The 57,671-nt window shown below is 60.1% G+C and carries 42 protein-coding genes and 2 pseudogenes (1 of these 44 only partly in view); 25 read left to right on the top strand and 19 right to left on the bottom strand.

Annotation, left to right across the window (positions count from 1 at the left end):
- Window positions 1-103: 103 nt before the first annotated feature.
- Window positions 104-781: a helix-turn-helix transcriptional regulator gene (locus AC3EML_RS26690; protein ID WP_023689781.1), complete on the bottom strand. Its 678-nt coding sequence runs from the start codon at window positions 779-781 to the stop codon at window positions 104-106.
- Window positions 782-1,035: 254 nt separating this feature from the next.
- Between AC3EML_RS26690 and AC3EML_RS26685 the strand changes: the two genes are divergently transcribed.
- A complete protein-coding gene (locus AC3EML_RS26685) occupies window positions 1,036-2,754 on the top strand; it encodes a PAS domain S-box protein (protein ID WP_352521944.1) in 1,719 nt (572 codons plus the stop codon).
- Between the two features lie 101 nt (window positions 2,755-2,855).
- Here AC3EML_RS26685 and AC3EML_RS26680 read toward each other — a convergent pair whose 3' ends face one another.
- Complete coding sequence (locus AC3EML_RS26680; RefSeq protein WP_023681040.1) at window positions 2,856-3,533, bottom strand: LuxR C-terminal-related transcriptional regulator; 678 nt, start codon at window positions 3,531-3,533, stop codon at window positions 2,856-2,858.
- 633 nt (window positions 3,534-4,166) lie between these two features.
- On the opposite strand from AC3EML_RS26680, the gene AC3EML_RS26675 reads away from it, so the two are divergent.
- The 9 genes from AC3EML_RS26675 to AC3EML_RS26635 all read left to right on the top strand — a co-directional run bounded on the left by AC3EML_RS26675 (window position 4,167) and on the right by AC3EML_RS26635 (window position 14,731).
- Window positions 4,167-4,895 carry a nucleotidyltransferase family protein gene (locus AC3EML_RS26675; protein ID WP_023681041.1) on the top strand — a complete coding sequence of 243 codons (729 nt, stop codon included), beginning with the start codon at window positions 4,167-4,169 and terminating at the stop codon, window positions 4,893-4,895.
- A 49-nt stretch (window positions 4,896-4,944) separates the two neighbouring features.
- A complete protein-coding gene (locus tag AC3EML_RS26670) occupies window positions 4,945-6,096 on the top strand; it encodes a DegT/DnrJ/EryC1/StrS family aminotransferase (protein ID WP_352521945.1) in 1,152 nt (383 codons plus the stop codon).
- Entirely contained in the window at window positions 6,093-6,767 is a 675-nt protein-coding gene (locus tag AC3EML_RS26665; RefSeq protein WP_023681043.1) for a sugar transferase, read from the top strand. The genes AC3EML_RS26670 and AC3EML_RS26665 overlap by 4 nt, the downstream gene beginning before the upstream one ends.
- Before the next feature lie 44 nt (window positions 6,768-6,811).
- On the top strand, window positions 6,812-7,816 hold the full coding sequence (locus AC3EML_RS26660) for an SDR family NAD(P)-dependent oxidoreductase (RefSeq protein ID WP_023681044.1): 1,005 nt from the start codon (window positions 6,812-6,814) through the stop codon (window positions 7,814-7,816).
- Complete coding sequence (locus tag AC3EML_RS26655) at window positions 7,813-9,090, top strand: hypothetical protein (RefSeq protein ID WP_352521946.1); 1,278 nt, start codon at window positions 7,813-7,815, stop codon at window positions 9,088-9,090. Before AC3EML_RS26660 ends, AC3EML_RS26655 begins: the two co-directional genes overlap by 4 nt.
- A complete protein-coding gene (locus AC3EML_RS26650; RefSeq protein WP_352521947.1) occupies window positions 9,077-10,336 on the top strand; it encodes a polysaccharide biosynthesis/export family protein in 1,260 nt (419 codons plus the stop codon). The genes AC3EML_RS26655 and AC3EML_RS26650 overlap by 14 nt, the downstream gene beginning before the upstream one ends.
- A 71-nt stretch (window positions 10,337-10,407) precedes the next feature.
- A complete protein-coding gene (locus tag AC3EML_RS26645; protein WP_352521948.1) occupies window positions 10,408-11,322 on the top strand; it encodes a class I SAM-dependent methyltransferase in 915 nt (304 codons plus the stop codon).
- 332 nt (window positions 11,323-11,654) lie between these two features.
- The gene (locus AC3EML_RS26640) at window positions 11,655-13,367 is read left to right on the top strand and encodes a type I secretion system permease/ATPase (protein ID WP_023737037.1); all 1,713 of its coding nucleotides are present in this window, start codon (window positions 11,655-11,657) and stop codon (window positions 13,365-13,367) included.
- A gap of 26 nt (window positions 13,368-13,393) precedes the next feature.
- The gene (locus AC3EML_RS26635) at window positions 13,394-14,731 is read left to right on the top strand and encodes an HlyD family type I secretion periplasmic adaptor subunit (protein ID WP_023701101.1); all 1,338 of its coding nucleotides are present in this window, start codon (window positions 13,394-13,396) and stop codon (window positions 14,729-14,731) included.
- Window positions 14,732-15,020: 289 nt separating this feature from the next.
- Here AC3EML_RS26635 and AC3EML_RS26630 read toward each other — a convergent pair whose 3' ends face one another.
- The gene (locus AC3EML_RS26630; RefSeq protein ID WP_023821907.1) at window positions 15,021-16,451 is read right to left on the bottom strand and encodes a coiled-coil domain-containing protein; all 1,431 of its coding nucleotides are present in this window, start codon (window positions 16,449-16,451) and stop codon (window positions 15,021-15,023) included.
- A gap of 481 nt (window positions 16,452-16,932) precedes the next feature.
- Here AC3EML_RS26630 and AC3EML_RS26625 point away from each other — a divergent pair, with 481 nt between their 5' ends.
- On the top strand, window positions 16,933-17,709 hold the full coding sequence (locus AC3EML_RS26625; protein WP_352521949.1) for an aminotransferase class I/II-fold pyridoxal phosphate-dependent enzyme: 777 nt from the start codon (window positions 16,933-16,935) through the stop codon (window positions 17,707-17,709).
- A gap of 822 nt (window positions 17,710-18,531) precedes the next feature.
- On the opposite strand, the gene AC3EML_RS26620 is transcribed toward AC3EML_RS26625, so the two are convergent.
- On the bottom strand, window positions 18,532-19,044 hold the full coding sequence (locus AC3EML_RS26620; RefSeq protein ID WP_023753040.1) for a response regulator: 513 nt from the start codon (window positions 19,042-19,044) through the stop codon (window positions 18,532-18,534).
- A gap of 179 nt (window positions 19,045-19,223) precedes the next feature.
- On the opposite strand from AC3EML_RS26620, the gene AC3EML_RS26615 reads away from it, so the two are divergent.
- The 5 genes from AC3EML_RS26615 (at window position 19,224) to AC3EML_RS26595 (ending at window position 21,421) form a co-directional block, all read left to right on the top strand.
- Window positions 19,224-19,520, top strand: a complete 297-nt coding sequence (locus tag AC3EML_RS26615) for a hypothetical protein (protein ID WP_352521950.1) — start codon at window positions 19,224-19,226, stop codon at window positions 19,518-19,520.
- Window positions 19,507-19,737, top strand: coding sequence for a hypothetical protein (locus AC3EML_RS26610; RefSeq protein WP_352521951.1), 231 nt, complete (start codon window positions 19,507-19,509; stop codon window positions 19,735-19,737). Before AC3EML_RS26615 ends, AC3EML_RS26610 begins: the two co-directional genes overlap by 14 nt.
- 98 nt (window positions 19,738-19,835) lie before the next feature.
- A complete protein-coding gene (locus AC3EML_RS26605; protein WP_023670916.1) occupies window positions 19,836-20,081 on the top strand; it encodes a hypothetical protein in 246 nt (81 codons plus the stop codon).
- Between the two features lie 117 nt (window positions 20,082-20,198).
- Complete coding sequence (locus AC3EML_RS26600; RefSeq protein WP_023670917.1) at window positions 20,199-20,513, top strand: hypothetical protein; 315 nt, start codon at window positions 20,199-20,201, stop codon at window positions 20,511-20,513.
- A gap of 716 nt (window positions 20,514-21,229) precedes the next feature.
- Window positions 21,230-21,421 carry a hypothetical protein gene (locus AC3EML_RS26595; protein ID WP_023670919.1) on the top strand — a complete coding sequence of 64 codons (192 nt, stop codon included), beginning with the start codon at window positions 21,230-21,232 and terminating at the stop codon, window positions 21,419-21,421.
- Here AC3EML_RS26595 and AC3EML_RS26590 read toward each other — a convergent pair.
- Window positions 21,349-21,683: pseudogene (locus AC3EML_RS26590) on the bottom strand (sunset domain-containing protein). The gene AC3EML_RS26595 and the pseudogene AC3EML_RS26590 overlap by 73 nt on opposite strands.
- 858 nt (window positions 21,684-22,541) lie before the next feature.
- Here AC3EML_RS26590 and AC3EML_RS26585 point away from each other — a divergent pair.
- Both AC3EML_RS26585 and AC3EML_RS26580 read left to right on the top strand, forming a co-directional pair.
- Window positions 22,542-22,763 (top strand): hypothetical protein, encoded by a 222-nt coding sequence (locus AC3EML_RS26585; RefSeq protein ID WP_023687762.1) that lies wholly within the window; start codon window positions 22,542-22,544, stop codon window positions 22,761-22,763.
- Between the two features lie 932 nt (window positions 22,764-23,695).
- Window positions 23,696-24,444 (top strand): annotated as a pseudogene (locus AC3EML_RS26580) (hypothetical protein).
- Window positions 24,445-24,684: 240 nt separating this feature from the next.
- On the opposite strand, the gene AC3EML_RS26575 reads toward AC3EML_RS26580, so the two are convergent.
- From AC3EML_RS26575 to AC3EML_RS26550, 6 genes are all read right to left on the bottom strand, one after another.
- Window positions 24,685-25,437, bottom strand: a complete 753-nt coding sequence (locus tag AC3EML_RS26575; protein ID WP_023687765.1) for a GGDEF domain-containing protein — start codon at window positions 25,435-25,437, stop codon at window positions 24,685-24,687.
- Window positions 25,438-25,602: 165 nt separating this feature from the next.
- A complete protein-coding gene (locus AC3EML_RS26570) occupies window positions 25,603-26,316 on the bottom strand; it encodes a thermonuclease family protein (protein ID WP_352521952.1) in 714 nt (237 codons plus the stop codon).
- A gap of 13 nt (window positions 26,317-26,329) precedes the next feature.
- Entirely contained in the window at window positions 26,330-27,529 is a 1,200-nt protein-coding gene (locus AC3EML_RS26565) for an ABC transporter substrate-binding protein (protein ID WP_352521953.1), read from the bottom strand.
- Between the two features lie 98 nt (window positions 27,530-27,627).
- Window positions 27,628-28,377, bottom strand: coding sequence for a lytic transglycosylase domain-containing protein (locus AC3EML_RS26560; protein WP_352521954.1), 750 nt, complete (start codon window positions 28,375-28,377; stop codon window positions 27,628-27,630).
- Between the two features lie 34 nt (window positions 28,378-28,411).
- Window positions 28,412-28,735: a hypothetical protein gene (locus AC3EML_RS26555; RefSeq protein WP_198029281.1), complete on the bottom strand. Its 324-nt coding sequence runs from the start codon at window positions 28,733-28,735 to the stop codon at window positions 28,412-28,414.
- Window positions 28,736-28,865: 130 nt separating this feature from the next.
- Complete coding sequence (locus AC3EML_RS26550; protein ID WP_488505350.1) at window positions 28,866-39,851, bottom strand: beta strand repeat-containing protein; 10,986 nt, start codon at window positions 39,849-39,851, stop codon at window positions 28,866-28,868.
- A 323-nt stretch (window positions 39,852-40,174) separates the two neighbouring features.
- Between AC3EML_RS26550 and AC3EML_RS26545 the strand changes: the two genes are divergently transcribed.
- The gene (locus AC3EML_RS26545) at window positions 40,175-41,119 is read left to right on the top strand and encodes a transglutaminase-like cysteine peptidase (RefSeq protein ID WP_352521474.1); all 945 of its coding nucleotides are present in this window, start codon (window positions 40,175-40,177) and stop codon (window positions 41,117-41,119) included.
- 85 nt (window positions 41,120-41,204) lie between these two features.
- On the opposite strand, the gene AC3EML_RS26540 is transcribed toward AC3EML_RS26545, so the two are convergent.
- The 5 genes from AC3EML_RS26540 to AC3EML_RS26520 form a co-directional block, all read right to left on the bottom strand.
- The gene (locus AC3EML_RS26540) at window positions 41,205-41,846 is read right to left on the bottom strand and encodes a ribbon-helix-helix domain-containing protein (protein ID WP_023667950.1); all 642 of its coding nucleotides are present in this window, start codon (window positions 41,844-41,846) and stop codon (window positions 41,205-41,207) included.
- Entirely contained in the window at window positions 41,836-43,125 is a 1,290-nt protein-coding gene (locus tag AC3EML_RS26535; protein WP_023667951.1) for an HlyD family type I secretion periplasmic adaptor subunit, read from the bottom strand. The genes AC3EML_RS26540 and AC3EML_RS26535 overlap by 11 nt, the downstream gene beginning before the upstream one ends.
- A 43-nt stretch (window positions 43,126-43,168) precedes the next feature.
- Window positions 43,169-45,301, bottom strand: a complete 2,133-nt coding sequence (locus AC3EML_RS26530) for a type I secretion system permease/ATPase (RefSeq protein ID WP_023691465.1) — start codon at window positions 45,299-45,301, stop codon at window positions 43,169-43,171.
- 37 nt (window positions 45,302-45,338) lie between these two features.
- The gene (locus tag AC3EML_RS26525; protein ID WP_352521475.1) at window positions 45,339-46,787 is read right to left on the bottom strand and encodes a TolC family protein; all 1,449 of its coding nucleotides are present in this window, start codon (window positions 46,785-46,787) and stop codon (window positions 45,339-45,341) included.
- Between the two features lie 280 nt (window positions 46,788-47,067).
- A complete protein-coding gene (locus AC3EML_RS26520) occupies window positions 47,068-47,343 on the bottom strand; it encodes a hypothetical protein (protein WP_352521476.1) in 276 nt (91 codons plus the stop codon).
- Window positions 47,344-48,232: 889 nt separating this feature from the next.
- On the opposite strand from AC3EML_RS26520, the gene AC3EML_RS26515 reads away from it, so the two are divergent.
- The 6 genes from AC3EML_RS26515 to AC3EML_RS26490 all read left to right on the top strand — a co-directional run bounded on the left by AC3EML_RS26515 (window position 48,233) and on the right by AC3EML_RS26490 (window position 55,270).
- Window positions 48,233-48,949: a pentapeptide repeat-containing protein gene (locus tag AC3EML_RS26515; RefSeq protein ID WP_023744456.1), complete on the top strand. Its 717-nt coding sequence runs from the start codon at window positions 48,233-48,235 to the stop codon at window positions 48,947-48,949.
- 144 nt (window positions 48,950-49,093) lie between these two features.
- Window positions 49,094-49,249, top strand: coding sequence for a hypothetical protein (locus AC3EML_RS26510; RefSeq protein WP_023817778.1), 156 nt, complete (start codon window positions 49,094-49,096; stop codon window positions 49,247-49,249).
- Between the two features lie 201 nt (window positions 49,250-49,450).
- Window positions 49,451-50,638, top strand: coding sequence for a magnesium transporter (locus AC3EML_RS26505; protein WP_352521477.1), 1,188 nt, complete (start codon window positions 49,451-49,453; stop codon window positions 50,636-50,638).
- 535 nt (window positions 50,639-51,173) lie between these two features.
- The gene (locus tag AC3EML_RS26500) at window positions 51,174-52,388 is read left to right on the top strand and encodes a tetratricopeptide repeat protein (protein WP_352500307.1); all 1,215 of its coding nucleotides are present in this window, start codon (window positions 51,174-51,176) and stop codon (window positions 52,386-52,388) included.
- The gene (locus AC3EML_RS26495; RefSeq protein ID WP_023687780.1) at window positions 52,385-53,209 is read left to right on the top strand and encodes a FecR family protein; all 825 of its coding nucleotides are present in this window, start codon (window positions 52,385-52,387) and stop codon (window positions 53,207-53,209) included. Before AC3EML_RS26500 ends, AC3EML_RS26495 begins: the two co-directional genes overlap by 4 nt.
- Before the next feature lie 90 nt (window positions 53,210-53,299).
- A complete protein-coding gene (locus AC3EML_RS26490) occupies window positions 53,300-55,270 on the top strand; it encodes a CHASE2 domain-containing protein (RefSeq protein WP_196813856.1) in 1,971 nt (656 codons plus the stop codon).
- Window positions 55,271-55,359: 89 nt separating this feature from the next.
- Here AC3EML_RS26490 and AC3EML_RS26485 read toward each other — a convergent pair whose 3' ends face one another.
- The 3 genes from AC3EML_RS26485 to AC3EML_RS26475 all read right to left on the bottom strand — a co-directional run.
- Window positions 55,360-56,334: a L,D-transpeptidase family protein gene (locus tag AC3EML_RS26485; protein WP_023667960.1), complete on the bottom strand. Its 975-nt coding sequence runs from the start codon at window positions 56,332-56,334 to the stop codon at window positions 55,360-55,362.
- Between the two features lie 788 nt (window positions 56,335-57,122).
- Window positions 57,123-57,323, bottom strand: a complete 201-nt coding sequence (locus AC3EML_RS26480; protein WP_352521478.1) for a hypothetical protein — start codon at window positions 57,321-57,323, stop codon at window positions 57,123-57,125.
- Window positions 57,324-57,612: 289 nt separating this feature from the next.
- Window positions 57,613-57,671 carry the 3' portion of a LysR family transcriptional regulator gene (locus AC3EML_RS26475; protein WP_023667963.1) on the bottom strand. 835 nt of this gene lie beyond the right edge of the window, so the window shows 59 of its 894 coding nt (coding positions 836-894); its start codon lies beyond the right edge, outside the window; its stop codon occupies window positions 57,613-57,615.

Raw genomic sequence — 57,671 nt, 5'->3', positions numbered from 1 at the left:
ACGATCGGAAATGGCGCCGCCGGCCTTGTGATCTACGCGACAGCGCGCTCAATGCGGGCCGCCGCTGTCTGAATCAAAGCGGATGCAGACAGCAGTCGATTTCTCATGGCAAAACCGAAATGCGCCCCAAAAGAGCCACTAGTTCCGCCTGACGCCTCGTGTCGGTCTTGGCGAACAGCGAGGCGAGCTGAGAGCGAATAGTCGTGCGACTGAGATGCCAGCTACGGGCGATCTCCAAGGGCGCGTCGCCATGGGCCAGGCGTAGCGCCAACTGCGTTTCCGCGCTGGTCAAACCGAACATCCTTTGCAACGTGCGAGGGTTGGCCGCCGATTTGTTATCCCGGTCCAGCAATGCGACGACGGTTGTCCCGTCCGGTGTAACGACGCCCGTCTCGTTCATGGTCACCGGCCTGTCGCCTCTGCTGTGGATCACTACCCATGAGAGTGAGCCCGGCTGGAGGTGGACCGGAACATTCGCGACCAGCCGCCTCAACCCGGCAGCAAGCTCGACGGCTGTATCAGTTGCTTCGCCCTGGCGTGCGAGGGTGTCCCGAGCGGCAGCGTTCCATTCTATTACTTTCTTGTCTCGGTCCAGGACGAGATAGCCGCAACCCATACGATCAAGCATGCCGGTGATGGATTCCAGGCTGCGTCGTCGAGATCCGCCGACCCTTGCGTCCGGCCGGTCCACAAGGCTTATCGGCCTTTCGTGGCGGGTATCGTTCAATACAATGTATTGCCTGCCTGCAAGCGCATCGTTTCGCGTTTCAATCAGTGTCATCGCTTCCACCCAACCCATTGCTACTGACGCAAATCAAATCTGATGAAGTTGCTGCTTCAACTTGAATTTCCACATACTGCGAGAAATCTGCGAATGGTTTTTCCGCAGCGTCTCTTGGATATATCTTTCTGAAGAGCGCTCCTGACACCATGATTTTATTCGCCGGCAAAGTCATGGCAATCGGGCATTGGGATTAGGTGCCACCCCTTCGGCCTAGTCTCGACGGACTAGACCGAAAGTTGTAGTCTTTGCGCATGGGTTCGGACCTGCGCTGGCTCAAATCGAATGTGTCGAGCACTACGTGGGCTCATCTAGCTTCGCTTTTGGTGTTTGCAGCATCGATAGCATTCGAGGCGATAAGTACGGTATATGGCGGCCAGCCGTTGCCGCTTGTTGCGTTTATCCCCATAACCGTTGTCATCGTGTATCTTGAGGGCCGTTTTGTTGCCATCGCAGCAACGCTTCTGATGGCGGTCGCCGGCTTGTGGATGCGACACCTGTTGGACGGTCACCTCACTGGTGGAGACTGGACCGGGGCCGTCTTCCTTCTGGGTTCGGGTAGCCTGATCGCAGCTGTGTTCCACCGCCTGCGACAAGATCTGCATGGTGCGCTCAGGGTGGCAGAAGCGAGGCTCGGTGCCATCGACGCTGCCGCCTTGGGCTTTGCTAATACCAATCGCCATGGCGAACTGCTGCAGTCGAATAGACGGCTTTTGGAGATGACCGGCTACGCGCACAAGGAACTTGCCCAACTCAAGCTGGAGGAAATCATTGTCCCCGACGATCGAGGTACTGTGCGGAAACTTTTGGAAGATTTGGGCAATGGGACCGCGTCGGCTACGGATATCCGCGTTTTGCGCAAGGATGGCACGGCATTCTGGGCTCACCTGGCCCTGTCTTCGTCGCGGCCGGAAGAGGCGCCAAATGAGAGCGTATTCGCGGTGGTTGACGATATTTCCGAGCGACAAGCGGCACGCGAGGCCCTTCGGGCTCAGAAGGAATGGCTCGATCTCGCCGTATCTGCCGGGCGCCTTGGCACATGGCAAATAGACATTGAGGATGGGACAGTCGCCGGCTCCGGCAAGTTCTGGGACATTCTTGGTCTGCCTCCGGCCCCAGTCCGCCGCTTGCAAGAACTCTCGGCCGTAATCCATCCCGTCGACTGGCCGAAGCTGTCCGCCTCGGCAAAGCCTTCATCGGCATTGAACTATGACGTCGAGATTCGTGTCCGGCAAGTGGATGGTCACACACGCTGGATTGCATTGCGTGGACGGCAGGAAGAGCACGGCGACCGCAAAATGCGCATCGGGGTGGCGGCGGATCTGACCGAACGTCGACAAACAACTTTGCTTCGCGCCGCCGTAAAGAGACGCGAGCGCATAATGCGCGAAGAGCGCCATCGGTTCAGCAATGTGTTTCCAGTGATTAGAGCTCTGGTCAACATGATCGATATCCCCGACAATGATGTTGCCAAATACAAGGAGATGTTGATCGATTGGATTCGAACACTGGAGGCGACCCATCGGATCCTTTCTCGTCACGCCAACCTGTCAGGGATGCTCCATGAGCTCGTGGACCGGGAATTGCAGCCCTTCAAGGAGACACGCGACATAACGATCAGTGGACCTTCCCTCACTGTGCCAAGCGGCGCCGCCGAGGGCTTGGCGATGATCCTTCACGAGTTGACGACAAACTCGGTGAAACATGGTGCGCTGGGTGACCCGAATGGCAAGGTCGAAGTTAAGTGGCGATTTGCATCCGAGGACGAAGGTGACGACCTCGTGTTCGATTGGGTGGAATCGGGCCGACGGAAGAGTTCAAAAGTCGTACGCCGCGGGTTCGGGTCACTGATAATCGGTGTGGACAGCACGCCGCTTGTCGGTCATTCCCCGAATATGGAAATAACCGAAGATGGCCTTCGATATTCGCTGCGTGTATCGCGCAAAGAAATTGAGGAATTTGGATTGCAATAGAGCCCCTCCAAGTCGAAGCCGAATTGGCCAATTAACCGATGGTGTGGGCCCTTTGCTGCGATTTCCTGCAAGCAAACTCGGGCCGGTTCGAGGGGCATACGTCAACTCGCCTGTCTCGTCAGCCAGCTTTGGAGCAACACAGCTGCTTCGGTACGGTTTCTAACCCCAAGCTCACGCAGCACGGCTGCGGCATGGATTTTCGTTGTCGCCTCGGCAATGTCCAGATTGCGGGCAATCTCCTTATTCGAGTACCCCTCTGCCATCAGCTTGAGGACGTCCTTCTGTCTAGACGTCAGCCTAGCGACGTCGCCCGAGCCCTCGTGCCGGCGGCTGGCATTTTGAACCGGAGGTGGGGGGGCATGCGATCTCTGGTCGGCAGACGTTCGAGATAGGAGAGATGGCACATAGATCCGGCCAGCGAGGATTTCGTTTACAGCCAGCACGACTTCTTCGTCGCTCTGCGATTTGACGATATACCCGTGAAGTCCGATCGAAAGCGCGGTCAGTATCTCCGAGCGGGAATCATCCCCGGAAACGATCGCAAAGCGAGTGTCAGGATAGGCAGCCATAAAGTCGCTGAGCACTTCCTGATGGAACAGCCCAGGCATGTTCAGATCGAGGATCGCAAGATCGATGGACGCCTGCTCCTCTAAAAGATTGACCGCGGCATCGAAACACGAAGCTTCGAATATTTCGGCGCTTGGAATTCCAGCCATGAGTGCCAGCCGGAGACCACGCCGATATAAGCCGTGATCGTCGGCAATGACGATCCGAGCCATGCAACTACCCCAACGCGTTACTCGGTTCCCGACGAGAAAACCCGCTGGAACCTCCCATTCGCCTATGATCGACAATCCGTGGTGGTCCTAAAATGGCGGCCATCCACTGGTCAACGCATCACAGTGATGTCCGCAGCGTCCCATCCACGCACATCCAGAACGTCTAATATAATACTAAATTGCGAAGCTCATCCATAGATTTTTAACCCTGGCGTGCGGTGCCTGTCCGCAAAACGATGCCGGTTTCCCATCTCTGGGTCCAAGCCAGCTGTTCAGGACCATCGTAATCATGTGGCATCTGTTATGTCGCCACCCGCTGTCGCCGGACCTGTAGGCCGGTCCGGCCCTGGCGGATCGCAGCTTTCTTGAAAGCAACTGCTTTCGTTTTATCGGCGTCATGATCAGTGCCCAATCGCGCTTCTATCGGCTGTTGATCTCGTGGCCATCTAATACCTTGAACGTTTTGAATCCCTACCATTCGAATGCACGACGACAGCCGCCCCGGCTGTCACATACCTTTTCGCATATGATGTTCGGATTGCCGCCGAGGTTTGGCCGGATTTGAGGGGGTGCCCTGGCCGGACAATGGAACACCGATCCCGAACAAAGCCAACTGCAGATCAGGAGGATCGAATGAAAGCGGTGATTCAATGTGGTGGGATGGGTACGCGCCTTCGACCGTTTACATCGGTCCTGCCGAAACCATTAATGCCGATAGGGGCCCGGCCTGTTCTTGAGTTGCTTTTGAAGTGGCTGCGGCGCAACGGCATTGAAGAGGTATATATTACGACAGGGTATCTAGGACATTTGATCCGTAGCGTCTGCGGCGACGGATCGCAATGGAACTTGAAGATCAAATATACCCAGGAAATGGAGCCACTCGGCACCGTCGGACCTCTCTCTCTGATTAGGGATGAACTGAACGAAACATTTGTCGTTCTGAACGGCGATGTCCTCACAGATCTAAGCCTGAGCCGGTTTGTAGCCGCGCACCGCTTGCATAGGGATCCCGTTACGATCGCCACGGCGTGCCGTCATATCAAGATGGACTTCGGCGTCATCGACGAGATCGACAATACTGTCCAGCTCTTCCGGGAAAAGCCGACGCTTTCCCATCTCGTCAGCATGGGGATTTACTGCATGAACCCAGATGTCCTGCGGTTCATTCCGTCCGGGATCCCATTTGGGTTCGATGACCTGATGCTGCAGATGATGCAGGGTGGCACGACCGTGCATGTTTACAAGCATGACGGTCTTTGGCTCGACATCGGTCGTGTCGATGACTTCCAGAATGCACAGGCAATTGCCTGGGAAGATCAGTCGTCCTCAATCGAGGTCGCGGCTGCCGCTGCAGCCGCATGAAAGTCTGATGCAGAGGTCTAGCCACCAACAAGGCTTTCAGGAGGTCAAGATGCTCTTGGTGAGCGCCCCGATCCTAGGCGTGCCAGAGAAGGCAGCCCTGTCGCAGGTGATTGATAGCGGCTGGCTTACGATGGGGGACAGGGTACGAGAGTTCGAACTGGCCTTTGCCAGCATGCATGGCGCGCGAGATTGCGTTGCGGTTGGTTCCTGCACCGCAGCGCTCCATCTTCTCCTTCACGCTTTGGGCATCGGCCCTGGGGACGAAGTACTGGTTCCTTCGCTGACGTTCGTGGCGACGGCGAATGCGGTGCTGTATGTAGGGGCGACGCCGGTCTTCGTCGATATCGAGTCCGTCGACGTGCCGTTGATCTCGGTTGCGGAAGCCGAAGCGCGGTGCACGACGCGCACGAAAGCGGTCATTCTCGTTCACTTCGCCGGGTATCTCGCCGATCGGGAACAATGGCAGCGGTTCGCCCGGCTTCGCGGGCTGCATATCATCGAGGACGCTGCGCACGCGCCCGGGCTTAGGGAAGTCGGGACCTTCGGCGCCGCGGCCGCGTTCAGCTTCTATGGCAACAAGAACATGACAACGGCCGAAGGGGGCGCCGTGATTGCACGTGACCCCGATCTGCTCGACAGGGTTCGCCTGGCCCGCGGGCACGGAATGACCACGGGGACGCATCAGCGGCTGAACAGTCGTACGCCGCAATATGATGTCACGATGCTTGGGTTCAACTACCGAATGGACGAGATGCGAGCGGCAATAGGGCTGGTTCAGCTGCAGAACCTGCAAGAGTGGAACGAAATCAGGCGTATCATAGCTGTCTTGTACCGACGCCTGATCGCGGACCGTTGCCCAGCCATTGTCATTCCATTTAGCGAACCCCGGACGTCGGCTTACCACATCATGCCGATCGTCCTGCCGCGCTACGTGAGCCGGCAGGATGTCATCGACGAGTTGCGGACACAGGGCATACAGACCACCGTACACTACCCGCCGGTACACCAAATGACGTTCTACCGCGAGCGCCTTCCCGGCGTGAGTTTGCCCCGAACAGAGGATTTCGCTCAGCGAGAGCTCACAATTCCGCTGCACCCCCAGGTCACTTCCGCCGCCGCCGAATCAGTCGTGGCTGCCCTGGCAGCCGCGCTCAAAACAGGCGCGCTCAAAGCAGGCGCCCAAAGAGGAACTGCTGCATGAATGCGTTAGACCCTGCCTTTCACCGGATGTTCGTTCCAAATCCTGATCACGGCTTTGCGAGACGCGCAATCGATCTTGCGGTGGCGGGCATCGCTACCGTCGCATTGGCGCCATTGATGCTGCTGATCGCCGGAGCGCTTCTGCTCGAGGGCGGTGGCTCGATCTTGTTCGCTCAGACCCGCATCGGGGCCGGCGGCCGAACCTTCCGCATGTACAAATTTCGCAAATTCGGTGTGAACTGCGGCTCTCAAGGCCTTGCGCTGACGGTCGTGGGCGATACACGCATGACCACCGTTGGCCGCTTTCTCGCAGCGACGAAGCTGGACGAACTACCGCAGCTGTGGAATGTCCTCAAAGGCGAAATGGCGATCGTCGGTCCACGACCCGAGAGCCTGGCTTTCGCCGATTGTTTCCGGGGCGAGCTTAGGGCCGTGCTGCAATACAAGCCAGGCCTGCTGGGTCCAGCCCAGGTCGTTTTTCGGCACGAAGCACATTACTTCCCCCAATCCGTGGATCCGATCGTGTTCTACCGGGAGGTCATGTTCCCCGCCAAGGCAACACTGGACCTCTCGTATTATCCGCGACGCACCATCGTCTCCGACCTCGCGTGGATGGTGCGGGGAGTGCTGGCAGTGGTCGGTTGGGTTCCGGTACCGCCGATCGACGTTTGAATATCCAAGGGAAGCGTTCCAAACAGCCAAGGGAATGCGCAGTGATGAGCTACAATGGAAAGAAAGTCCTGGTGACCGGCGCGGACGGATTCATCGGTTCGCATGTTACGGAGGCGCTTGTTCGCAACGGGGCAGATGTCACAGCCCTTGCCCTTTACAATTCCTTTGACAGCCATGGATGGCTAGACGATCTGCCGGACACCATCCGCAGCCAGTTGAGGCTCGTCCGTGGTGACGTCCGCGACAGTGCGTTCCTTAACCGGATCATGCGCGGCCAAGCCGCGGTTTTTCATCTGGCGGCGCTTATTGCGATTCCATACTCCTACGCCGCTGCCCAGTCCTATGTGGAAACCAACATCCTGGGCACGGTGAATGTCCTCGAAGCGGCGCGCCTATGGGAGACGGAGCGGGTGATCCATACCTCGACGAGCGAGGTCTATGGAACTGCCCAAACCATGCCGATCGGCGAAACACACCCCCTGCAGGGACAGTCACCATATTCGGCATCCAAAATCGGCGCCGACATGATGGCGGAGTCCTACGCTAGGTCGTTCGATGTCCCTGTGGTCATCATGCGACCCTTCAACACGTATGGCCCGCGCCAGAGTGAGCGCGCCATCGTGCCGACCATTATCCGGCAAGTCCTCGACCCGAAATGTCCTGCGATCATGGTCGGGGATACCAGCCCGATCCGCGACCTGACCTATGTCGAAGACACCGCGACAGCGTTCCTGACCGCAGGTCTCGCCCAGCTCGAGTTCGGCCACGCCTACAACGCTGGCAGCCAACGCGCTGCGACCGTCTCGGACGTATTGGCCATTGTTCTTGAGTTGACCGATTGCAAAAAGCCGGTCCGTCGTGATGAAAGCCGCCTGAGGCCGCAAAATTCCGAAGTTCGCGCCTTGCTCGCCGATTCCTCGCGCTTTGAACGTGAGACTGGATGGCGGACACAGACCAGCCTGCGCGATGGGCTGGAGCGAACAATCACGTGGTGGCGCGAGCGCCTTAGTGAAGGCCGGGTACGGCGCGAAGTGGGTTACATGACATGACCCTGGGCGGCCGTCATGCGTTGGCGCTGTTGCTGGCTGCCGGTGCCATATCTCCCAACATCAACGTTGCCGGCGGCCGTCAAAGCAAGGCAGCGGAGGTGGCGGCCACAGCGGTCGTGAACAACCTGCCGGGCTATGTGCGCCAAACGAGGGATCCTTGGTCTGGCATGGTTTTCGCACGGATCACCAGACCGGGCGTTCTCGGCCGGGCGGGTGTATGCGGGAAGAAGTACTGCACCCACCGTTACTCAAGCGCACAGGCTTGGAATGCCGACCAGAGCCTGCTCCTGATCGCCAATGGCTGCGGTGGCCTGTGCTTTCTCGACGGACAAACCTACTTGCCTTTGTTCCACCGCAACCGCGCGACCGAATGCGAATGGCATCCCACCGATCCCGAGTTGATGATCTGCGTCGGGGGCCGGCAGATTGCGACATGGGCCCCACGTACCGATCATGAGGACGTCGTGTTCGCCTCCGGAGCGTACTCCAACCTCAAATTTGGACCCAACAAAGGCAATCCGAGCCGCGACGGCAGCCGGATTGCGGTGCGTGCAACGAACAATGACGGCCGAGCGGTGGTTTTTGGCTACGATCTCAAGCAACGGCGGAAATTCCCGGATATCGATCTTGCCGAATTCCCGGGAACGACCGGCTCCTGCTCGATCTCACCACTCGGAATCAACATAGTGTGTTCCCAGCAATTACCGGACGGAATCGAAGCGAGTTTCGTCTTCTCCATCGACGGCATATTGCGCCAGAAGTGGATGGAGCACCATCGACCGGGCCATGGCGACATGACGGTCGATTCCGACGGAAGCGAAATCTATGTCGGGATCAGCAAATCGGATCCTGACAAATATCAGGTGATCAAGCGCCGCTTGGCTGATGGCAAGGCTACCTCGCTGATGAAATATGGCGAGGCCATGCATGCGTCACTCAGGTCGCTCGGCAGGCCCGGCTGGGTGTTTCTGAGTTATGGCGGCACGCCAGCCGAACTATCGCAGCACCCGGATTGGGCGCCTTACGCTCAGCAAGTCATTGCTCTGCGTCTAGACGGCAGTGGAGAGGTCCGCCGTGTCGCAGACACGCACAACGCGCCCTTCGACTACTGGAGCGAGACGCATGCCTCTCCCTCTCCGGACGGCTCCCAGGTGGTCTGGTCCAGCAACTGGGGCGTGCCCGGTGGCCCGGTATACGATTTCGTTAGTCGTGTTGAATGGCCTTTGAAGCCGGTGTTCGACCGGAAGGAGATTGTCGCAAATGACCTTCAGTAGACGATACGTTCTTGGCGCAGTCGTGATGATGTCGCTAACCTCGATGGCTTGCGCAGGCGAGGTCGAGCCCTATCAACTGTCACCTGGCGATACGGTCGAGATAGGAATAGCGCCGATCCCTGATCGGACGCAGCGCGCCGTAGTCCAGATGGATGGCAATATCGCCCTTCCGGAGGCTGGAATGATCATGGTCGCAGGCCTGACGGCGTCCCAACTGCAAAGGCGCATGCAAGAGGTCTTGCCAAGCAAGATTTTTCACGTGCGTCTGACTGATGGGCGGGAGCAGACAGTTACTGTCGAGCCCGACGATGTCACAGCGATCATAGCGGACTATCGCCCGATCTATGTAACGGGCGATGTGCTCACCCCGGGACAACAGGCCTACCGTCCGCTCATGACTGTACGGCAGGCGCTGGCCGTTTCCGGCGGCTTCAGTTTTTTGCGATCACGGGCGGGCCAGGCCGGGCCTGATCCGGTCGATCTCAAGCGCGATTACGAAATGCTCTGGGGAGATTACACGAAAGAATACCTTCACGCTGCCCGCATTCGCGCCGAGCTTCAGGGCCAGGCGGATTTCGACAAGAAGACACCACAGGGATCACCTCTTTCGCCGAGCGTTGTAGCCGCGATGGCACAGGCTGAAGCAGAGGCGCTGAAGGTTGCGCTGAGTGATTTCCGGCAAGAGCAGGATTTTCTGGAGAAGGGCCGGACGGACGCTGCCGAGCAAATTGGCGTTTTGCAGAAACGCGAACGAGTCGAGGGCGAGAGCGTGAAGGCGGATGAGCAAGATTTGGCGCGAGTGACGAAGGCATTCGATGCAGGCAATCTGACCAACACCCGGCTCGCGGATGTCAGGCGCGCGTTGCTTCTGTCTTCAAGCGGCGCGCTTCAAACCTCGGTCGAGCTGATGAGGGCGCGACGCCAGCAGGAGGACTTTGTCAGACAGCACGAACGCAACGACAATCAAAGAAGGATTGGCTTGCTGACGGATCTGAAGGACACCAACGCTCGGCTAGCGGATGTCACCGCCAGGCTCCATGCCGCCAGCGAGAAGCTGCAGCCGACCGGAGCATCCACACAGCCATTGCCGATTGCCGGCGAAACGGTACGGGCCCAGGTGACCATCGTGCGCAAGATCGGCAATGAATGGCGCAAGCTGTTGGTTGACGAAGATGCGATTGTGCTGCCGGGGGATACTCTCGAAGCCAGATTCAGCAGTGAACTGCAAAGTGTGGCAGTCCAATAGGGCGTCAGCGCAGTCCGTGCGGAGCTTACTATTCTATCGGGGGGGCGAACCCAACTGAACGGAGATCCAAGGTGAGGCGCATTTTCAACCAGGGAGCGACCCTGACACCCTCAACGAACGCGGATCAGATGACGCAGTCTGCAAGTTATGCTTCCCATATGCCGTCAGCGCGAATTGTGCGGTCCAGGTCGCGCGCCGGTGAGTCCGGAAATTGGCAGGAATTTACGTCCAGCAAGGAGAGCAATGCGCAGGGCGGCTGGGTGTCGGACGGCTACAGGACCAGCCATTGCGCGCCCGGCTACGGCCTACATTACAACAAAACGCACAGTTCCGGCTATTATGGCGCGCTTTGGGAGAACATCGAAAAGCCCCTGATCCTCAACGTTCTTCGCCCCTTGAGCGGAGCGAGCCGAAACTGCCTCGATTTCGCATGCGGAACAGGTCGCATCGCCGAGGTAGCCGCCGGCCTCTTCAGCGAGGTGGTTGGCGCCGACGTTTCCAGAACTATGCTCGACAGCGCTCAAGTACCGCCCAATGTGAGTTTGCGTCACGTCGACGTGACAAGGGAGAATTTGGGTATGACGTTCGATGTGGTAACCGCATTTCGTTTTTTCCTGAACGCAGAGGATGAACTGAAATGGCATGCACTGGAAGCGATCAATGAGCACCTGAAAGATGGCGGGCGGCTTGTGTGCAACGTTCACATGAATGCGACGTCGCCGGTCGGCCTGGCGTGCCGGCTGCTCAATCGAGTGTCTGGACGCACAATTCGCCACACGCTGAGCGCGGCGAGGTTCAAGGCACTCCTGACTGCCTCGGGATTCACCGTCGAGCAGACGATACCGTACGGTTACCTGCCTCGGCCGGGAAACCTGTTGCCAGGGTTCTGTGAAATGATGATGCAGCCTGTCGAGAAGGCCTGCAGAAGGCTTTGCGTTCCTGGCCAGCTGGCGCAACACTTCCTGGTTGTTGCGAGGAAGCGCTAAAGCGCGAAAATGCCCCGAAAAAGGGCAGGGGGTGGTTTTCTTGGGCCGCTCCGCCCGGCATGAAGCCCCGCCCAAATACCATAGAACGGCAGTTTTCCCCCGATTTGACATGTGGGTTCCGGGTTTCTGAGGGCAGCGCCACGATTTTGCTACATTTTGACTAAAGTCCAAGCATGTTAGTGGGGCGTAATATTAGAAGGCTAAGGGGATACGCTCCTGAACAGCAAGAGATTGTCGGTGCCCAGTGGGGTCAGTGAGCTTGCGCAACGATCTCTCACGGGAGGTCGAAGCCTATGAACCCTGGTGGAAGGAGTTCGGATCTGCGAGGCGCAATGCTTGGGACCGTGCCTGGCCTGGTAGGCGTCGGCATCTTCTCGGCAGTCATAAACCTTCTCGCCCTGACCGGCTCGGTCTATATGCTGCAAATTTACGATCGCGTTTTACCTTCGCAGAGCGTTCCGACGCTTGTCGGGTTCACCATCGGAATGCTGGGTCTTTACGCTGTCTACGGGCTGCTGGATTTCGTGCGGCTGCGCCTGCTGGTTCGAGTGGGCAATCGTGTCCATAGGAATTTGAAGCAGAGGGTGTTCGGCCTCTCGCTGTCCTTGCCGCTCATTGGCGGGCAGGATGCGAACCGGATACAGCCCCTCCGTGATCTCGATCAGTTACGCGGCTTCCTTTCCGGAATGGGGCCGACTGTTATATTCGACGCTCCGTGGATTCCATTTTACCTGCTGATCATCTATTTCCTGCATCCTGCGCTCGGTCTGTTGTCCACAAGCGGTGCGATCATTGTCGTGCTGCTCACGGTCATGGCGGAAGTTCTTGGCCGCACATCGGTGACACGCGCGTCCGAGACGCTGGTGTCGCAACGCAATCTCGCCGAATCCGGACGCCGCAACGCGGAAGTCGTACGCGCGATGGGCCTTTCCGCACGGCTTGCCCACCGCTGGGGCGAGATCAATAACGCATATCTGCGGCACCAAGAGAGGCTTTCCGACGTCGTCGGCGCCACCGGGGCACTCTCTAGGGCACTGCGTTTGGCCTTGCAGTCCTGCGTTCTTGGACTGGGTGCCTACCTGGTGATAGGAGGCGAAGCCTCGCCAGGTGTGATCATCGCATCCTCCATCTTGCTGGGTCGCTCATTGGCTCCTGTTGACGCCGCTATCGCGAACTGGCGAGGCTTCGCCGCGTTCCGGCAAAGCTATTCGCAACTGGCAACGGCGCTGGCCGCTTTTCCTGACCGGGACGAACATATGGAACTTCCGCGCCCCCAAGCGGAGCTTGCGGTCGAGGACCTGACCATAGCGCCACCGGGCCAGCAAAAACCGACGGTAGCCAATGTCAACTTCCGCCTGGCTGCAGGGACGGGAATGGCCGTTGTCGGCCCGAGCGGCTCTGGCAAAAGCACGCTTGTGCGCGCGCTGGTGGGCGTCTGGCAGCCACTTCGCGGCACGGTGAGGCTGGACGACGCCTCGCTTGACCAATGGGACCAAGAACACCTTGGCGCACATATTGGCTACCTGCCCCAGGACGTCGAACTGTTTGATGGAACGGTTGCCGATAACATTTCGCGATTTGGCGGGAAGGGCGACGCCAAGGGCGTGCTGGCAGCTGCCAAGGCAGCGGGCGTCGACAAAATGATAATGCGATTGCCGAACGGTTTTCAAACACGCATGGGCGAGGGAGGAACAGCCTTGTCGGCTGGACAGCGGCAACTCGTAGGGCTTGCAAGGGCACTTTACGGCGATCCGTTTCTTGTCGTTCTGGACGAGCCGAATTCAAATCTGGACGTCGATGGCGATACCGCCTTGGCCGGCGCGATCCTGGCAGTGCGCAGACGTGGAGGCATCGTCATCGTAGTTGCGCACCGTCCTTCTGCCCTTACCAACATCGACAGGGTACTCGTAATGTCCAATGGGATGCTTCACGCCTTCGGCTCACGCGAGGAGGTCCTGGCCAACGTCATCCGCCCCTTTGCTGCGCCGGTTGAACGCCCGGCAGCGGCCGTCGCGATGCACAAAGGGGTGAGCGGTCACGCATGAGGAATATTTTTTTGTCTGAGGCGACGATGGCTCCATCGGCCCCGATCGGCAATGGGAGCCGGCGCAACGCGATTTCGGGCACGCGCGATGGAATCGGGGCCAACCTGATCCTGGGTGCGGCGGTCACGGTTATGTTGCTTGCCGGCGGCGGGCTCTGGCTCGGTCTGACCAAGATTGCTGGCGCGGTAATTGCGCCGGCGACCGTGGTGGTCGAGAGCAACATAAAGAAGGTGCAGCATCTGACGGGCGGCACGATAGGTGGCATCTTCGCGCAAGACGGGGATCATGTACGGGCCGGCGATGTGATGGCACGGTTGGACGACACACTGACACGAGCCAATCTGCAGATAATTAGCAAGGATCTTGATCGGGCAACGGTTCGGCTTGTGCGGCTGGAGGCAGAGCGGCAAGGCCTGTCGGAGATGCAGCTTCCGTTCAGCCTTCAAGCGCGAATGGGCGAGCCGGAGCTGGCTGCGCTGGTGAACGGCGAGCGCACGCTGTTCGACAGCCGCGCTACGGCCCTCAACGGGCAGAAGGCACAATTGCAAAGCCGCTCAAAGCAACTCGAACGCCAAGTTGAGGGCCTCAAGGCGCAACAGACCGCGGAAGAACAATCCGTGGTCCTGCTGGATGGCGATCTTGTCGATGTACAGGCGCTTTTTACAAAGAAACTGGTGTCCAAAGAGCGACTTAGCAACATCAGACTGGATGCCACCCGGGCGCACGGAGAATCAGGGCGCCTCGCGGCGGCAGTTGCCGAGGCGCAGGCCCGGATCAGCGAGACCGAATTGCAGATTCTTCAGCTCGATGAACAAAGGCGTAGTGACGTAACGAGCGAACTTCGTGAAACGGAAGCCAAGCAAACCGAACTCAGCGAGCGCAAGGTTGTGGCACAGGACGAACTGGCCAAAACCACCATCCGCGCGCCGCAATCGGGAACCGTACAGGAATCTTCCATTCACACGATCGGCGGCGTGATTGCCGCGGGCGAGGTTCTCATGATGATTGTCCCTGACACCGGCAACCTTGTCGTCGACGCGCTGATTGCGCCGTCGCGCATAGATGACGTTCGTCCAGGTCAGCGGGTCTCGATCCGGTTTCCGGCTTTCGACGCCGGCACTACGCCTGCCTGCCAAGGGTCTGTCAAGCGCATCTCGGCGGACCTGATAAAAGATCAACAGCGCCAGCTTTCTTATTTCTCGGCGCGCATCAATGTCGAAGACAAGTCCACCTGTCTGACCGATGCCAAAGTGCTCAAACCCGGTATGCCAGCGGAGGTTCACATAAGTACGGACGAACACAGCGTCTGGTCTTATCTGCTGAAGCCGCTTACCGACCAGATGTCGAGGGCTTTCCGGGAATGACATGGCGGCTGTGAGCGGTCGACCGCGGGAACACGGCAGGCGTGCTTGCTGACATATTAGGGTAGGCGACGTGATGCCACAGGGGTGACGCCTGCGGCCGACGCGCGAGGCTCGTCTGGGACATTGTCCCGGCTACAAGGATGCCCCAACAGGATTTTCCTGGCCGCCTCACCAAGTCCTGCCCCGACAACAGCGTTAGTGTCCTGTCATCTTTTGCGCAACAAACAGCGCATACCGTTCCACGATCATCGACATGGGCAATTGCCTCACGAGGAGAGGTTCTTTGCTCCTACGACGCGGCGAGGGCCCTGCGGCGGACACGGCGTGCGGCATGCACCGTTCGGTCTGCAGTCACCGCTACATTTGCCACGTCAGATGTATGCGGCAAGGCGTTCGCGCTTCCATGCGACCTCTTGTAGGGCAGCAATTCCCTGACCCGAGCATTGACCGAGGCAATCTCGACCCGCAAGTCCTCGCATTCCTGCCGTCTCACATCGAGTTCAATCTGATCGGACGCCTGCTGCATGGACAGCTGTGCAAAATCTGCGGCGATCTTGGAAAGGTTCACCTTGTTGGTTTCGGCCTCCTCGGTGAGTGCGGCCAACCTTTCGTCGGTCACCTGTTTTTCGGCCAGGGCGTCGCTCCATTGTAGCTGGAGCCTGGCGATCTCGGCCGCGGCCTCGTTGTTTGCGTTTGAGGCGAGTTCGAAGCGCGATTGGAGACTTTGAATTTCTGAGCGCAATCCTCGGTTCTCAGCCTGGCAGCGTTTAAGCTCGCCATCCATGTCCGCCTGCATAATCCTGGCTGCTTCGGTCACCTCCCATAGCTTCGCCTGCGCAACCTCGAGTGAGGTGTGCAATTTGATTGCCTCTTTTTCGCTCTTGCCGAGCGCACTCAGCATTTCGGAATTTCGCGCAGCTTCGTTGGCATGGATCGTGGAGAAGGCATCCAGCCTATGCCGTGCCTCTTCCTCCCGCTTCATGGCCTTTTCCAGGTCAATAGACAGGCTCACATTCTTTTCACGCAGCTGTTTGTTCTCTCGGGAGCGCCTGTCGGCCTCGACATTTGCGGCGGCAAGCATGTTCGTGAGGTCGCCAAATTCCGCTTCGTTCTTTGTGGTGGTGTTCGCCGCTTCGACCAGCTCCAGCCTTGCCGCGGCCAACGCGCCACGGAGCACTTCACACTCCTGAACAAGGCTTGCCTGGCGCTGCTGCAATGTCTCGACGGTGCCTTGACGCTCACAGTACCGTCTGTTCAGGTCATTGAGTGTTTCCGACAAGTTCCTTTGATCTGCGATCAGATTTTGATTCGCCAACTCCAGTTCGTTGGCACGGAGAATGTCCGCGTGAAGGATGTGAAAAAACTCGGACGTCAGTTGACATGTGCTTGTAATTTCGGAGATTTTTGCGTTGATCTCCTCGAAATGGAGCTTGGCATCGTGGAACAAGCCGTTAAACGAGCTCACGGCAGCAATTCGGCTCTGCGTATGTGAGGTCATCCGATGCGCTGGTATCGGCGAGCTATCATCGTCGTCGCCGGCACCGTCCTCGCTTGGTACGCTGTCATCCTGTTCGTTGTTTTCGCCTGCCATGTTTGGCACGTCGGCGACATCCTCCAAATCGAGGCACTGGTCGACAGCGTTAGCCAAGTCAGCTTCGAGATCGTCGAACGACCTCTCCACATTGTCCTCGGCGCGTCTGATCAAATCCCTGAACTTCATGACTTCATCCCCTGCAGCCGCATGCCCGGACCATTGAGGCACGAGGACTGAGATGCTTTTGTATCGAGAGCTCAACTCAGCGTCTTCGTTCAATCAAACGATGCCAGGGCGCCGGCGCCGCGAGGAGCCGAGAGCTGCGATCGGAAGGCCCTACATCGGTCTAGGTGCCTGCTGACTTATTCTTGAGGACTGCGCGGCTCCCCTTCTTGCCATCGTCTTGGCGTCAATGGTGTGTTGCCTGGGCACATTAACAACTCAGGTGCAGAAGCCCCGACGAACGGCCCGGCACAGCCTCTTGTGGGGCGCATCAGGCGGCCGGGCCTAACCGGCGGTTGAGTGTTTTGGTTTGCCGGCTGACTCACCATGCGACATTGGCGAGGCAAGCGCATCATTCGAACGAATTGGGGACCGGCCGCCTGGCCGCTCAATCGCACTAAGCTTCCGTTGCCGGAGCTGGCGACGAGGTGCTTTGCCTTGAGCCTTGGTATCTACATACGAAGCGGCAATACGCGCCGATGGAGCAGTGGTCCGACCCGTCAAACTATCGCTGCAAAATGCGCGGCGGAAGGCATCCGAGGATATTCTCCGTTCAGCGGTAGGAGATCGAACGCGGGCGATCTTGCTGAACTCCCCAAACAATCCCGGCGGATATGTGTTCGGCAAGGAGGATCTGGAAACCATTGCCACATTTGCCGAGCGGCACAATCTATGGATCATCAGCGATGAGGTTTACCGCAGCACAGTGTTCGACGGCGAGTTCCTCTCAATAGCATTCAGTCCCGGAATGAGAGAGCGGACGATAATTGTGAACAGCCTGTCGAAGTCTCACAATGACCGGCTGGAGGCTAGGGTGGACGCTTGGGCCGGTCTCGGCATCAGTTCATCTGGAAAATCTTGCGCAATGCATGCTCTTCGGATCGCCGACCGTATTCAGGATGCCGCAGCGGTGACTCTCGATGAGGCGGGTGACGAAGAGATGCGTTTCTTTTCGGACGCCCTTCTGCCGTTGATGTTGACCAATGCTGTGCGGATGTTCGCCGGGGATATGCGTGAACCTTATCGTCCGCTGCGGCGCTCAATTTGCTTGGGGTTCTTGGAACCGTTCCGAACTTTCTCCTTGCGCCTCCGATCGAGTTGCGCGTGCTCATGCGGGGCGCTGAGGTGTCTCGATCCGCAGTGGCGCGGCCATTATGCGACGATCAGCTTAGTTGAAATTTGTCCCCAGCGGACGGGAACGACGCTTGGCCATGTTAGTTGATGTGAATGGAGCAGCTAAGAAAAGATCTGGCATTGCTTACGCGACCCGGCTTCTGGATAGCTTTCGGCATTTTGTTGCTGCTTTACGGGATTCAGGTCTTTTTTCTAATTCGGGCATGCCAATGCCTTTAGCCTGGAACATCGATACCCCTAGCTGGAACGCGGTCTGTCCATCTCCCGGCGGCTGCGCCGATAGCGTTGATCAACGATATATTCATTTATAAGCCTGCTATTCCCGGGGATGCCGAGGTTGGCAGCGCCTGCATCGTTGACTACGCACGTGGCGCTCCCCTCAAGGTAGGTGGTTACCATTCTCGCGCAGCCGGTGAGCATTGGAGCCCGCACTGTGTTGGACGTGCGCTCATGCGTCGGGAAATTTCTTATAGACAGGGGAGGGTCTGTCAGGCTGGAAAATCACAAGCTGCCCCGCGAATGAGGAAGCAAAAAAGGTGCAAGACCAGATCGATTTCTTCCAGGCAACTCGGTCCTCGCATCATCGCCGATCAGCGGCCGTACCGTCGAGAACCAAAATGCGCACGATCTCAGCCGGTCGGCTTCGACCAAAACATGCGGACTACCGGACGGGGACAGTCGGTGCCGCGTCCCATCCTGTGGCCGGCGCTATGCTGACGCTCCTACGGTATCCCGTTCACCGCCCGCGCAGGAGGGCGAATTTCCTCCGTCCTGCGCGCGACAACCGTCCACTGTTGCGGCCGCACGCAGGACTGCGGCTTATACGCCGTTCTTCCTTTGAGCGGCGTCCAGTTCGCAGGGCTAAATCACCATTGGTATGCAGACGAGCCTCTCGGCGTCTGGACAGAGATCAATTGCGCTTTGCACCAGGGTTCCTGGATCGTAAGCTCCAAACACGCTGCAGTCGCCTGATATGGTCCACTACGTTGGCCGGCTCATACGGCTTCGCAAGGTGCGGGCCTTCCTGACAAAGGTCGCCCGCCGCGATCGCAGTTCGTTCTACTGCGGCGGAAAGCACTATTTTGACCTCGGGCTTGTTCTCGCGAACCCACTTCGACAGTTGGAACCCGTTCATGTTGCCCGGCAGGTCAACGTCACACAAGACGGTGTCGACACCGAACTCCGCATAGTTCAACGCTTGTTGCGCCTCACGTGCGAAATGGGCCTCAATCACCCTGTAGCCACAGTGGCGGAGATAGTCCGCGATGACGCATCGGGCGATGACGTCGCCGTCAACCACGAGGATCGTTTGGCTCTGTTGGTTCGGGGCTTCCATTGACGGAGAACGGTCAGCAACCGGCAGGGTTCCACGCATCATGACCTGCGCGGGATGCCGACCGAAGATCGCGGCGAGATCCTGCACGAAATGATCCCTGCCGGCGGGCGCATTCAATTCAGCGGAGCGATGCCGCACTGGTGACGCCGTTTGCCACCTGGTCGACGAGACGAGCTAGAAGGCATGGTCTCGAAGCTCAAGGGCAGTCCATATCGCAGCGGCAAACGAGCGCTTGGCGCAAGATCAAGTGCTTTGAGGAAAAGGAAATGCAAATCATCGGTGCACAGCGCGAGCGCGGCAAAGCTACCCAGGTGATCATGGCTGAAAAGGGCCTCTACAAAGGCGGCGCACTCGTCAACTTCAATGCCGATGAGCGGCAAGCGCTTTGGGATCGTGTCCAGGGCAAGGTTGGCGGCCCGGTCCCGAAGGGACATAAAAAGGAAAAGGCCGAGTGGCTGAAGCCCCGACTGGTTGGCTGGGTCGAGACCCTCAAAGGCGAAGAGAATCTGCGGCACGCAAGGCTGCTGGATTTCCGGGAGGATGATGCAAATGGCCATTTTTAAGAAAGATCAGGAACTCGCCACCTACGCCATGTACGGCGCCCAAGCGCGCAAGGATGGCAAGGAGCGTGAGGTGCCAGCTTACTGGCAGGAACATGCCGACGCGTGGCTGCAGGGCTTTGACGGTGTGGCGATGGACGGTTTTGGCAAGACCAAAACCGTCAACAACGAGATGGAGGCCGAGGTCGACGAAGCTGCCGTCGAGCGCCCCGACGAATAGCCATTTTGCCGTATGCCGTATGGTCGTTTTTAATTGGAGAAGGGTTTCGTTGGGCCTATAAAGATTGCGTTTACCATTGCCTTTTTAGGGAGAATGCGATGGTTGCAACGCCCATAGAAATCGCTCAAGCCGCTACTGCGACTACGGCCACCTTGCTGAAGTGGCAGAAGTCCATGGAGGAACGCGCCACGTTTCGCCAGAACATGGATCAATCGCGCAGGGCGATTCAAGCCTCACGCGATCTGCTGAAGCGCCTTCGCCAACGTCATCGCGACGACATGGCGGAAAGTTCGGAAAATGCCAACCCGTCTACTGTGCCGATATCGCAACGCGCCGGCAGCTAGCGGGAGGCGACCAGAGCCGATGTGAAGGAGAAAGTTTCAGTGGGCTGTTCCTGGGGTCGGCAACGAAGTTTAAGCCTTGTCAACCAGCGACTTTTTTCGCCCGCGTGGAAGCGCCACATGTCTTTCGACAAGGCGCACGTGCTCGGCCTCGACAGTCACCAATGGCCGGAGGCTGACGGTTACCTTGTCCCCGTCGATGCGTGTGACAGGGCCGATCAATTCCATATGCTGGCCAATCACAGTCTTCCAAGTCGAATCGACAACAGAATGCGGGAAGTCGTAGGAGGGGATCGTCACGCTTATGCGATCGGGCGTCACCCGGCCGCGCACAATCGCCGTGACTGCGACCTCGTCGCCAACTTTGATACTTCCCCGAGCGACGCCCAAGACTTTGGAGTAGCCGGCGCCGGCGTCAAGATGAGGGGGAGCTAATAAAACCCCTCCGCGCCGCGATTGTGACGCGGGGCGATCCGATCGCCGCCAGCGACTTAGCAGACCAATTGACGACAGCGGCCGAGAAGCCTGGCATCCCTGCCGACCAAATCAACGGCGAAATCGAAAGCGTCTTCGAACTGCTCTTAGAGGTGATGCGGCGCGAGAGTTGCGCGAGGAGAACCAGCCCGGAGGCTTCTCCGGGGCTGTGCCGGTCCTGTCCCGTTCCAGCGGATGAACTGCGCCTTCTGGCCGGTGACCGTCTCAATCGACTTCAACAGGGGTCCATGGGCCTCAGGTAGAGCTTGGCAGTGCTCCCTGTGGTACGCCAGGAGCGGCCCGGCGATGCTCTTGTGCAGCGCTTCGGCTGCCGCCAGGAAGCGCTCGATTTCAGCCCGGGAAAGCTGTTCGGAAGGTTTGTTCTGGCCATTGGCGCTCTCCATTGAGGGCATCGCCGCAACGAGGACCATAATTCTACATGCCAGGCCGTCTGACAAGCGCCTCGCCGGCCTTACCCGAAGGAAGACGCAGGGCCACGGCGCCAAGCGGAGCCATCAGGAGCAACCCGCAAAGATGAGCAACGGCAGGCCCGGCGACCTCCTTTGGCACACGGGACAAACAAGAAGGGCGCCGAGCCTTACCGGCGCTGCTTTGTGAGGGAGACGACGCCGGATGATGAGAGTATGCGATCATGCTAATGTCTGCGAACCATGCGAATGAAGGAAAGCCGCGTGGCAGTGCCAATCAACGACGTTGAGACCAAGGTCGGCGGGTGCGATCAGGTTCGGACCATGATGACGGGCTGGCGGGCCTGCACATGGTGGTGGCTACCGCGCTACCGCCTTGCTTTGCGCCAGCCGGCGGCCCATGCCTCTGCCTCGCTGCACAGCCAGCGCTCGCTGTACTGAAACTGATCGTCGTCTTCCAGTAATGCTCCTGCCCTGGAACGTGATAAATCGCTCATCGGTACTGGTGGAAATGTTGCCCTTGATATCGCAGCTCCCCGCGCCGGCCGTGCGGGTGCCACTCAGCCAGCCAGCTGGGATGAGCCGGTCAGGGAACCATCACCAGCGCCGGCAGATATTGCCGTCGCCACATCCACCGCCCCTTTGCGGTCTTGCGCCAGCGGTCGGCCTGATCCGCACCTTGATGACGCTGGACTTTGCCCACGCCCTCTCCCCCGAGTGCAGAATGCTTCCAAAGCGGTAGCGAGTCCAGACCGGAACATTAGCGCCGACTAACGGTTAGTTCGGCAGTGTTCCGAACCGTGATTGGTAGAGCGTTGGTGGCGTTTCATCTTGTCTATTTTTCCGGCCTGACGGCAGACCAGCTGCTAGGCAGCGCCGTTTCTATGATAGTGTGTTTGCTGCTTTATCACGCTCTAGCTACGGACCCCTAACTGATGGTCCACTTCCCGGCTACCCGGCAATCGAAGATCGCGCGACGTTCCCGACTTTTTCAGCATGATGAGAAGCGCCTCTAGGATTTGTTGTGCGCCCGTAGCCAGTGCCCATGCATTCGCGACGATCTCTTGCTCACGCTCTGTCATCCCGCCCTCCTGAAAATATGTGGTCGGAGCGTGCTTTAGAAAGCTTCGCCCCAGCAGGGGCGTGCTTGACGATTTCGGCGAACAGAGAAAGTCGCCGGCTCCGCCCGACCAGGCCGGGATGGTCGTTGGGAAATTTGTTGACGGCGCTCGTGTTCACCTCACGTCCAACGCGGTTGAACTGCAGCTGACCGTCGATGTCGTGGCTGAGAATGTGCTTGAGGCTGGTCCTTTGGTCCCCGGGTCCAGCCAGGCGTCATAGTATGCCTGGTAGAGAATGAGAGGCTGTTGATCATGTGATGATGGTGCAGCTGGTTATGTCGAGATTGGAATTGTAAGCCCAAAGCCCGGCGAACGAGAAAGGCGCGTGGGCTGGCTGGGGCAAAGCGCGCAGCGAAGGGAGAGGCAATGAGCGCGTTCGCTATTGTTCTCCCTGAGCAGCACTTTCACGCGGCGGGTGCTCGGCCGGCAATCTAGGGAGCATGGCAGTTGCCGGCGCGGTTGATGTCGTCGACAATATCGTGCCATTCTACACCGATGCCTCGATGAAGACACTGAAGTCCATGCCCGAGTTCAAGGCGGTCTTCATGGCCAAGCCAAAGCCCATGCGCGAAATGATCATGCGCGAATGCAATGACGCGGCAATGAGCAAGCCCTACGCCGAGTTCTGCGCCGACGTGAATTCCCTCCGCGGAATGCAGTAGGTCATTCACGGCCGCGCAGTTTGACGACGAGGTGGGCGAATTGCCCTTATCACAATGACTCTCAGCTTCCGCCGGCAACAGCGTAATGCCAGCGGTGACCGATGCCGGCCCAGAGACTCCCCGGGCCGCTCCTCCCCAGCCTCCAGGCGAGCAGGCCGGCATCGGTCAGTAAGGTCCCGTCGGTGTGCAATATATCGTTGACGCCACGAATTGCGGACGTTCGAAACCGGTCATTGGCCATTTCGTGTGACCAAATTCCGCGACTGTTTACTTGCGATCACAAGGCCCCGCAACCTGGAGGTTCCGAAGCGCCATACTGGAGTAGCATTGGCGTGGTCACGCGATTTGAACCCGACAACGGTGCTTGAACCAGACCAGGTTAAACGTCCGTTATCGTTTTGCGCCAGAAGCGGCCAGTCAGCTTCCGGCCAAATGCGGCAGCGCTCATACTACCATGGTCAAATACAGCTCTCATGGAACTAGTTGTCTTCTTGGCCTTTGGTTCGCCAGACCATACGAGAGAATACGAGAGAAACGGCTTGGCGAACCAACCACTGACGTACTGATTTCCTGTAGAAAACGCTGACCCTCCGGGCCCACAAACTTACTACATCAATGGATTACGCTTAATTCTCAAAGTTTGAATTGAGCGTTATTGGCTAAGTCTTTCCGCTAGAGTGAAATGGCTTTGGGCCTGTTCGTCAATTTGTCGGTCTTTCGTTGGCGCCTGTCACAGTAGCTAAGCCTCCCGGTCTCGAAAGAACCTGCAACGATGCGTGCGGTAATCGGCGGCAACCACGTGCAATTAGGCGGGTTCTGAACTCCGTATGGCGAGGACACGTATGAAGACGACTACCTGGGCGCATCCAGATCGTCATCCATAAGAATACGCTCGGCCTCGGATCGCCAAGATCTATGGCCTTCCGCATGCGATGACCGATGCCGGCATTTCCTATGGGTTTCACGGGCTTACCTATAGCCATATCGCTTCGCAGCTTCGGACCCGCTACGGACCCGCAGCTGGCGGCAAGGTGATCGTCGCCCATCTCGGCAGCGGTGCCAGTCTGTGCGCCATGAATGCTGGAATAAGTGTTGGGTTTTCGACATTGGACGGCCTCGTCATGAGCACGCGTTGCGGCGCGCTCAATCCTGGCGTCACCCTCCATTTGCTGAATGACCGGAAGCTGCAGACGGACGATTGGTCACCCTTCTCTACGAGCAATCCGGCCTGCTCGGAGTGTCGGGGATATCCGGTGATATGCGGACGCTAATCGACTCCGATGATCCTCTTGCCGCCGAAGCAGTCGATCTCTTCGTCTATCGTATCGCACGCGAGATCGGGTCGCTGGCCGCTGCGATAGGCGGACTGGACACGCTGGTGTTCAAGGCAGGCATACGCCAAAACGCGCCATATATTCGAGAGAGGGCCGGGGCTGTGGCCGGCTGGCTTGCGGTTAATATCGACCACAAGCTGAATGGGCGAGGCGACGAGGTCATCAGCCTTGCTGGTTCCGACGTCGACGCGCTTGTGATCCCCACCGATGAAGAGAGAGCCGTGGGGGTCCAGCATCTGTGTGCCTCAAGCTTTGTCGCTCGTACCCTGAGCGCCGAACCTGATGCTACTCGCGCGGCGGGTGTCTCGACCTGTCAGGAGTTCGGCGGCAGCAGCATGGTCCGATAGCCGGCCATCAAGGCGATCAAGGTTGCTGCAACCAGCGGCAACCAGAACTTGGTCGGTCCGGCAAATACTGCCAGCGATGCGCGGCGATGCCGTCAGCACCGTCAGGAACCAGACCTCCCACGGGTTGAAACCGCCCATGGGTCAATCGTCCGGTTTGGCAACAAGGGCCAAGATGATCGCTGCCGCAGCCGTGCGGCAAGACATTTGCGGCGGTGTTCCTCCGGCAACGACTTGTTTCAGCTAGTTGTGGAGGTGCGACAATTGAAATCCGGGCTGGCGTTCGACGCCGGATAACAGCGATTCCGCCGATCGGAACATGTCCTCGAATTCCAACTCGTTTTCAAACACCACGCCGCCGACGCTGATGGTCAGCGTGTCCGCGGTTCCTTTTGGCGCGAAATAGGCTTGGGCCACGCGCGCCCGGATACGGTCGCCGATCTCCCTGGCGTCGTCTTCTGTCGCACCGGGCAGAAAGACCCCGAACATGGAGGTTCCGATCCGGCCCACCAGATCTTCCTTGCGTACCGATGACTGGATGGTCGAGGCTATGAGCCGCAAGGCTTCGTCACCCCAGCCAAGGCCGAAGCGCAGATTGATGGACCTGATGTGTTCGGGATGAATGACCAGGAAGGCGCCAGATCTTGGACCAGACGATTCCGGCCTGGTTGCTCTCCTTTCAACCATCGACGTGAAGACTGTCCGGTTGAGGCAGCCTGTCAGGCTGTCAAAGGTCGCCGACTTGTTGAGTTCTCTTCGATAACGGACGAGCTCGGTCCGCTGCAGTCCAATGAACAGGAAAAGTGGGCCACCGACGATGACCGGCAACAGGATCGCAGTGACCATGCTGCGGCCGAAGGGCGTCAAGGCTTCCGAGAACAGAAGCAGATAATTTAGGCCAACCGAGAGGAGCAGAATTCCCGCCGATCCCAGGGCAGTCAGCCATGCGATATCTTTCCATTGCCGGGGCGAGCTATTCGCCATTGGTGTCATCATTAGCCAATCTCCCGCCTGATCGGCTGTCATAAGGCCAAGGTGCTGCACTTTCAGTTTCGAGGAAACATACAATTTTAGTAATGGCGCAATCACCTACCATCGGCCCGAAATCAGCCCTTCAAAAGCAAGGCTACGGCGGCAAAAGCAACGACACCGAATTATCGGCTATTGCGGCGGACCGAATATCCCCATCTGCGCGTCTCTGGCCACTGCCTCCGCCTTGCCGTAGATGCCACTCGCCAGGGCCGTCGCCCAGCCATTGGATACAAGCCAGGCGCCGACATCCTGCTTGCCCAAGCTGCACGGTGCCGCAATGGCAAAACGATCGATTTCCGGCGGCACGACGCATTTCAGCGCCCGGCCGCGCAGCCAGGAATTGAACGTCGCGCGCGCACGCTGGCCGCAAGGCCAGGCGATGCCACGAAAGGAACAGGTCTCATCCAGGTCAATGCCTTGGATCCCGCTGATGGCTACCTTGCGCCCCATCGATTCGAAGGTTGCCGACGAGGTGGCAACCGGTTGGTACAGCAGGACCTCTTTCCAATCCTTTGGCATTCGCATCCCTGCAGGCGAAGCCAGACCAAGGTCGCTGAGCGGCGGGCGCGGCTCGACCCGTTCGATTTGCGCCGGATCAAGCTGTGGCGGCGCGATAAGGTCCTGAGCAATCTTGCGTGCCCGTCCTCGCCATGGCGTATTGGCGACGGTCGCAATTGGTCGCAGTGGCTGGCTATCGTCGATGGATTGACGCGACGCTGGTATCGGCCGATCGATGGGAAGCAGATCGGCGGCCCGCATGATCAACAAGACCCCGGCCAGGAGGAGCAGGCTTCCGAGCAATATCAAGCGATTGTGCCTCAGCCAGCCCATCAACTCAAGCAAGGTTCCTTGCCCCTCAATACCCCGATGTCGATTTGGCGACCAGCTTGAGTGCACCCTTTTGAACCTGATAGAAGGGCATGGATCGCTCACTGGAGCCATCCGCCCGAAACCGGAACAGGCCGGTCGATCCGCGAAATCCGCTCCGATTCTCGAGCACCTGCTTGCTGAAGCCGTCAGGCCCGGCCGAACTTGCAATTCCTGCTGTCAGGGCGACCATATCATAGGCGTAGGCGACATTGGCGTCGGCTGGATAATTGTAGGTCGTCTTGAAGCGGTCGGCGATCGGGCCGGTTTCGGTTGGGTCGAGCGTGGCGATGTAGGAGCCTTCAAACAGCGGCTCCATCGGATGTTCCAGCCAGCGGTTGGTTCCAACGACGGCAATTGCTTTTCCAGGAATGCCTTTCGTTTTGAGCGCCGCAAGGATCTGCGCCGGATTGTCGTCGCCGCTGGCGATGATGATGGCATCGGGAGCCTCGACCAGCGAGCCCATATCATTGACCACTTTGGTGCCGCCATCGCCGGCCGGATACGGAATGGTGACGGCGAGCGTCGCGCCATAGATGCTGAGGCTGTTGGCGACCCGCTTTTCAACCGCGCCGGCATTCGCTCCTGCCGCAACGAGCAACACGAACTTCTTGCTGCCTTTGGCCGCCAGGCCGGCTGCGCCCGCGGCCGCGCTGTCGGCCTCGTTGAGGCGCACCGCATAGACGCCCGGGCCGCCGGCGAAATTGTCGGCCAGCGCCAGCACCGGCGGTCGCTTCGATCCCGAGAGCTTGGCTATGTGCTGCGCGGCCGCGAGTTCGACCGGGCCGATGACGATCTTGGTTCCAGTGGTGATCGCCTTCACAGCCAATTCGCTGGCGTGCGCGCTGTCGCCCTTGGTGTCCTCGACCGTGACCGTGAGCAGGACATTTCCAAGGTCGGCCATCGCCAGCTTGGTCGCATCGAGCATCTTCCGGCCGTTTTCGCCGGCGACTCCCGGGGCCGACAAAGGCAGCAGCATCGTGACCTTCGTCGACCCGGTGCCGAGCGATCGCGTGGCTTGGGCCGGGCTGGCAGCGGTGCCGGCGGCCGGCGCTCCGGGTGCGGCGATCGCCGCCTGGTCGAGCGCGTCCGAGACGCTGCCTTTCGACTGGCAGCCCGACACTATGCCCGCTAACGCAAAGACGATCGCCCACGTCCACGAACCGTGTCGCTGCCGGCCAGAATCCATGATGCCTCCCTCATATCCCGCCGGGTATTTGTCCCGGTCTCATCCGTTCATCTTACGGCAGACTTGCCTCGCCGTCTTTGCAATTGCTGGATTATGGCTCAGCCGTCGAAAAGTTTTGCCCGGAGCGCCTTGATCATTCTGGCTTGCCCGGCGCTTCGATAGTCCGTGCATTTCATGTATCGCGGGCCCGGCACGAACAGTCGGCGCACACAAATCCGCCTCGCCGGGGCAGGGGCACCATCGTCTCCTGCTGTCGGGAATGCGGAGAATCCGAACGTCGCCACCGGTAGCGGGCCGGCCACCGCAAAACCTTCTCTCGCCAGGATTGCGCGCGCATGCCGGCAGTAGCGGACCGAAAGTTCGGAGAACCGGGTTTCACCGTGCCCGGCGCGATATTTCATGACGGTCGTGCAAAGATCGCCTTCGGCAAGGCTGTTTGCCTGCGCCAGATATCTGACGCCGAGCGCGATGTTGGTCGCAGGGACCGCGAGTTCGTCGAGCGAACCGCGAAAGCCAAGCATTCGCGCCGTCGCCGGCATCACTTGCATCAACCCGACTTCACCATCGGCGCCGTGCACATCGGGATCGAATCCGCTTTCGATCTCCATCACCGCGTGCGCCAGCACCGGCTCCAGGCCGTAGAGCGATGCCTGGCACGTCGCGAACGCATTGAATGTCTCGCGCGTCCATTCCGGAGCGAAATCGCAGCGAACCGGCCGCGTCAAGCCGGACGGAGCTTGCTGCTCGAGGGCAGGTCGTTCCAGCCAGTTGGCACGGGCTTCAGGGGCAAAAACGGCCAGTGCGATCGCTCCGGCAATCGCTCTCGACAATCTTCCACGGGCGATCATCGTCAGCCTGTCGGCGCGACTTGATCCCTTTCGGTCAGTTCATGTACTCGACCATGCGGTCGTGGAAGCACTCGCACTTGTTGAGCGTGTCCTCGTCCTTGTAGTTCGTCTTGAGGTAGCCATAGGCCATGCCGCAGGCGACCTTGGCTTCCGACGCCCAGACGAAGGCGGGGCGGGACGAATTGATCCATTCCGAGCTGTTGGCGACGGCCACCGACTCGTCCATCAGCTTGACCACCTGGACCTTGAGATCGACGATGTTGTCGTTCAACACCAGGTTCGATGTGCCGACGGTCCGGCAATGGTCGGCCACCGGCCCGTCGATGATGTCGGCGGCCTGAAGTCCTGTCGCGCACATCGACAGCAGCCCGGCCCCGAAAGCCACTCGCAAAATTCTGTTCATGCTCCTCACCCCGTCCCTTTCGCCCTTGTCATTTGTTCTGCCGCATTTATGCGAACGCCAAATGTTCCCATTTGGCTGCAAAATGCTAGGCCACGTCCGTCTTGGTGCCGTGGCTGTCATCGTAGAGTATTTTAACCGCATCGGCAGCGCTGTGGAATGTGTAGTTCTCCAGCACGGCGACCGTATGATAGTTGTCGCCGCCGCCGTCGGTATCGACCTTGACCTCGGCATTGGCCGCATTGGCCGAGGACTGCGCGATCTCCACGAAACCGCCGCCTACGAGATCGGTGACGCCGGCAAGGCCCTTGAGCAAGGAGGAAAGATCGATCTTGTCGCCATCGTGGAAGTCGGCGATCAGGTCGGCGACCTCGAGCGAGCCGATGGCAAAGGTCTTGCTGCCGTCGGAGGCGATGGGCGGCTGCGCCGGGGCGGCGAGCGAAGTGTCGAGCTCGACCTCGACGTAGTTGCCGGTCGTCCCGTCGGCCATCTGGAAGGTTCCGTTGCCGGTCACGGTCTGCCCATCGATTTCGCCGACAGCGGAGGTCGTTGTCGTGCTGATCGAAGTAATATCGTTATGGGCGAGGTTCGACAACTCCCCGGCGTCGCTTATGCCGTTGGCGTTGGCGTCTTTCCAGATCAGCAGGCTGTCGAATGCCGCGTCGCCGTGGTCGATGACGCCGTCATGGTTGCTGTCGAGCGAGGCAAGTGCCGCCGCGCCGCTGGCGAAGTGGCCGCCGCCGAAGCTCGGCGTGAACAGTTCAGTGCCGTCGTCGACTCTGCCGTCATGGTTGAGGTCGATGGCCAGCACGCCGTCGTTCGACGTGTTCCAGGCAACCTGGTCCTTCACTCCGTCGCCGTTGATGTCGAACTGGACACCGTGGCTGAGGTCGGAGAAGGCGAAGCCGTCATGGTTGAGGTCGAGGATGATGGGGTCGGTTGCGCTGTTGTAGACGACGAAATCCGTGCTGGTAAGCGTAGTCAGCTGCGTGATCGTGGTGATGTTGTCGAAGGTTGCGACCTGTGTGCGGCCAGTAGCGTCGCTCCAATTCGTATCGAACCAGAGTTCGCCGTGCCCGGTGGTCGAGTTGAAGACAAGCACGTAGGTGTTGGCTGCCACGGCGGCTGTTGCTGCCGCTATTTGCGCCGACGTCTGTGCCGCGTCGATTCTAACGATATGCGCCGAGTCGCCAGCCGTGAGACTGGAGATCGAGGCCCGGATTGCGAAGTCGCTGACATTGAGCGCGTTGCCCGCAGAGGTTCCGGTCGTATTGACGAAATTGACGCTTCCGGTTCCGGTCGAGCCGGTATCCAGCAAGCCGATCTTGTCGGTGCCGACAACGAAGTCCTTGATGGTGTCCATTCCGGTGTTCGTCGCCATCCGGAACTGATCAACACCGGTGCCGCCAGTCAGAGTGTCGTTGCCGACGCCGCCGATGAGGATGTCATTTCCATCGCCCCCGAAAAGAAGATCATTGCCTGCACCACCATTCAATTTGTCATTACCGGCTCCCCCCGAAACTTGATCGTCTGTGCTGCCGGTGGCGATTGTGTCGTTGCCATCGGTGCCAGCCATAACATTGACAGTGAAGCCATCGGTGGCCGTATCGCCGTCGCCGTCTTTGCCGGTCAGTTGGAACTGCAGCACATTGTCGGCTGGGTCCACAGTCGTGGTATATTCTAGGGAAATGCCAGTAATTTTGAAGTTGACGTTGTTCGTTGTGGCTTTGAATTCCACGTAGTCGACAGTCAGGCTGCTGTCGATATCAAAACTGACCGTACCGCTTCCGTCGTAATTTACCGGCGTAGTGACCGACGTCCCATTCGTGTAAAAGACTTGAATTTGAAAGTCGTCGCCAGCAGCCAAGCTTCCGGTTGAGGCAACGCCAATCGAAAGAGAGCTCAATGTCGAGTTTTGGAAACCAGCTTGCTGCTGGACGTCCAGTCGCAGAGTTTCGTCGAAACCCTCCTGGATACTATTGCCGTTAATACCGAGTTCGGTCGATGAAATCGTCAACGTGGCAGGGTCTGGGTCCGATCCTGCATCGTTGCCGTCCTCTTTCGTAGCAGTCAGTACCAGGGAAAATGCACCGCCGAAGTTAGATGCCGCGAATGTGTAGCTCGACAGATTGGACCCGCCAGAGATGCCACTGAACAGCGATCCGCTCGAAACTGTGAGCGAAGGTGCAGCAGTAATCAGGTGGAAGTCATAGGTGCCATCGTCCTTTATCGTGATTTCGAAAAAGGTCTTCGTGGTTCCACCGTCATCATAGGTCGCTTCGTAGGTGGCGGTGGTACCGGATTTCAGTTGGAAAGTGAAATCGTCTCCCTTATTGGTCCAAGCAAGAGCGCCAGATCCAAACGAGCCAGCAAAAGTAGAATCGTCAGCACCGACTGCAAAGTCGTAATGTCCGGAGGTGATTGCACCAGCAATCCTATTGACGGCTATATCATCGACGCTCAAAGACGGGCCGTCATCGGCGAAGCGGACATTGCCGCCAAGGTCGATGGTCGAGCTGTTGGTTGCCGTGTCGCCGTCGCCATCGGTGGTCAGGGCGGTCGCCGTCAGGTTGACCAGGCCATTGCCCAGGGTCGCAAGCTGGGTGTCATAGTTCGAGCCCGCACCCGGAAGCGCATGGTCGATCTCGCCATACTGGGTCAGCGTCACCGTGCCGGTGCCGTCGACCGCCAGCGAGAACACCGTGTTACCGGCGGTCACCCCGCCCTGCGTCGCCGAGGTCGAACCGGTGACCACGCCGCCGATGTTGTACAGGAAGATGCTCGCGCCGTTGCTGTCGAGGCCCGAATCCGTTCCCGCCGCGCCGACAAGGTTCAGCCCATAGCTCACGGTGGTCGTGCCCGGACCGTCGGCCCCATAGGCCGGGGTCGTTGTGAACAGCGAGGCAAAGCTCGTGCTTGCCGTGTCGAAGGCGGCTCCGATCGTGTCGGCGTCCTGCGTCGTCAGCAGGGCTCCGGCATCACTCGCCGCGACAATCGTCACCGAGGGGCCGTCATCGGCGAAGCGGACATTGCCGCCAAGGTCGATGGTCGAGCTGTTGGTTGCCGTGTCGCCGTCGCCATCGGTGGTCAGGGCGGTCGCCGTCAGGTTGACCAGGCCATTGCCCAGGGTCGCAAGCTGGGTGTCATAGTTCGAGCCCGCACCCGGAAGCGCATGGTCGATCTCGCCATACTGGGTCAGCGTCACCGTGCCGGTGCCGTCGACCGCCAGCGAGAACACCGTGTTACCGGCGGTCACCCCGCCCTGCGTCGCCGAGGTCGAACCGGTGACCACGCCGCCGATGTTGTACAGGAAGATGCTCGCGCCGTTGCTGTCGAGGCCCGAATCCGTTCCCGCCGCGCCGACAAGGTTCAGCCCATAGCTCACGGTGGTCGTGCCCGGACCGTCGGCCCCATAGGCCGGGGTCGTTGTGAACAGCGAGGCAAAGCTCGTGCTTGCCGTGTCGAAGGCGGCTCCGATCGTGTCGGCGTCCTGCGTCGTCAGCAGGGCTCCGGCATCACTCGCCGCGACAATCGTCACCGAGGGGCCGTCATCGGCGAAGCGGACATTGCCGCCAAGGTCGATGGTCGAGCTGTTGGTTGCCGTGTCGCCGTCGCCATCGGTGGTCAGGGCGGTCGCCGTCAGGTTGACCAGGCCATTGCCCAGGGTCGCAAGCTGGGTGTCATAGTTCGAGCCCGCACCCGGAAGCGCATGGTCGATCTCGCCATACTGGGTCAGCGTCACCGTGCCGGTGCCGTCGACCGCCAGCGAGAACACCGTGTTACCGGCGGTCACCCCGCCCTGCGTCGCCGAGGTCGAACCGGTGACCACGCCGCCGATGTTGTACAGGAAGATGCTCGCGCCGTTGCTGTCGAGGCCCGAATCCGTTCCCGCCGCGCCGACAAGGTTCAGCCCATAGCTCACGGTGGTCGTGCCCGGACCGTCGGCCCCATAGGCCGGGGTCGTTGTGAACAGCGAGGCAAAGCTCGTGCTTGCCGTGTCGAAGGCGGCTCCGATCGTGTCGGCGTCCTGCGTCGTCAGCAGGGCTCCGGCATCACTCGCCGCGACAATCGTCACCGAGGGGCCGTCATCGGCGAAGCGGACATTGCCGCCAAGGTCGATGGTCGAGCTGTTGGTTGCCGTGTCGCCGTCGCCATCGGTGGTCAGGGCGGTCGCCGTCAGGTTGACCAGGCCATTGCCCAGGGTCGCAAGCTGGGTGTCATAGTTCGAGCCCGCACCCGGAAGCGCATGGTCGATCTCGCCATACTGGGTCAGCGTCACCGTGCCGGTGCCGTCGACCGCCAGCGAGAACACCGTGTTACCGGCGGTCACCCCGCCCTGCGTCGCCGAGGTCGAACCGGTGACCACGCCGCCGATGTTGTACAGGAAGATGCTCGCGCCGTTGCTGTCGAGGCCCGAATCCGTTCCCGCCGCGCCGACAAGGTTCAGCCCATAGCTCACGGTGGTCGTGCCCGGACCGTCGGCCCCATAGGCCGGGGTCGTTGTGAACAGCGAGGCAAAGCTCGTGCTTGCCGTGTCGAAGGCGGCTCCGATCGTGTCGGCGTCCTGCGTCGTCAGCAGGGCTCCGGCATCACTCGCCGCGACAATCGTCACCGAGGGGCCGTCATCGGCGAAGCGGACATTGCCGCCAAGGTCGATGGTCGAGCTGTTGGTTGCCGTGTCGCCGTCGCCATCGGTGGTCAGGGCGGTCGCCGTCAGGTTGACCAGGCCATTGCCCAGGGTCGCAAGCTGGGTGTCATAGTTCGAGCCCGCACCCGGAAGCGCATGGTCGATCTCGCCATACTGGGTCAGCGTCACCGTGCCGGTGCCGTCGACCGCCAGCGAGAACACCGTGTTACCGGCGGTCACCCCGCCCTGCGTCGCCGAGGTCGAACCGGTGACCACGCCGCCGATGTTGTACAGGAAGATGCTCGCGCCGTTGCTGTCGAGGCCCGAATCCGTTCCCGCCGCGCCGACAAGGTTCAGCCCATAGCTCACGGTGGTCGTGCCCGGACCGTCGGCCCCATAGGCCGGGGTCGTTGTGAACAGCGAGGCAAAGCTCGTGCTTGCCGTGTCGAAGGCGGCTCCGATCGTGTCGGCGTCCTGCGTCGTCAGCAGGGCTCCGGCATCACTCGCCGCGACAATCGTCACCGAGGGGCCGTCATCGGCGAAGCGGACATTGCCGCCAAGGTCGATGGTCGAGCTGTTGGTTGCCGTGTCGCCGTCGCCATCGGTGGTCAGGGCGGTCGCCGTCAGGTTGACCAGGCCATTGCCCAGGGTCGCAAGCTGGGTGTCATAGTTCGAGCCCGCACCCGGAAGCGCATGGTCGATCTCGCCATACTGGGTCAGCGTCACCGTGCCGGTGCCGTCGACCGCCAGCGAGAACACCGTGTTACCGGCGGTCACCCCGCCCTGCGTCGCCGAGGTCGAACCGGTGACCACGCCGCCGATGTTGTACAGGAAGATGCTCGCGCCGTTGCTGTCGAGGCCCGAATCCGTTCCCGCCGCGCCGACAAGGTTCAGCCCATAGCTCACGGTGGTCGTGCCCGGACCGTCGGCCCCATAGGCCGGGGTCGTTGTGAACAGCGAGGCAAAGCTCGTGCTTGCCGTGTCGAAGGCGGCTCCGATCGTGTCGGCGTCCTGCGTCGTCAGCAGGGCTCCGGCATCACTCGCCGCGACAATCGTCACCGAGGGGCCGTCATCGGCGAAGCGGACATTGCCGCCAAGGTCGATGGTCGAGCTGTTGGTTGCCGTGTCGCCGTCGCCATCGGTGGTCAGGGCGGTCGCCGTCAGGTTGACCAGGCCATTGCCCAGGGTCGCAAGCTGGGTGTCATAGTTCGAGCCCGCACCCGGAAGCGCATGGTCGATCTCGCCATACTGGGTCAGCGTCACCGTGCCGGTGCCGTCGACCGCCAGCGAGAACACCGTGTTACCGGCGGTCACCCCGCCCTGCGTCGCCGAGGTCGAACCGGTGACCACGCCGCCGATGTTGTACAGGAAGATGCTCGCGCCGTTGCTGTCGAGGCCCGAATCCGTTCCCGCCGCGCCGACAAGGTTCAGCCCATAGCTCACGGTGGTCGTGCCCGGACCGTCGGCCCCATAGGCCGGGGTCGTTGTGAACAGCGAGGCAAAGCTCGTGCTTGCCGTGTCGAAGGCGGCTCCGATCGTGTCGGCGTCCTGCGTCGTCAGCAGGGCTCCGGCATCACTCGCCGCGACAATCGTCACCGAGGGGCCGTCATCGGCGAAGCGGACATTGCCGCCAAGGTCGATGGTCGAGCTGTTGGTTGCCGTGTCGCCGTCGCCATCGGTGGTCAGGGCGGTCGCCGTCAGGTTGACCAGGCCATTGCCCAGGGTCGCAAGCTGGGTGTCATAGTTCGAGCCCGCACCCGGAAGCGCATGGTCGATCTCGCCATACTGGGTCAGCGTCACCGTGCCGGTGCCGTCGACCGCCAGCGAGAACACCGTGTTACCGGCGGTCACCCCGCCCTGCGTCGCCGAGGTCGAACCGGTGACCACGCCGCCGATGTTGTACAGGAAGATGCTCGCGCCGTTGCTGTCGAGGCCCGAATCCGTTCCCGCCGCGCCGACAAGGTTCAGCCCATAGCTCACGGTGGTCGTGCCCGGACCGTCGGCCCCATAGGCCGGGGTCGTTGTGAACAGCGAGGCAAAGCTCGTGCTTGCCGTGTCGAAGGCGGCTCCGATCGTGTCGGCGTCCTGCGTCGTCAGCAGGGCTCCGGCATCACTCGCCGCGACAATCGTCACCGAGGGGCCGTCATCGGCGAAGCGGACATTGCCGCCAAGGTCGATGGTCGAGCTGTTGGTTGCCGTGTCGCCGTCGCCATCGGTGGTCAGGGCGGTCGCCGTCAGGTTGACCAGGCCATTGCCCAGGGTCGCAAGCTGGGTGTCATAGTTCGAGCCCGCACCCGGAAGCGCATGGTCGATCTCGCCATACTGGGTCAGCGTCACCGTGCCGGTGCCGTCGACCGCCAGCGAGAACACCGTGTTACCGGCGGTCACCCCGCCCTGCGTCGCCGAGGTCGAACCGGTGACCACGCCGCCGATGTTGTACAGGAAGATGCTCGCGCCGTTGCTGTCGAGGCCCGAATCCGTTCCCGCCGCGCCGACAAGGTTCAGCCCATAGCTCACGGTGGTCGTGCCCGGACCGTCGGCCCCATAGGCCGGGGTCGTTGTGAACAGCGAGGCAAAGCTCGTGCTTGCCGTGTCGAAGGCGGCTCCGATCGTGTCGGCGTCCTGCGTCGTCAGCAGGGCTCCGGCATCACTCGCCGCGACAATCGTCACCGAGGGGCCGTCATCGGCGAAGCGGACATTGCCGCCAAGGTCGATGGTCGAGCTGTTGGTTGCCGTGTCGCCGTCGCCATCGGTGGTCAGGGCGGTCGCCGTCAGGTTGACCAGGCCATTGCCCAGGGTCGCAAGCTGGGTGTCATAGTTCGAGCCCGCACCCGGAAGCGCATGGTCGATCTCGCCATACTGGGTCAGCGTCACCGTGCCGGTGCCGTCGACCGCCAGCGAGAACACCGTGTTACCGGCGGTCACCCCGCCCTGCGTCGCCGAGGTCGAACCGGTGACCACGCCGCCGATGTTGTACAGGAAGATGCTCGCGCCGTTGCTGTCGAGGCCCGAATCCGTTCCCGCCGCGCCGACAAGGTTCAGCCCATAGCTCACGGTGGTCGTGCCCGGACCGTCGGCCCCATAGGCCGGGGTCGTTGTGAACAGCGAGGCAAAGCTCGTGCTTGCCGTATCGAAGGCGGCTCCGATCGTGTCGGCGTCCTGCGTCGTCAGCAGGGCTCCGGCATCACTCGCCGCGACAATCGTCACCGAGGGGCCGTCATCGGCGAAGCGGACATTGCCGCCAAGGTCGATGGTCGAGCTGTTGGTTGCCGTGTCGCCGTCGCCATCGGTGGTCAGGGCGGTCGCCGTCAGGTTGACCAGGCCATTGCCCAGGGTCGCAAGCTGGGTGTCATAGTTCGAGCCCGCACCCGGAAGCGCATGGTCGATCTCGCCATACTGGGTCAGCGTCACCGTGCCGGTGCCGTCGACCGCCAGCGAGAACACCGTGTTACCGGCGGTCACCCCGCCCTGCGTCGCCGAGGTCGAACCGGTGACCACGCCGCCGATGTTGTACAGGAAGATGCTCGCGCCGTTGCTGTCGAGGCCCGAATCCGTTCCCGCCGCGCCGACAAGGTTCAGCCCATAGCTCACGGTGGTCGTGCCCGGACCGTCGGCCCCATAGGCCGGGGTCGTTGTGAACAGCGAGGCAAAGCTCGTGCTTGCCGTGTCGAAGGCGGCTCCGATCGTGTCGGCGTCCTGCGTCGTCAGCAGGGCTCCGGCATCACTCGCCGCGACAATCGTCACCGAGGGAACATCATCAATGATCTTGATCGACAGCGTGCCGGACGCGGAATCATTGTCCGTGTCGGTCACCGTCACGATCATGTTGTCAAAGATCGAATCGGTACCTGCGGCGAGATGGTGCTCGTTGTCGAGCAGCGTATAGGTGTAGCCCACCTCTCCGGTTGCGGCATTGTAGCTGGTGATGGTGAGCGTGTTACCTTCAGGTGTCGTTATATTTATCGGAGTCGTCGCGCTGTCTGCGAGCGCCGCCCCCGAGATCACCATGCCATTCACTTCCAGCCATAGAATTCCGTCGGGCGAAGAGATCGTGAACGTGCCGGAATTGATCTCTGACTGGTCAGTTTGAGCGATCGGATCCTGTGCCTCGCCGGAGCCCTCGGATCCCGAACTTGCCGGCAGGCCCTTCTCGTCCACGACAGTGTCGCCACCATTTGCCTCAGGTGTCAGATCGCTGATGATCGGCTTCGAATCACCGATCGATATTGTCAGCGTCGTTTGCGATGCGTCGCCGTCGCCATCCGTCAGCGTGTAGGTGAATACGTCATCGTGGCCCCCAGGCGAGCCTGCATCGCGAGCATAGCTGTAGGAGCCATCGGCCGCGATCGTCAGCACGCCGTATTGGCCATTGATCACAGTGCCAGCGCCAACAGCCGTTGCTGCCCCGCCCAGATTGTCGCTGGCGATCAAAGTGACCGTTGCGCCGTCGGCGCCCTTGGTGTCCGCGCCCGCTGCGTTGCCGTCGGACCCGCTGCCATCAATCACATTGCCGTCGATCGTTGCAAACGAACCTGCCGGGACTGCATCGGTATCGGCAATAGCCGTCGGCACGTCGTCGGTAACATTGACCTGAACCGTTGCGGTCGCCTGATCGCCGTCCGTATCGGTGGCGACCACGTTGATGCCGGTCAGGTTGATGAGATTCTGCCCACCCGCGTCCGGATGCGGGAAGTTGTCGAGCAGCGTCACATTGACTGTCGCGGATCCGTCCGTGCCCGCCAGAATCGGCAGCGAGGGCGCGACAAGGTCGATCCGGATGGCATCGATGCCGTTGATAGAACCAATGATCTGGGTCGGGCCGACCAGCGTCCAGACGATGTCGGCGCCGGCAACCCCGTTGACGTCCGCCGTGATCCCGGCAACCGAAGTGAACGCCACCCCGGTGATGTTGTCCGAACCGGCATGGAACGATACCGTTCCGCTGCCATCCTCGACGTTGGTCGCGGCGGCGCTGCCGGTCGCATTGACAGTGCCGAGCCCTTCTTCGTCCACCGCGATGACCGCATTCGTCACCACCGACGGATCGGTCCCATCGTTGATGGTGATGGTCAGCGTCGTCTGCGAGGTGTCGCCGTCGCCGTCCTTCAGCGTGTAGGTGAAGGTATCCGTCACCGGCGATGCGTTGCTGATGCTGGAATTGGCGACGTAGCTGTAAGTCCCGCCCGGGCTCAGCGTCAGCGTGCCGTACTGGCCAACAACATGGAAGTCGCCACCCACTACCGTGGTTGCCCCGGCACCCGTCGCGCCGCTCACCGAAGCGTCGTCGGCACCCTTGGTGTCGGCGCCGGCCGGATTGCCGTCGCCGCCGAGCCCGGCGATCACATTGCCGCTCACCGTGCCGCCTTCGGTCACAGTGTCGGTATCGGCAACCGCCGTCGGCACGTCGTCAACGATGGCGACGGCAAAGGTTGTGCTGGCCGTATCGCCGTCGACATCCGTGACGGTGATGCTGAAATTGTCCGGAACCGTGTCGTTGGGATCAAACCCGTTTGTTGGATTCTGATGGGTAACCGACTCGGTGACAGTGTAATTATATTGGATAGCACCGGTGTTCGGATCGAAGGAAACGATCGTGATGTAGCCGAACTGCCCCGGAATTTGCTGGTTGACGCCGGTAACGGTGACGCCGTTGATGACGATCGACCCAATTCCATCCGGTGCGTCGATGGTGATTGATCCGATACCGGAGGTTTCCTCGCTGCTCGGCGCGTTGCTGCCCGGCGATTGGCCCTGGCTGGCGTCAAGACCGGTTTCGCTGGCCGCCTCGTCCGGGGCCAGCAATGATGTGGCCACCACTGAAACCCCTCTGTCGACGATAGACGGGAAGAGTTCACGCCGATCCAGAAGCCCAAATTGCAGAGCCGTGGGCGGCAACAGTGCCGACAGGTCAAACCCGTCGCCGATGCCACCGGGGGGGACGGAGAAGTCTGCGCCCGCGCTTGGGTTCGCACCTCCGGGGCCAGCCGATATCGAACCATCGGCACCGAAGGCGACATCGACATGGCTCGCCTCAAGAGCGGCCAGCAAGGCCACGCGCGGAACTTCGACATCACCGATGATGAAGGTCGGCACGTTGAGCGCGCCATCCTTGATGAGGATGACTGAACCGTCGGCCTGTTCCAGCAACAGATTGTGGCCGTCGACCTTGATGTTGTTGATGGAGACGTCCGCCGGAAGTTTCACGATGTTGCTGGCGTCGGCCACGTATTCATGCGGCGCGGCTGCCGCCGGCGCTTTCGCCTCCGCGGGTGCTGCCGGCTGAACGGGTGCGCCACTGCCGACATCGACCGGTACCGGCTCGGCAGGCGCCGCCTGAGCGGCCTGCGCTACCTGGATGCCTGCCTGCGATGGCGGGCCGCCATGTTCATGTGAAGAGTGCTCGTCCCAAGAATTCGAGACGGTATCCAAATCGTTACTCGTCGTCATCGCCAAACCCCTCCGGCATTTCCCGGATAGAGACAGTGAAGACTTCTGCTTTGCAACTGTCCCGCAATCAATTTCATATATCCCGGTATGCAAGTCTCGGCATTTTTTACGTGTGGTAAACCCGGAAGATATAATCAGATATACATTGGCCGCGCCGCGCTTCGTTTGATATCCGCCGGCTGAGCTAGATTGGTAAACAGAAGTATAAATTTTAATAAAGTTTTACACAAAATAGGTATTCCCGATTGAAGGAAACTTATCCACCTTCCTTTCCAGTAATTTGAGACAAGATTGGTACCGTCCACAGTCAAGAGGTGGGCGTTATGAAAAAAGAAAAATCTGCCCTGGGAATAACCGGGCTCAGGCTCCTCCTGCTGGCAATGGCGATCACAAGCCTGCCGCAGCCATCATCCGCGAAAGCAATTGCCGTGGATGCCGGCGCTGCCGCTGGAGTTCTGGCAGCGGTCGAAAACCCGTCCAGTCTCGGCGGCGTTTCGCTGGCTCGGCCGCAGCCATGGCAGCCGGTTTCAGCCTACCGGATCGGCATGATTTTCAGCAGCTATGGTCCTGTTGCCGTTGATGAAAAGCGTGGTTCTTCGATCGCGCCGCCCGCCGCCGGGATCGACCTGATCCAGACGGCGGCGATCATTCCCGGCGTGTTCGGTTCTGTTGCCCTGTCGATGCGCAATTTCCCGGTTTCGGCGCGCTGGGCGCCGGTCTACAAGGCAATTGTCGACTGTACCGCGAGCAGCGCGTGCGAACGCAAGAACAGCGCCTTTGCCGAGATCGTCAAGGCAGCCGGGAACAAGCGCTTCATCGATAAGTTGTCCTTCGTCAACTCAAGTATAAATCGCGCCATCGCCTACAAGAAGGACAGCGTGGTTTACGGCAAGCTCGACTACTGGGCCAAGCCCCGGGAAATCCTTGAGCGGCGGGCAGGGGACTGTGAGGATTTCGCCATCCTCAAGATGGCCGCGCTGCTGCATGCAGGCATCCCGGCGCAGAGCATGTCGCTGGTCGTCTTGCAGGATCGCAAGCGCGGTTTCTTTCATGCCGTGCTGTCGGTCAGCACCGGCAGCGGCGTCTTCATTCTCGACAGTTTGAGCAATGTAGTTTCCCGCGACACAGACCTGCCGACCTACGTGCCGCTGTATTCGTTCAGCACCGATCGCGCGTGGATCCATGGCGCGAAGACCGGTTCTGCTCAAATAGCCGATATCAAGGGCGGCCTTTCGACGGTCGCGCCTGGTGAAGGTGTGCAGCCGTAAGCTCCCATCAGAGAGTCTTGAGCGCTCTATCTCTTGTTTGACGCAATTTTCCACGGAAACCGCTCACACTTTTCCCGGAATTGCTCTAGCCGCCGAAGACGAACGCCATCAGCAGTTCCGGCTCGACCACCGGCGCCCGCACCGCGCTCAGTTGACCGCGGTAGCGGCGGTCGCCGGCGCCTATGACGAAACCGGTCGCGACCGGCGTCTCGCCATTGGCGTCGAGCCTGGCGAATATGTCGGCGACATTGAGGTCCAGCGCCAGCTTGAGATCCTGGCGCGCGTCCTCGTTCGGCGCCACCGGCAATTGCCGCCGCACCAGTTGCTGGAACGGCGCATTGAAGGTCAGGATCTTCTTCGACGATGCCAGGGCAAAGGCCGGCGAGGGACAGGCGACGAGAATGGCGCTGATGGTCTTGATCGACGCGAGCCTCTGCAAGGTGAGGTTTTGGTCGGCCAATCCACGCATGCAGGCTACGCGAATTGCCGATGTCAGGTTTCCGGCGTTGGCGTGGCTCTCTGCAATTTCCTCGATCAGTGTGCCGATCGTGCATTTGCGGCTTTCCGCCATCTGCTTCAGCGATGTCCAGAACGCCCGTTCCAGACGAATGCCGCGGCGCGTGCCGCCACGCGCCACAACCCGGAACTCGAGACCGAAATCCTCACTCGCCAGCGGTGGCAGCAGCCGGTCGCGATCGACCGGGCGGGAGATCGCACTATCGCTCACTCATTGCCTCCTCCCGCGCCTTGTTGATTGGTTTCAGAAGGTAGGTGAGAATCGTTTTGCGTCCGGTCTTGATGTCGACCGAACAGATCATGCCGGGGATGATGGAATAGGTCTTGCCGTCCCGTGTCAGGGTCGATTTGTCGGTGGCGACACGCACCTGATAGTACGGTTCGCCGGTCTTCTGGTCGACAAGGCTGTCGGCAGTGATGTTCGACACCTTGCCTTCGATGCCGCCGAAGATCGAGAAGTCATAGGCGGTCACCTTGATCAGGGCATCCTGGCCCGGCCGGATGAAGGCGACGTCCCGCGGTGAGACCCGGGCTTCGACCAGCAGGGTCTCGGACGTCGGCACGATACCCGCGACGACCGCGCCGGGCTGGACGAAGGCGCCGACCGTGTTGATGTCAAGCGTGTTGACGATACCATCGACAGGCGAACGGATATCGGTACGCGCCACCTTGTCGGTGGCACCGCGTATCGTCTCGTCCACCACCGAGAGATCGGCCAGCGCCTGCGTCAGATCGCTGAGCGCTTCCTGTTGCAGCTGGAGGCCAAGTTCGTCGACCTGAAGCTTGGCTTCCGTGATGGCAGACCTGGCTTTCTTGATGGTCTCTCCGGCAAGCGTCAGCTGACCATTGAGCTCGGTCTGCTCGCGCTCTACGCGGAGCTGCTCGGTTCGCGCCATCAGGCCTTTCTTGACCATCGCTTCGACCAGCTTCGCCTCCTGGTCGCTGACGGCCAGGTTCTTGGTGAGGCGATCGGCATTGGCGTTGGCTTCGTCGAGTTCCTTCTCACGCTGATCGAGCCGCGACTTTAGAACCGACAGTTTGACTTCGAAGTTATCGCGCCGCGCGATTAGCAGCTTCTGCTCGTTGTCGCAGATTTCCGGCGCCACCTTCTGGATCTCGGACGGACAGGGAAACGCGCCCTCGAGGCTGCCGGTCTGTTCGAATTGGAGCCGTGCAATGCGCGTCTGCAGCGCCCGCGCCTTGGCCTGCTGCTCGCCAAGGCTGGAAGTGTTGAAGGTGTTGTCGAGACGAATGATGAGGTCATTCTTCTTGACGACCTGACCGATCGTCACGGCGATTTCCTGAACCACGCCCGGCTCGCTGGCCTGGATGATCTGGGTCTTCGACGCCGGTATGATCTTGCCGTCGCCGCGTGCGATTTCATCGACCTCGGCGAAGGATGCCCAGGCTACCGAACTCGCAAAAAGCGCTCCGATAATGAATATCGAAGCCGACGCAAAAAGCGGCGGACGGTCTTCCCTGGCTAGCATTTACCACGTCCCAACGTGCTGTGTTCACGCATAATTCTGTTCGTCAGGCGCTTGTTTTCTGCAGCGCCTGTATCACCTGGTCTTTCGGTCCATCGGCAACGATCTTGCCCTGCTCGATGACGATCAGGCGGTCGGCCAGCTCGAGCATGCTGAAGCGGTGCGTCGATACGATCAGGGTCGTGTTGCGATCGAAAGCCACTTTGAGCTGCTTGATCAGCTGGCGCTCGGAAGCCAGATCCATCGAGCCGGACGGCTCGTCCAGGAACACGATTTTCGGTTTGGTCAGCAACAGGCGGGCAATTGCCATTGTCTGCCTCTGACCGCCCGAGAGATTGGTGCCGCGCTCGCCGACATTCATGTCGTAGCCTCGCGGATGGCGGGAGACGAAGTCGTCGACGCCGGCAGCCTTGGCCGCCTCGACGATCTGCTCATCGGTCGCCTCCGGGCACGCCATCAGGAGATTTTCCTTGATGGTGCCGGAAAACAGATCGTTGGCTTGCGCGACGATCCCGACCGCGGCGCGAACCTCAGATGGGTGGTATTGGCGGATGTCGATCCCGTCCAGCAGCAGCTCGCCGGAGGTCGGCAGGAAAAGCCTGCCGATCAGCCTCCCCATGGTCGTCTTTCCCGAGCCTATGCGGCCGATGATGCCAATCCGCTCACCGGGCTTCACCGAGAAATTCAGGCCGGTCAGCACTTCGTTTTCGGAACCCGGGTAGACAAAGCCGACATTCCTGAATGCCATTGCACCGTTGCGAATGGGGCGGTTGACGAAACCAACCGTGTCCGGCCGATCCTCAGGCTGCGCCATGATCGAATTCACCATTCGCAGGGACAGCATCGCCTGGCGAAGTCTGGACAAGGTGATCGCAATCTGCCCAAGCGGGGCCACCGCCCGGCCCGCCAGCATGACGGTGCCGATGATGGCGCCGGTCGAGACATGCCCTTCCGAAAAGGCATAGGCGCCGGCCACGATCAAAGCGACGGTGACCATCTGCTGGATGGCTTGCGTTATGTTGCCGGCGGCAGCCGAAAGCTGTTTGATCTTCTCGGACGTGTTGGATGCGTTCTTGGAATGCTCCGCCCATTTTCGCAGAAGGTACGCCTCTGCCCGCAGCGATTTGATCGTTTCCAGCGTGGAGATGGATTCCACCAGCAGGGCCTGGCGCTGCGAAGCCTCGTTCATGGAAGCGGCAACGCGTTTGCCGATGCGCCGTTGCGTGATCAGCCCGACGATCACCGAGGCGACAAAGGCAATGGCCGGTATGACGACCAGCCAACCGCCTATCGCATAGATGACAAGAAGAAAGACGAAGACGAAGGCTGTGTCGATGAAGACGCTGATGGTGTTCGACGTGAAAAACTCGCGCACGAACTCGTACTGGGTCACCCGATTTGCATATTCGCCGGTTGAGCCGGGCCTTGCCGACAAGGACGAGTTCAGCACCTTCTCGAAAAGCATATAGGAGATGCGAAGATCGGCCTTGCGCCCGGCATAGTCGATCAGTGACGCTCTGGCGGTCTTCAAGAGCAGGTCGAACAGAATGACCGCGCCGATCCCGATCGACAGCACCCAGAGCGTCGATATCGCCTTGTTCGGCAAGATCCTGTCGTAGACGTTCATGGTGAAGATCGGTGAGGCAAGAGCCAGCAGATTGATGAATACCGCCGACAGGATGACCTTCGAATAGGTGCGCCAGAACGGCCCCATCGTGCCGGTCAGCCAATGTCGCCGCTCGATCTTGGCCGCCGAACCGACGCTCATTGCCTCTACTGCGTTGGCGTAGGTTATCGAGAAGGAAACGCCGCCACTAATATAACTTCCGGAAAACTCGGATTTGCTGATTGTCGTGCGCCCGTCTTCCTGGGGAGCGGTCGTAAATCCACCGTCCTCGGTCTGGGCAAGCAGCGCAACCGGCAACTGGCTGACGCGAAACAGAATGGCGGGAAGGTCGATGCGTCCGCGAAGAAAGTCGCGATGGCTGAATTCCGTGATTTCAAGACCGATGCGTTCGGCAAGATGCCGGATGGCGTCGATATCGATGCGGGTGTCTGACAGCGGCACGCCGGCAAACAGCACGGTCTCGGAACTCGGCCTGCCGAGGTACCCGGCAACAGCGGAGAAGCAGGCCTTGAACGCCTCTTTTGGGGAGAGGATTTTGGGTTGTGGGTTCACGATCGGCCCGCAGGACTATCGTTCGTCCTTGACCTTCCTACTTCTTTCTTACCGGTGCGAGGATGTCGAAAGGCAGATCGTTCATCTGCTCCGACGGCGTGCGCGCATAGGTTTCGGTGTCGGCCGTTTCAGGCGCATTGAACTCGGCCTTGGCATAGGCGGTGGCCTGTTTTGCCGGCTGAAGATTCATGGTCTTCAGCAACTGCCCGGTTGCCGCCAGCAGCCGGTACTGCGCGAAAAGCGACGCGTAGGATGCGGTGTCGGCAAGCGTAGCTGTGTTGAACCGCGTGTTCTGCGCGTCGAGCACGTCGAGCAGCGAGCGCTGTCCGACCTTGAACTGCTCGCGATAGGACGCCACCAGCCTTTCGTTGGCGGCAGCCTGAAGCTTCAATGTCTTTGCCAGATCGGCCTGCCGGAAGCGGCGATCCCATGACGTACGGACGGCTTCCTCGATCTCGCGCAGAACCTGGTGCAGCACAAGGCGCTGCTCGCTGGTGCGGCGGACCTGCTCTTGCTCGTTGGCTTTGTCGATGCCGCCGCGATAGAGGTTCCAGCGCAGCACCAGCCGCGCCTGCAGGTCGCTAGCGTCGCCATCGTCGCCGTCGATGTCATAGCCGCCGCGGGCGCGGCCTTCGGCGATGACGGAGGGCCCGAATTTCGCCCGCGCCGCATCCACCAGGGAGGCGGCGGCGTCGATATCGCTGTTGGCCATGTGGACGCGCGGATTGTTCTGTCGCGCCAGCCCTAGCGCGTCGTCGAGCGACCTTGGCAGCGCGCTCGAGACATCGCTCGGCCTTGACGCGTTGGTCAGCGGCTTACCGACCGTCTTGAAGAACCGTATCTTGGAAGCCTCCAGTTCTTCGGTCGCCTCCTGCATACGTGCCTTGGCAGCGAACAGCCGCTCCTCGGCCTGCTGGCGATCAGCCTCGTTCAACGCGCCGCCTGCAATACCTTGCCGGATGTCGCCGAGGATTGCCTGGTGAAAGCCCAGATTCTTCTTCGCTTCTGAAACGATCGACGCCTGCAGCATGTATTCGAGATAGTCCTGGACGACAGACAGTCCAATGAATTCAGACCGTTCCAGCACCCGGAACGATGCGCCGTCGACCCGCGACGCCTGACGGTTCAGTTCCGCCCGCCTTGCGCCGCTGTCATAAAGCGTCTGCGTGACAACGACATCGGCTTCCGCCGGATAGAGCGCGTCATCCTCTATGGACAGCGAACGCCGGGAGGAATTGTCGAGACGACGAACCCCCGCCGACGCCTCGACATCGACGCTGGGAAGATAAAGTCCCTTCGCTTGGCGTAGCTCGAATTCGATTGCTTCGCGGTTTTCGATCGCTTGGCCAATTTCGGGGTTGGACTCCACCGCAACCGCCATCGCCTCCTGGAGAGTGAGCGCGTGAGCATTCCCACAACTCAATATGGCGACCGTCGTCAGCAGGCCGAGGCGCTTGCCTATCGCCGACATAGATGTCGTATTCATTTCACCCCACCCCAACGTTCCCCTGCGCCATTATTGCCAGGCGTTACAACTCAACCGTGATTGTTCACAAATTTGCAAAATATGGGAGCACTTATTGATTTAGTGACCGCTAAAACGCTAAATTCAAGCAAAATTCTATAGAATGTCGCAAAAATGGCACATAAAATACCCACTGCGGTTTTTGAGTAACAGCCGTCCGAGTTTGAACAGGCAAGCGAAACCGCTCCGGGAAGGAGGACCGCAAGGCCACCTTATGACCTATTTGCTCCTGATGGCTTGACTATTTCTGGGTGTACTTTTTCAGCGAGGTGACCGACAACATCTTGGTGGCAGCTACAATCGGCAGGATAATCTTAGCCCGCTTGCCAAGAGCCTGGAACGGACACCCCTGCCTTTCTTCGACCTGAAGCGTGGGCATAAATCCCTGAGCCGGCGAATAAACGCCGGCGACTGCTTCACTGGCCAGCGTGCCAGCATAGGGCTCGTATGACGGCCGATCAACGACTGGGTCAACCGAAGAGGTGACGGTACTTTTTGAGGCGGTTCTGTAGGCCATCGAATGCCGCAAGGTCCAAAAATCGCTCGATTGAGCCCATAGCTGGTGAAACCTCAAAATATTTCTTGCGGCGATTTTCCGTTAAAATCAAAAGCGTAATTTTTTTGACGGTTCTAGTGTCGGCCTTTCGCAGCTCAGAAAAAAATTTGACTGTAACGAGTCATACGCTGTTTAAACAATGCGGAACGAAGTGGTCGGTAGCGCCACCACTTTGCGGGACGACATACGAGAGTTGCAGGACGAGCGGTCAAACATCGAGGGGCCGCCGGCTCGTTAGATACCGCTACTCGTTCTTCCGCGCCATTCCAACAGGCTGAACTTCGAGGCAAGTGAGCCCGTCCTGGTCCGGCGCCTCAACTCGTAAATCCATTCCACCGATTACAACTGCCTGCAAGCTGCCGCTTGTTTGTTACTTCCCGAGTCTCATCGGCCATATCGAGGCGCTAGACCGTCAGCTGGTCGCGCGCTGTTGCCACAGCTGCCGATCTGCAACCGCCCCCATTTCCGCGGTTCTGGACCCTATCTCCCAACGTTTGCAAAACGAGGTCAGCTATGGTCGGCAGTTTGGGGTCGCGGGAGCATACGGAATGACACGGGAACCTTTCAGATTTTGGCCCACCAAAATTCAGCAAAATCAACAATTTCCGTTCGCCCTCCGGGCCCACCAATAACTCACGGCTTACGCCGAACTCTTTGTTTTGTGATCGCATCCGCGAAAAAGCGCTCTGCCGTCAAAGCCTTTCCCCACCTCTCGATGAGTTCCGCAAGCTGCTGCTGGCTATCGGCGGATCGTTGATGCGCAACTGTGACGGCGGTCGTTACCGTGGCTCGAGTGTCAGCAGATGTGGTAAGGCTGATTGTCGACGAGTAGCAGAGGGGTCCAGCGACAATGACTTTGAGACGAACCAGAGCTTACGGCGGATCCGGCTTGGTTCTGGCGGTTTGCACTGTATTGGCTTGGCAAAACGCCACCGCCGCTCAAGATTGCTACGCAGCCGCGACGCCTGGCGTCAATTGGCAGGAGTGTGACAAAAAGCTTCTCATCCTAGAAGGACAGGACCTGAGCGGGGCAAACCTGTTCGGTGTTGATTTCACTTCGACCGACCTCAGGAACAGCAATCTCCTTGCGGCAAATTTTGAGAAGGCAACGCTTGTGCGCGCTTCCCTGGCCGGCTCGACCGCCAAAGGCGCCCGGTTCGACAAAATCGAGGCGTACAGGACCGACTTCAGCCATATGGACGCGCAGGGCGCCGTATTTACGGGCGCGGAAGTGCAGCGCTCGAATTTCCAGGACGCCAATCTGGTCAATGTTGATTTCACAAAGGCGGAATTGGGGCGTGCACAGTTCCATGACGCCGATGTCAGCGGCAGCCACTTTTCGTTTGCCAATCTCGCGCGGGCGGACTTCCGAGGAGCGAAGTTCACCGCACCGATAGACTTTGACGGCGCTTTTTTCTTTCTGACCCGTATCGAGGGCCTCGATCTATCCAATTCGGCGGGTCTGTCCCAGTGGCAGCTCAACATGGCTTGCGGGGACGCCCGGACCGAGTTGCCTTCTGGCATGACGAGGCCAGAAGATTGGCCCTGTCAATTCCAGCAGGAATAGCCCGCCCGTCCGTTTCCCGCCCAAAGGCTGCCGGGCGGCAAAGCGCCTCAATTCAGTCCTCGGCCGCGGGTCAAAGCACGACACTGCGGGACATTTCCGGCAATCTCATTTACCGGCGAACGACAACGACCAAATGGAGGACGGATGCCCAAGGTCAAAGGTGATACCGCTCTGGACAAGGAGCGCGCCAAAACAGAGAAGCTCCTCAAAAAGGTGGGATACACCGCCTTGAAGGAGGCCGGTGTGGTATCCAAGCGACCCGACCTCCCAGATCTAAAGGTTGAAAAGCGAGGGAAATAGCGCGGACACTCGCATGCTGACCTGACGAGGGCACGCCCAAAATGTAGACGTCTGCTTTGCCTCTCAAGCTAGGAGCGTGCAGGCGGCGCTTGCGAGAACCACAAGGCGGACTGCTGGGGCCGGAAGAAGCTGTCGTATTTCCGCCCCGGTGCGATCCGATACTTCACAACTTTTTCACTTTCAATTGGGGGGCCATATCATATGAACGAAGAGACCGGCGTTCAGAAGTTGGTGCGCACGCTGCGTGCTCGAGCACCTGATGACGCAGCTGAATTGCTCGCTAGAGAGTCTCCCGAGTTCATCCGCGACACACTAAAGCTGTTGCCTGACGGGCACGCCCGTAAGGTGGCCGAGCATTTGCCAGTGCATATGCGGCCCATCAGCTCTCATGATGGTGACATGGGTTTCGCGATCCCCGAGTCGCTCGTCGAGGTGATGGACCCGATCCCCGCCAGCGTTCCTGTCGGGACGACGGTTGCTGCCGCGGTGGAAGCCGTCAGGGGCGCCCAAGTGCCGACCGAGCTCACTTATCTCTACGTCACGGACGAGGGTAATAAACTGGTTGGCCTGGCGGTCCTGCGCGATCTGATGCTGAGCGAACCGGACGCGGTTGTCGATCACATCATGCTGCCCAGGCCGTTCGCTCTTGATGTCGGTCTCTCTTTGAGTAACGCATGCAAGGCGGCGGTACGGCGTCACTATCCTGTCTATCCGGTGGTGGATGCGGAGAACCGGCTGCTCGGGCAGGTTCGCGGCTGGCGATTGTTCGAGCAGCAAATCATCGAGATTTCCGCCCAGTCTGGCCAGATGGTAGGCCTCCAGAAGGAGGAGCGCTCTTTTACGCCGCTGTTTTCAGCCTTCCTGAAGCGTCATCCGTGGCTGCAGTTGAATCTCCTGACGGCCTTCATGGCCGCATTCGTGGTCAGTTCGTTCACAGGCACGATCGAGAAGATCGTCGCTCTGGCGGCGTTTCTCCCGGTCTTGGCCGGGCAGAGCGGAAACACCGGCTGCCAGGCACTGGCTATGACGCTGCGTGGCCTTGCCCTGGGGGATGTGGACAAACGACCGAAGCTGCACTTGGTGATGAGAGAGGGCGCGCTCGCGGCCGCCAACGGCGTGCTCGTCGGCGTTGTTGCGGCTGCGGCGATGTGGTTCTATGCCTCGAGGCAACCGGCGTCGGCGGCGCAGGCGCCGATGCTGGCACTTGTGATCCTGCTTGCCATGTCCGGATCGTGCCTCATGTCCGGCATCTCCGGCGTGCTGATCCCGTTGGGCCTGCGCCGGGTAGGCGCCGATCCGGCGGTCGCCTCGGCGATCTTCCTCACCACCGTGACCGATATTGTAGGCATGGGCCTGATGCTGGGGCTGGCCACCATGCTCGTGCTGTAGCAAGCTGCGTGCGGTGACGCGTCCCTGGGCGTTGAGGCAATGAGCTGACCTCGCGTTCAAAGAAATTGCAAGACCCGGGCCGAATCGCACACGCCTCGTGAGAAGCACCTCCGGCAGCTCTCCGTCCCTTGCGAAACGCGACGGAAGGCCTTTGGAGAAGCCGTGGGTGACCTTGAAGCCTGGTGACCAGATACGCAGGATCGCCCACCCAATATTAATCTTGTCGGCTGTGCGATCCACTACTGATGAGATTTGATTTTGTTAAGCCTTGGGCCAAATACTTCAATCACGTGCAGCAATGTTGAGAAGAGTTTTTGACAATCAGCGCAGCCGAAATAGGAATAAACCCGATATCTTGTTGCGCAGCTGCAACAGCTGCTGAGGACTCGCATAAGTCCGGCGACCGTTCAGTCGCCTTTTTCTTGCAGTCGTGCTAAATCCCTCGCACTAGTCGGGTTTGGGGTGGGTTCTCGGCATGCAATCTTCGTTTCGAACGATCTTCGGCTTCGCCGCAGCGCTGCTTTGTGCCGGCGTGTTGCCGGCCGGCGCACAAGGTCTTTTTGGGGCCTATGACGATGCGTTTGCGGCCCGCATCGCCAGTCCGGCCGACAATGGAACGCTCGCCCAATTCGTCACGGTTGCGGTCAACGCTGGGCAATACGATCAGGCGATCTCCTCGATCGAGCAGTATCTGATCCAGTACCCCCGCGATGCGCGCGCCCGGCTTGCGGCCAGCCGGTTGTATTACCATGTCGGGTCCTATGAATTGGCTCGGCGGCAGGTGCAGTACGGCATCGAAGTCGGGGGTCTGACCGCAAGTGAGCAACAGGAAGCTGTTCGCCTGCTCGCCCGCATCGAGCGCGCGTTGCGTGGCGTCACCTGGGAACTCGCCCTGACCGGCGGCGTATTCAGCGCATTCACCGATTTTGAGCCAGGCGGGGCGCAGGACGACGACAGCTTCGTCTCGCCTTACGGGCAGGCGGAAGGTTTTGTGCGGTGGGACCTCGGCACGCCAAGTGCCGACGCGCTCGTTCTTTCGGGGTCGTTGACCGCGACTGAGCGTCTTTTCACGGAAGACCTGTCGGTTCCGGGTGGCGAGAAGACTTTTATCCACGGCAACGCAGCGATAACCTGGGACAAGGGACTGCCCAACAGCGGGATCGATTCGCTGCGCCTGCTGCTTTCCGCGTTCACCGTTACGGATCGTTTCGACAGCGACATTTACGAAACCGGTATCGGCCTCAGTGGACGTTTCGTCGTTCGCCCGACGGTCGAGACGACGCTCTTCGCCGGTGGCGGCTACATCGATCTAAGCGCCTCGCAAGGCATTTTCGCGGATAGCAGGGTCTTCTATGAGGCAGGCGGCAGCTACCGCTTCCGCAATGGCCAGGCGCTCGGCTTGCGCTTTGTCGGCTCGAATGACTTCGCTTCCGGATCGGGCGAAATCAGCCGCAGCTATACGGGCGAGGTCCGCTATGGCGGCCTGTTGATGAACGTACCGGATTTTTTCGCATGGTCGCACCAGATCGCCTTATCGGCCGGCCACAGCGACACTCCCGATCTGTCCGTCGGCATCGGCACAAATATCAAGAGCGACTTCTGGCGCATTGCCTCGGAAAGCGATTTTCAGCTGACGGAAGCGCAGAAGATCAGCGTCGATCTCGCCTACCGCAAAACCAACTTCGCCCTCGCCAACCGCGACCGAAAATCGTTCGAAATGCTCATGAGCTATACGTTGACGCTCAATTGAAAGAGGCCGCGATGAGGTATCATCAGATCGTCATTTTTATCGCCTGCCTCGCCTTCGCGGCACCATCCGCTGCTGAGACGGTCGGGTCGATGACGGCCTACCAGACCATCATCGTCCGCAATAACGGCGGGACGATGAACGTTGGCGCCGGCGTCGAACTCGGCGACCAGTTGCGCAGCAATCCCACCGGTCTCGGAATGCTGGTGTTCCGGGATGAATCGAGCGCCAAAATTGGTCCAAACACCAGCCTGACGATCGATGAGTTCGTCTACAATCCGGGCTCCGGGTCGGGAAAGATCGACATCGGGATGAACAGCGGCCTGGCCCGTTTTTATGGCGGCCAGGTTTCGAAAGGGGGCGTCATGCAGGTTGCGACGCCGCACATGGTGCTCGGAGCGAGAGGCGGCATCATCGAAGTGCTGGTGGCAGCCGGCCAGACCGTCGGCATATTGCGCGCCGGCCGCATGACCTGCACGATCAATGGCAAACGGCTGGTCATCACGAACCCGGGCTACGCCTGCACGTCGGACGATGGCAAGCTTCTGGCCGGCTACGGCGGCATCGACGCCTTCCCGATCTTGGACAGTATCGACCGGATAGCGGGAACCGGCCTGCCGGGCGCACCGGGTCCTGGGTTGGACGTAAGCGCAATTTGTGCGTCGGCTCTAGGCTCCTCGCTCAAAGTCTGCGGGTCCAGGGACGGCGCACTGCCAGGAGTGGTCATGGAATTCCCTGACAGCCCAACGCCACCTGCGGGCAGCGGGGGGCGGCGGGGCGAGTGTGAGGGTGAGGGTTGCTGCTACTACTACAACTGCGATTAGGCCTGGCTGCACGAGATGAGCCACTCGGTCGGTAGGCGCTGGGCTGATTGGCGGCAAGCCGGCAGACGCAAAATATCCGGCCTTGTGGTCGTGCTCCTGCTGCTCGCTTGCCATTTGGCTTTTGACGGGCCGTTGTCGCGCCTGCGTGAGCGGACGTACGACTTCTATCAGTTTCTCGCCCCACGTCAGGCGACGAGCAATCCTGTCGTGATCGTCTCGATAGACGACGCCAGCCTCAAGGCACATGGGCGATGGCCCTGGAACCGTGGCCTCTTGGCCGATCTGGTCAATGGCATCACGCAGTCCGGTGCGGCGGTGGTCGGGCTTGCGCTGGTACTCCCCGAGGCTGACACCTCGCCTGAGGGCATGGCCGGAGACAAGCGCCTGGCAGCGGCGCTGTCCAAAAATCGAACGGCGCTTGCCGTCAGCCTGGGCAATGAAGCGACGGTTTCAGAAGCAGAACCCAAAGCCGGCTGGTCGATCGTCGGGCAAGTACCCGATACACTTCCCGGCTTCACCGGTCTTACCGGGTCGCTTGCCGAATTCTCGAACGCCGCCGCAGGCCTCGGCGTGATTCGCACCTTGCCCGATCCCGACGGCGTACTGCGCCATGTGCCGCTGCTCTGGCTTCGCAACACCCCTCAACGCGCGCAGCTGTGGCCGTCTTTCGCACTCGAGCTCCTGCGCCTTTACGCTGGACAGGACGGTTACACAGCCCGGATGAATGCAGCCGGGTTCGACGCACTCAGGATGGCAGGCGCCATTGTGCCGCTCGAGCCGGAGGGGAGCATCCGCCTCTGGGAAACCGCCACCGACACGCCTCGCCTGTCTGCCAGCACTATCCTTTCGGGCCATGGCGATCCGCGGCTGCGGGACGCCATCGCCATTGTCGACCTGTCGGCTGTGGGCCTGACGCAGTACCTGCCCACGCCGACGAGTCCAGCGCGACCAGGAGCGGAGATCCACGCCGATGCGATCGGCCAGATGCTTGCCGGGCGCTTCCTGGCAGAGCCAGCGCACGCGCGTATGCTCGAGCGGCTCTGGTTTCTCCTCAGTGCCGTCGTTTTCATCGGGGTTTCCGGAGTGCTCGCCGGGCGTGTCGTGCTTGGCGCCCTCTCCCTGGCGCTGCTGGCCGTCACGCCGTTCGTGTTCGGCGCTCTCGAGTACAGCCTGCAGGGTGCACTCTATGACCCGCTGCAGCCGGCGCTTGCAACCATCATGGTTGCGGGCTTCGAAGGCTATGTCCTCTACAGGCGCAGCGAGCAGCGCCGGTCCACCCTCACGCGACAGTTCTCCCAATATCTGTCGCCCTCCGTGGTGCAGCGCCTCGCAAGCTCGGACACCGAGGCAATCCTGTCCGGCGAGAAGCGCGAGATCACCATTTTGATCAGCGACATACGTGGCTTCACGACCATGAGCGAACAGCTCGACACCCAAGAGATCGCCAAGGTGGTCAACCATTTCCTCGGCATTGCGACCGATGAGATCCTCAAGCGCGACGGCACCATCGACAAGTTCATGGGCGATGCGGTACTGGCCTTCTGGAACGCACCGCTAGATCAACCCGATCATCGTGAGCGTGCGCTGGACGCGGGCCTTGCCCTTATCGAGCGGGTGAGGCGCGAAGACGCCGCCTTCACCGCGGATGGCCATCGATCCATCGAAATCGGCGTCGCCATCGAGACCGGCATCTGCTCGGTAGGCAATTTCGGCTCCGAACGGCGCTTCGATTACACCGCGATCGGCTCCCCCGTGAACCGCGCGGCACGGCTCGAATCGACGACCAAGAAGCTGGGCATCCCCCTGGTGCTTGGACCCGGCTTTGCGGCAGGAGCATCGATGCCGGTCGTTCAGGCGGGCGCCTTTGAGCTCCAGGGTTTCAAGGGCGAGGTCCCGGTTTTCACCGTTCCGGAGATGCAAGCTGCTCAACAAGGTATGAGCCGCGAAGTAGAGAGCCAACGTGGTGAGCAATCTGGCGCCCCCGCCATGGTGGTTGGTTCGCCGCCATCCGTGCAAATGGCGCCGCTTGACCTGACACCCCGAACCCGGAGCATCCGCTGATCGGATCCAGCGGATCGCAAGATGCAATTGTCACGGGCACAGACGGACATCTTGTTTCGGCGACCATCGAGGGATGCGACGGCTTGCGTTCACTCGTCCTTGAAAGTCACCTTCATATGTTTGTGCACCATTGAGGCGAGGTCCTCGGCATCCCAGTTCGTGAGCCTGATGCAGCCGTGAGAGAAGGTCTTCCCGATCTTGCCGGGTTCGGGCGTGCCGTGAATGCCGTAGCTTTCGATGGAGAGGTCGATCCAGATTGATCCCACGGGATTGTTAGGGCCGGCAGCAATGGTGAAGGGCCGCTTGGTTTTGACTCCCTTGAATGCAAAATCGGGATCGTAGTGATAGGTCGGGTTGTGCACCACCCTTTGGATCTCTGCCTGCCCACTTGGTGCCGGCTTCTCGTCGCTCCCGATCGAGGCAGGGTAGACGGCAAGCGCTTTATTGGAGGGGTCGAGCACGCGCACCTGATGAGCGCCTTTGTCGACTTCGACGCCGGCAATGGTGGCGGGAGGTTCACCCCGGCCAACATCTGGTACCAGCAGCGTGGTTCCAGCTTTCCTGAATCCGGTGCCTGGGTTTAGCCTCCTGAGCAATGGTTCGCTCACATGGAAGCGCTCCGCCAGCTTCTCGATCGAGTCGTGATAGCCAAGCCTTCTCAGGCGAGCCATCCTCTCCATGCGCCGCGGAATGCGTTTGGTGAAGGGGCCGCGTACATCTTTGCGGGTCAGTTCAAAGGTGACCAGAGCTGGGCTGGTGGAGGTTGCCATCAGCTTGTCCCAAGTCGCCTGGGTGAGCTTGCCATCTGGCGCCAGTCCGTTCGACGCCTGGAAGGCCTTGACCGCCTTGGCGAAGTTCTCTCCAAGGCGGCCGTCGATGAGCCCCGGTGAGAAGCGCGCACGATCCAAAAAAATTTGCGCCTTCAGCACGGCAGGATCGAGCCCTTTCGGATCGCCGGCGGAGAATTGCGCCTGATTTACCGCGGCTAGGTCCAGCTTGGCCGCCTCCGTCCCGCCGCATGCGAAGGCGAGTGCAATGGCGAGGAGGAGAAGGAGCCTGATCATCGATTTCACTCCTTACGTTAAATCGCACCTGATCTGCTTCTATGACGCGCTGTGGCAGATCTGGTTCCATTCGCCGGGAGGAGGATCATAGGCAACCAGCCTTATGCCGCCGACCGGTCCGAGACGTTCGATGCCCATGCCTTGCCCCTCACGAGAGGCGTTGCTGGCCGCGCAGATCGGCAGTGTAAAAATGGCCTGGCCATGTTGACGTGAGCTTCTACCTTCAAACTGCCCACTACCTGGACCGGCAGTCAAATGGTCTCAGGGCAGCAAGTGAGGAGATGCGCTGGGAACCGGCTTGTCGGGCGGGTATTCTATTGATCTTCGGGATCGATAGATCCATGTTCCGTCGTCACTGTGATCGCGTTGTCGCCCGCGATTGCCCTAGCGTATTCGAAGCGCTCCAACTTCTGCCGATAGGCCTTTGAACATCGCGGTGGCCGAGTTCGTGATTTTGAAGTCGCCGCAACTCGGACAGCGAAACTCCCGGATGTCACCAACTGTCTCCGAATTAACGAGCGCCTGCTCATCTGTAATCGGGCAAATTGCGGCCATCCAAGCCATCGTGGTCCTCCGTCCTAAGGCCGTCCTCGATTACCCAAAAGGCATCGTCGAGTGCAAAATCCATTTCTGCCGACGCTCACCCCACCTGGAGTACTCCACCGAGTAGATTGCGCTCTCCACTCTCCAACCCGGAATGTGGATTAAAGCCAGTTCCTCGGCGAGCGATTTGCTGGTGGGCGGTAGGCGCTCTCGCTCTGGAGCCTCTCCCAAACGATCGGAGATGTTCATGCGTCGGGCAGGACCGAAGGGCCGGAACGTGGCGTTTTCATCTCTTCGGCAATCACCAGCAGCGCCTCCAGAGCGACGGCGATCCCCGACATCACCGTACTTATGTCTGCGCTGCCGCCGAGCGTCGAAAGTTCGGCCGCTCGCGTTTGCATGCTTTGGCTCAGCTCTTGTAACTTCAGGCGCAGCTCGTCATCCATGTATGTTCTCCAAGCTTGACGCTGGAGGAACGCGCCTGCTTACAACCCGTTCCGCCGGTGGCCGCAGAGAACCAGAGACACCGCAGATGCTACAACTCGCGCTGTGGCGGCGCTTAGGATGGGCGGTGGATTGAGCCTCAGCGACTGACCGTCGGCAAATAGCGGATGCTTCAGTCTCGAAAAGGTGCTGGACGGCTCGATATGCACCGGCCCTTGGCCCTGGGTGCTGGTCCCATGCACAGTAAGGCCGTGCAAGTGCGCGCGGCCTCTGGGCTCAACATTCCAGTCGTCATGTTCCAAAGTTGTCCCAAGGTGGGTTCTCACCAAAGTGGGCGGCGAGAAGCGTCA

The sequence above is a fragment of the Mesorhizobium sp. P170090 genome (genome assembly GCF_057786115.1).
This window is presented reverse-complemented; position numbering and strand designations above follow the sequence as displayed.

Bases quoted from the DNA above. Each gene is read 5' to 3' on its own strand.
- AC3EML_RS26690 (WP_023689781.1), bottom strand. From the start codon at position 781: ATGACACTGATTGAAACGCGAAACGATGCGCTTGCAGGCAGGCAATAC.
- AC3EML_RS26685 (WP_352521944.1), top strand. From the start codon at position 1,036: ATGGGTTCGGACCTGCGCTGGCTCAAATCGAATGTGTCGAGCACTACG.
- AC3EML_RS26680 (WP_023681040.1), bottom strand. From the start codon at position 3,533: ATGGCTCGGATCGTCATTGCCGACGATCACGGCTTATATCGGCGTGGT.
- AC3EML_RS26675 (WP_023681041.1), top strand. From the start codon at position 4,167: ATGAAAGCGGTGATTCAATGTGGTGGGATGGGTACGCGCCTTCGACCG.
- AC3EML_RS26670 (WP_352521945.1), top strand. From the start codon at position 4,945: ATGCTCTTGGTGAGCGCCCCGATCCTAGGCGTGCCAGAGAAGGCAGCC.
- AC3EML_RS26665 (WP_023681043.1), top strand. From the start codon at position 6,093: ATGAATGCGTTAGACCCTGCCTTTCACCGGATGTTCGTTCCAAATCCT.
- AC3EML_RS26660 (WP_023681044.1), top strand. From the start codon at position 6,812: ATGAGCTACAATGGAAAGAAAGTCCTGGTGACCGGCGCGGACGGATTC.
- AC3EML_RS26655 (WP_352521946.1), top strand. From the start codon at position 7,813: ATGACCCTGGGCGGCCGTCATGCGTTGGCGCTGTTGCTGGCTGCCGGT.
- AC3EML_RS26650 (WP_352521947.1), top strand. From the start codon at position 9,077: ATGACCTTCAGTAGACGATACGTTCTTGGCGCAGTCGTGATGATGTCG.
- AC3EML_RS26640 (WP_023737037.1), top strand. From the start codon at position 11,655: ATGCTTGGGACCGTGCCTGGCCTGGTAGGCGTCGGCATCTTCTCGGCA.
- AC3EML_RS26635 (WP_023701101.1), top strand. From the start codon at position 13,394: ATGGCTCCATCGGCCCCGATCGGCAATGGGAGCCGGCGCAACGCGATT.
- AC3EML_RS26630 (WP_023821907.1), bottom strand. From the start codon at position 16,451: ATGAAGTTCAGGGATTTGATCAGACGCGCCGAGGACAATGTGGAGAGG.
- AC3EML_RS26615 (WP_352521950.1), top strand. From the start codon at position 19,224: ATGCAAATCATCGGTGCACAGCGCGAGCGCGGCAAAGCTACCCAGGTG.
- AC3EML_RS26610 (WP_352521951.1), top strand. From the start codon at position 19,507: ATGGCCATTTTTAAGAAAGATCAGGAACTCGCCACCTACGCCATGTAC.
- AC3EML_RS26605 (WP_023670916.1), top strand. From the start codon at position 19,836: ATGGTTGCAACGCCCATAGAAATCGCTCAAGCCGCTACTGCGACTACG.
- AC3EML_RS26600 (WP_023670917.1), top strand. From the start codon at position 20,199: ATGTCTTTCGACAAGGCGCACGTGCTCGGCCTCGACAGTCACCAATGG.
- AC3EML_RS26595 (WP_023670919.1), top strand. From the start codon at position 21,230: ATGAAGGAAAGCCGCGTGGCAGTGCCAATCAACGACGTTGAGACCAAG.
- AC3EML_RS26585 (WP_023687762.1), top strand. From the start codon at position 22,542: ATGGCAGTTGCCGGCGCGGTTGATGTCGTCGACAATATCGTGCCATTC.
- AC3EML_RS26575 (WP_023687765.1), bottom strand. From the start codon at position 25,437: ATGATGACACCAATGGCGAATAGCTCGCCCCGGCAATGGAAAGATATC.
- AC3EML_RS26565 (WP_352521953.1), bottom strand. From the start codon at position 27,529: ATGGATTCTGGCCGGCAGCGACACGGTTCGTGGACGTGGGCGATCGTC.
- AC3EML_RS26560 (WP_352521954.1), bottom strand. From the start codon at position 28,377: ATGATCGCCCGTGGAAGATTGTCGAGAGCGATTGCCGGAGCGATCGCA.
- AC3EML_RS26555 (WP_198029281.1), bottom strand. From the start codon at position 28,735: ATGTGCGCGACAGGACTTCAGGCCGCCGACATCATCGACGGGCCGGTG.
- AC3EML_RS26550 (WP_488505350.1), bottom strand. From the start codon at position 39,851: ATGACGACGAGTAACGATTTGGATACCGTCTCGAATTCTTGGGACGAG.
- AC3EML_RS26545 (WP_352521474.1), top strand. From the start codon at position 40,175: ATGAAAAAAGAAAAATCTGCCCTGGGAATAACCGGGCTCAGGCTCCTC.
- AC3EML_RS26535 (WP_023667951.1), bottom strand. From the start codon at position 43,125: ATGCTAGCCAGGGAAGACCGTCCGCCGCTTTTTGCGTCGGCTTCGATA.
- AC3EML_RS26525 (WP_352521475.1), bottom strand. From the start codon at position 46,787: ATGAATACGACATCTATGTCGGCGATAGGCAAGCGCCTCGGCCTGCTG.
- AC3EML_RS26520 (WP_352521476.1), bottom strand. From the start codon at position 47,343: ATGGCCTACAGAACCGCCTCAAAAAGTACCGTCACCTCTTCGGTTGAC.
- AC3EML_RS26515 (WP_023744456.1), top strand. From the start codon at position 48,233: ATGACTTTGAGACGAACCAGAGCTTACGGCGGATCCGGCTTGGTTCTG.
- AC3EML_RS26510 (WP_023817778.1), top strand. From the start codon at position 49,094: ATGCCCAAGGTCAAAGGTGATACCGCTCTGGACAAGGAGCGCGCCAAA.
- AC3EML_RS26505 (WP_352521477.1), top strand. From the start codon at position 49,451: ATGAACGAAGAGACCGGCGTTCAGAAGTTGGTGCGCACGCTGCGTGCT.
- AC3EML_RS26485 (WP_023667960.1), bottom strand. From the start codon at position 56,334: ATGATCAGGCTCCTTCTCCTCCTCGCCATTGCACTCGCCTTCGCATGC.
- AC3EML_RS26480 (WP_352521478.1), bottom strand. From the start codon at position 57,323: ATGGATGACGAGCTGCGCCTGAAGTTACAAGAGCTGAGCCAAAGCATG.